Origin of the sequence: Alistipes sp. ZOR0009, assembly GCF_000798815.1 — a bacterium.
In the GTDB taxonomy this organism is placed as follows: Bacteria; Bacteroidota; Bacteroidia; order Bacteroidales; family ZOR0009; genus Acetobacteroides.
In genome coordinates this window covers 57,672-114,361 of sequence record NZ_JTLD01000031.1, presented here as the reverse complement: position 1 = coordinate 114,361, position 56,690 = coordinate 57,672, and the positions used below count along the sequence as shown (strand labels likewise).

At 46.6% G+C, this 56,690-nt stretch carries 62 protein-coding genes (2 of these 62 cut by a window edge); 12 read left to right on the top strand and 50 right to left on the bottom strand.

The window, feature by feature from the left end; genetic code table 11:
• The 4 genes from cobT to cobC form a co-directional block, all read left to right on the top strand.
• Window positions 1-940 carry the 3' portion of a nicotinate-nucleotide--dimethylbenzimidazole phosphoribosyltransferase gene (gene cobT, locus L990_RS09830; protein WP_047448255.1) on the top strand. 101 nt of this gene lie to the left of the window's left edge, so the window shows 940 of its 1,041 coding nt (coding positions 102-1,041); the start codon falls outside the window, past its left edge; the stop codon is at window positions 938-940.
• A 103-nt stretch (window positions 941-1,043) separates the two neighbouring features.
• A complete protein-coding gene (locus tag L990_RS09825; protein ID WP_052180891.1) occupies window positions 1,044-2,387 on the top strand; it encodes a cobyrinate a,c-diamide synthase in 1,344 nt (447 codons plus the stop codon).
• Between the two features lie 71 nt (window positions 2,388-2,458).
• The gene (locus tag L990_RS09820) at window positions 2,459-3,211 is read left to right on the top strand and encodes an adenosylcobinamide-GDP ribazoletransferase (protein ID WP_047448252.1); all 753 of its coding nucleotides are present in this window, start codon (window positions 2,459-2,461) and stop codon (window positions 3,209-3,211) included.
• Window positions 3,212-3,225: 14 nt separating this feature from the next.
• Complete coding sequence (cobC, locus tag L990_RS09815) at window positions 3,226-3,756, top strand: alpha-ribazole phosphatase family protein (RefSeq protein WP_047448249.1); 531 nt, start codon at window positions 3,226-3,228, stop codon at window positions 3,754-3,756.
• 115 nt (window positions 3,757-3,871) lie between these two features.
• Here cobC and L990_RS09810 read toward each other — a convergent pair whose 3' ends face one another.
• Complete coding sequence (locus L990_RS09810; protein ID WP_052180890.1) at window positions 3,872-4,732, bottom strand: C1 family peptidase; 861 nt, start codon at window positions 4,730-4,732, stop codon at window positions 3,872-3,874.
• A 369-nt stretch (window positions 4,733-5,101) separates the two neighbouring features.
• On the opposite strand from L990_RS09810, the gene L990_RS09805 reads away from it, so the two are divergent.
• Both L990_RS09805 and L990_RS09800 read left to right on the top strand, forming a co-directional pair.
• Entirely contained in the window at window positions 5,102-6,829 is a 1,728-nt protein-coding gene (locus L990_RS09805; RefSeq protein WP_047448246.1) for a dipeptidase, read from the top strand.
• A 168-nt stretch (window positions 6,830-6,997) separates the two neighbouring features.
• Entirely contained in the window at window positions 6,998-7,687 is a 690-nt protein-coding gene (locus L990_RS09800; RefSeq protein WP_047448243.1) for a DUF6261 family protein, read from the top strand.
• A gap of 270 nt (window positions 7,688-7,957) precedes the next feature.
• On the opposite strand, the gene eno is transcribed toward L990_RS09800, so the two are convergent.
• From eno to L990_RS19215, 42 genes are all read right to left on the bottom strand, one after another.
• Complete coding sequence (gene eno, locus L990_RS09795; protein ID WP_047448240.1) at window positions 7,958-9,265, bottom strand: phosphopyruvate hydratase; 1,308 nt, start codon at window positions 9,263-9,265, stop codon at window positions 7,958-7,960.
• 103 nt (window positions 9,266-9,368) lie between these two features.
• Complete coding sequence (gene rplQ, locus L990_RS09790) at window positions 9,369-9,863, bottom strand: 50S ribosomal protein L17 (protein ID WP_047448236.1); 495 nt, start codon at window positions 9,861-9,863, stop codon at window positions 9,369-9,371.
• 7 nt (window positions 9,864-9,870) lie between these two features.
• The gene (locus tag L990_RS09785; protein ID WP_047448233.1) at window positions 9,871-10,863 is read right to left on the bottom strand and encodes a DNA-directed RNA polymerase subunit alpha; all 993 of its coding nucleotides are present in this window, start codon (window positions 10,861-10,863) and stop codon (window positions 9,871-9,873) included.
• Between the two features lie 17 nt (window positions 10,864-10,880).
• Window positions 10,881-11,486 carry a 30S ribosomal protein S4 gene (rpsD, locus tag L990_RS09780; RefSeq protein ID WP_047448230.1) on the bottom strand — a complete coding sequence of 202 codons (606 nt, stop codon included), beginning with the start codon at window positions 11,484-11,486 and terminating at the stop codon, window positions 10,881-10,883.
• A gap of 51 nt (window positions 11,487-11,537) precedes the next feature.
• Complete coding sequence (gene rpsK, locus L990_RS09775) at window positions 11,538-11,930, bottom strand: 30S ribosomal protein S11 (protein ID WP_047448228.1); 393 nt, start codon at window positions 11,928-11,930, stop codon at window positions 11,538-11,540.
• 12 nt (window positions 11,931-11,942) lie between these two features.
• Window positions 11,943-12,323 carry a 30S ribosomal protein S13 gene (gene rpsM / locus L990_RS09770; RefSeq protein WP_047448225.1) on the bottom strand — a complete coding sequence of 127 codons (381 nt, stop codon included), beginning with the start codon at window positions 12,321-12,323 and terminating at the stop codon, window positions 11,943-11,945.
• A gap of 24 nt (window positions 12,324-12,347) precedes the next feature.
• Window positions 12,348-12,464: a 50S ribosomal protein L36 gene (gene rpmJ / locus L990_RS19680; protein ID WP_081981664.1), complete on the bottom strand. Its 117-nt coding sequence runs from the start codon at window positions 12,462-12,464 to the stop codon at window positions 12,348-12,350.
• A 14-nt stretch (window positions 12,465-12,478) separates the two neighbouring features.
• A complete protein-coding gene (infA, locus tag L990_RS09765) occupies window positions 12,479-12,697 on the bottom strand; it encodes a translation initiation factor IF-1 (RefSeq protein ID WP_047448221.1) in 219 nt (72 codons plus the stop codon).
• Window positions 12,698-12,700: 3 nt separating this feature from the next.
• Window positions 12,701-13,483, bottom strand: coding sequence for a type I methionyl aminopeptidase (gene map, locus L990_RS09760; RefSeq protein ID WP_047448216.1), 783 nt, complete (start codon window positions 13,481-13,483; stop codon window positions 12,701-12,703).
• Between the two features lie 31 nt (window positions 13,484-13,514).
• Entirely contained in the window at window positions 13,515-14,843 is a 1,329-nt protein-coding gene (gene secY, locus L990_RS09755; protein ID WP_047448214.1) for a preprotein translocase subunit SecY, read from the bottom strand.
• Between the two features lie 4 nt (window positions 14,844-14,847).
• A complete protein-coding gene (rplO, locus tag L990_RS09750) occupies window positions 14,848-15,294 on the bottom strand; it encodes a 50S ribosomal protein L15 (protein ID WP_047448211.1) in 447 nt (148 codons plus the stop codon).
• A gap of 28 nt (window positions 15,295-15,322) precedes the next feature.
• Window positions 15,323-15,505, bottom strand: coding sequence for a 50S ribosomal protein L30 (gene rpmD, locus L990_RS09745; protein WP_047448208.1), 183 nt, complete (start codon window positions 15,503-15,505; stop codon window positions 15,323-15,325).
• Between the two features lie 13 nt (window positions 15,506-15,518).
• The gene (gene rpsE, locus L990_RS09740) at window positions 15,519-16,040 is read right to left on the bottom strand and encodes a 30S ribosomal protein S5 (protein WP_047448205.1); all 522 of its coding nucleotides are present in this window, start codon (window positions 16,038-16,040) and stop codon (window positions 15,519-15,521) included.
• A gap of 8 nt (window positions 16,041-16,048) precedes the next feature.
• A complete protein-coding gene (rplR, locus tag L990_RS09735; protein WP_047448203.1) occupies window positions 16,049-16,411 on the bottom strand; it encodes a 50S ribosomal protein L18 in 363 nt (120 codons plus the stop codon).
• Window positions 16,412-16,429: 18 nt separating this feature from the next.
• Window positions 16,430-16,987 (bottom strand): 50S ribosomal protein L6, encoded by a 558-nt coding sequence (gene rplF / locus L990_RS09730; RefSeq protein WP_047448200.1) that lies wholly within the window; start codon window positions 16,985-16,987, stop codon window positions 16,430-16,432.
• A 15-nt stretch (window positions 16,988-17,002) separates the two neighbouring features.
• Entirely contained in the window at window positions 17,003-17,398 is a 396-nt protein-coding gene (gene rpsH, locus L990_RS09725; RefSeq protein ID WP_047448198.1) for a 30S ribosomal protein S8, read from the bottom strand.
• A gap of 15 nt (window positions 17,399-17,413) precedes the next feature.
• Window positions 17,414-17,683 (bottom strand): 30S ribosomal protein S14, encoded by a 270-nt coding sequence (gene rpsN / locus L990_RS09720; RefSeq protein ID WP_047448193.1) that lies wholly within the window; start codon window positions 17,681-17,683, stop codon window positions 17,414-17,416.
• Between the two features lie 5 nt (window positions 17,684-17,688).
• Window positions 17,689-18,246: a 50S ribosomal protein L5 gene (rplE, locus tag L990_RS09715; protein WP_047448191.1), complete on the bottom strand. Its 558-nt coding sequence runs from the start codon at window positions 18,244-18,246 to the stop codon at window positions 17,689-17,691.
• On the bottom strand, window positions 18,246-18,566 hold the full coding sequence (rplX, locus tag L990_RS09710; RefSeq protein WP_047448189.1) for a 50S ribosomal protein L24: 321 nt from the start codon (window positions 18,564-18,566) through the stop codon (window positions 18,246-18,248). Before rplX ends, rplE begins: the two co-directional genes overlap by 1 nt.
• Before the next feature lie 21 nt (window positions 18,567-18,587).
• Window positions 18,588-18,953, bottom strand: coding sequence for a 50S ribosomal protein L14 (rplN, locus tag L990_RS09705; RefSeq protein WP_047448186.1), 366 nt, complete (start codon window positions 18,951-18,953; stop codon window positions 18,588-18,590).
• Window positions 18,954-18,955: 2 nt separating this feature from the next.
• Complete coding sequence (rpsQ, locus tag L990_RS09700) at window positions 18,956-19,210, bottom strand: 30S ribosomal protein S17 (RefSeq protein WP_047448183.1); 255 nt, start codon at window positions 19,208-19,210, stop codon at window positions 18,956-18,958.
• A gap of 12 nt (window positions 19,211-19,222) precedes the next feature.
• Entirely contained in the window at window positions 19,223-19,417 is a 195-nt protein-coding gene (gene rpmC, locus L990_RS09695; RefSeq protein WP_047448181.1) for a 50S ribosomal protein L29, read from the bottom strand.
• A gap of 14 nt (window positions 19,418-19,431) precedes the next feature.
• A complete protein-coding gene (gene rplP / locus L990_RS09690; RefSeq protein ID WP_047448178.1) occupies window positions 19,432-19,851 on the bottom strand; it encodes a 50S ribosomal protein L16 in 420 nt (139 codons plus the stop codon).
• Window positions 19,852-19,878: 27 nt separating this feature from the next.
• Entirely contained in the window at window positions 19,879-20,607 is a 729-nt protein-coding gene (gene rpsC / locus L990_RS09685; RefSeq protein ID WP_047448175.1) for a 30S ribosomal protein S3, read from the bottom strand.
• Window positions 20,608-20,611: 4 nt separating this feature from the next.
• Window positions 20,612-21,025: a 50S ribosomal protein L22 gene (rplV, locus tag L990_RS09680; protein WP_047448172.1), complete on the bottom strand. Its 414-nt coding sequence runs from the start codon at window positions 21,023-21,025 to the stop codon at window positions 20,612-20,614.
• Between the two features lie 31 nt (window positions 21,026-21,056).
• Window positions 21,057-21,326 carry a 30S ribosomal protein S19 gene (gene rpsS / locus L990_RS09675; RefSeq protein WP_047448169.1) on the bottom strand — a complete coding sequence of 90 codons (270 nt, stop codon included), beginning with the start codon at window positions 21,324-21,326 and terminating at the stop codon, window positions 21,057-21,059.
• A gap of 19 nt (window positions 21,327-21,345) precedes the next feature.
• Window positions 21,346-22,170 carry a 50S ribosomal protein L2 gene (gene rplB / locus L990_RS09670; protein ID WP_047448167.1) on the bottom strand — a complete coding sequence of 275 codons (825 nt, stop codon included), beginning with the start codon at window positions 22,168-22,170 and terminating at the stop codon, window positions 21,346-21,348.
• A gap of 5 nt (window positions 22,171-22,175) precedes the next feature.
• Window positions 22,176-22,466 carry a 50S ribosomal protein L23 gene (gene rplW / locus L990_RS09665; RefSeq protein ID WP_047448164.1) on the bottom strand — a complete coding sequence of 97 codons (291 nt, stop codon included), beginning with the start codon at window positions 22,464-22,466 and terminating at the stop codon, window positions 22,176-22,178.
• A 10-nt stretch (window positions 22,467-22,476) separates the two neighbouring features.
• The gene (gene rplD, locus L990_RS09660) at window positions 22,477-23,109 is read right to left on the bottom strand and encodes a 50S ribosomal protein L4 (RefSeq protein ID WP_047448161.1); all 633 of its coding nucleotides are present in this window, start codon (window positions 23,107-23,109) and stop codon (window positions 22,477-22,479) included.
• Window positions 23,109-23,732, bottom strand: coding sequence for a 50S ribosomal protein L3 (gene rplC / locus L990_RS09655; RefSeq protein ID WP_047448158.1), 624 nt, complete (start codon window positions 23,730-23,732; stop codon window positions 23,109-23,111). Before rplC ends, rplD begins: the two co-directional genes overlap by 1 nt.
• A gap of 49 nt (window positions 23,733-23,781) precedes the next feature.
• Entirely contained in the window at window positions 23,782-24,087 is a 306-nt protein-coding gene (gene rpsJ, locus L990_RS09650; protein ID WP_047448155.1) for a 30S ribosomal protein S10, read from the bottom strand.
• An 18-nt stretch (window positions 24,088-24,105) separates the two neighbouring features.
• Window positions 24,106-26,175 (bottom strand): elongation factor G, encoded by a 2,070-nt coding sequence (gene fusA / locus L990_RS09645; RefSeq protein WP_052180889.1) that lies wholly within the window; start codon window positions 26,173-26,175, stop codon window positions 24,106-24,108.
• A gap of 70 nt (window positions 26,176-26,245) precedes the next feature.
• Complete coding sequence (rpsG, locus tag L990_RS09640; protein WP_047448149.1) at window positions 26,246-26,722, bottom strand: 30S ribosomal protein S7; 477 nt, start codon at window positions 26,720-26,722, stop codon at window positions 26,246-26,248.
• Window positions 26,723-26,748: 26 nt separating this feature from the next.
• Window positions 26,749-27,168: a 30S ribosomal protein S12 gene (gene rpsL / locus L990_RS09635; RefSeq protein ID WP_047448146.1), complete on the bottom strand. Its 420-nt coding sequence runs from the start codon at window positions 27,166-27,168 to the stop codon at window positions 26,749-26,751.
• Window positions 27,169-27,624: 456 nt separating this feature from the next.
• Window positions 27,625-30,552, bottom strand: coding sequence for a chitobiase/beta-hexosaminidase C-terminal domain-containing protein (locus L990_RS09630; protein WP_197057269.1), 2,928 nt, complete (start codon window positions 30,550-30,552; stop codon window positions 27,625-27,627).
• A gap of 321 nt (window positions 30,553-30,873) precedes the next feature.
• A complete protein-coding gene (locus L990_RS09625) occupies window positions 30,874-32,640 on the bottom strand; it encodes a class I mannose-6-phosphate isomerase (protein ID WP_047448133.1) in 1,767 nt (588 codons plus the stop codon).
• 13 nt (window positions 32,641-32,653) lie between these two features.
• On the bottom strand, window positions 32,654-33,937 hold the full coding sequence (locus L990_RS09620; protein ID WP_047448126.1) for a GH36-type glycosyl hydrolase domain-containing protein: 1,284 nt from the start codon (window positions 33,935-33,937) through the stop codon (window positions 32,654-32,656).
• A 108-nt stretch (window positions 33,938-34,045) separates the two neighbouring features.
• Window positions 34,046-36,415: a GH92 family glycosyl hydrolase gene (locus tag L990_RS09615; protein ID WP_156121485.1), complete on the bottom strand. Its 2,370-nt coding sequence runs from the start codon at window positions 36,413-36,415 to the stop codon at window positions 34,046-34,048.
• A gap of 2 nt (window positions 36,416-36,417) precedes the next feature.
• Window positions 36,418-37,572, bottom strand: a complete 1,155-nt coding sequence (locus L990_RS09610) for an MFS transporter (RefSeq protein ID WP_047448121.1) — start codon at window positions 37,570-37,572, stop codon at window positions 36,418-36,420.
• 101 nt (window positions 37,573-37,673) lie between these two features.
• Window positions 37,674-38,402: a GntR family transcriptional regulator gene (locus L990_RS09605; RefSeq protein WP_047448119.1), complete on the bottom strand. Its 729-nt coding sequence runs from the start codon at window positions 38,400-38,402 to the stop codon at window positions 37,674-37,676.
• A 74-nt stretch (window positions 38,403-38,476) separates the two neighbouring features.
• Window positions 38,477-39,196, bottom strand: coding sequence for a LytR/AlgR family response regulator transcription factor (locus tag L990_RS09600; protein WP_047448115.1), 720 nt, complete (start codon window positions 39,194-39,196; stop codon window positions 38,477-38,479).
• The gene (locus tag L990_RS19215; RefSeq protein ID WP_081981662.1) at window positions 39,193-40,236 is read right to left on the bottom strand and encodes a sensor histidine kinase; all 1,044 of its coding nucleotides are present in this window, start codon (window positions 40,234-40,236) and stop codon (window positions 39,193-39,195) included. The genes L990_RS09600 and L990_RS19215 overlap by 4 nt, the downstream gene beginning before the upstream one ends.
• Before the next feature lie 242 nt (window positions 40,237-40,478).
• Here L990_RS19215 and L990_RS09590 point away from each other — a divergent pair, with 242 nt between their 5' ends.
• Genes L990_RS09590 through L990_RS09580 form a run of 3 tightly spaced genes read left to right on the top strand, consistent with a single transcriptional unit; the run spans window position 40,479 to window position 42,977 of the window.
• Complete coding sequence (locus tag L990_RS09590; RefSeq protein WP_047448112.1) at window positions 40,479-41,429, top strand: ABC transporter ATP-binding protein; 951 nt, start codon at window positions 40,479-40,481, stop codon at window positions 41,427-41,429.
• Window positions 41,430-41,447: 18 nt separating this feature from the next.
• A complete protein-coding gene (locus L990_RS09585; protein WP_047448110.1) occupies window positions 41,448-42,242 on the top strand; it encodes an ABC transporter permease in 795 nt (264 codons plus the stop codon).
• 30 nt (window positions 42,243-42,272) lie between these two features.
• Window positions 42,273-42,977, top strand: a complete 705-nt coding sequence (locus tag L990_RS09580) for a hypothetical protein (RefSeq protein WP_156121483.1) — start codon at window positions 42,273-42,275, stop codon at window positions 42,975-42,977.
• A gap of 71 nt (window positions 42,978-43,048) precedes the next feature.
• Here the strand turns inward: L990_RS09580 and L990_RS09575 are convergent, their stop codons facing one another.
• Entirely contained in the window at window positions 43,049-46,210 is a 3,162-nt protein-coding gene (locus tag L990_RS09575) for a TIM-barrel domain-containing protein (protein WP_052180887.1), read from the bottom strand.
• A gap of 300 nt (window positions 46,211-46,510) precedes the next feature.
• Here L990_RS09575 and L990_RS09570 point away from each other — a divergent pair, with 300 nt between their 5' ends.
• Entirely contained in the window at window positions 46,511-47,599 is a 1,089-nt protein-coding gene (locus L990_RS09570) for a phosphotransferase enzyme family protein (protein ID WP_047448301.1), read from the top strand.
• A 111-nt stretch (window positions 47,600-47,710) separates the two neighbouring features.
• On the opposite strand, the gene L990_RS09565 is transcribed toward L990_RS09570, so the two are convergent.
• The 4 genes from L990_RS09565 to L990_RS09550 all read right to left on the bottom strand — a co-directional run bounded on the left by L990_RS09565 (window position 47,711) and on the right by L990_RS09550 (window position 53,232).
• On the bottom strand, window positions 47,711-49,171 hold the full coding sequence (locus L990_RS09565) for a potassium/proton antiporter (protein ID WP_047448104.1): 1,461 nt from the start codon (window positions 49,169-49,171) through the stop codon (window positions 47,711-47,713).
• A gap of 124 nt (window positions 49,172-49,295) precedes the next feature.
• Window positions 49,296-50,099: a DUF4249 domain-containing protein gene (locus L990_RS09560; RefSeq protein ID WP_047448101.1), complete on the bottom strand. Its 804-nt coding sequence runs from the start codon at window positions 50,097-50,099 to the stop codon at window positions 49,296-49,298.
• A 5-nt stretch (window positions 50,100-50,104) separates the two neighbouring features.
• On the bottom strand, window positions 50,105-52,444 hold the full coding sequence (locus L990_RS09555) for a TonB-dependent receptor (RefSeq protein WP_047448099.1): 2,340 nt from the start codon (window positions 52,442-52,444) through the stop codon (window positions 50,105-50,107).
• A 176-nt stretch (window positions 52,445-52,620) separates the two neighbouring features.
• A complete protein-coding gene (locus tag L990_RS09550) occupies window positions 52,621-53,232 on the bottom strand; it encodes a hypothetical protein (RefSeq protein WP_047448096.1) in 612 nt (203 codons plus the stop codon).
• A gap of 225 nt (window positions 53,233-53,457) precedes the next feature.
• Here L990_RS09550 and L990_RS09545 point away from each other — a divergent pair, with 225 nt between their 5' ends.
• Together L990_RS09545 and L990_RS09540 are read left to right on the top strand one after the other, a co-directional pair.
• Window positions 53,458-53,988, top strand: coding sequence for a KdsC family phosphatase (locus L990_RS09545; protein ID WP_047448084.1), 531 nt, complete (start codon window positions 53,458-53,460; stop codon window positions 53,986-53,988).
• A gap of 25 nt (window positions 53,989-54,013) precedes the next feature.
• Window positions 54,014-54,943, top strand: a complete 930-nt coding sequence (locus L990_RS09540; protein WP_052180886.1) for a geranylgeranylglycerol-phosphate geranylgeranyltransferase — start codon at window positions 54,014-54,016, stop codon at window positions 54,941-54,943.
• Window positions 54,944-55,060: 117 nt separating this feature from the next.
• Here the strand turns inward: L990_RS09540 and L990_RS19975 are convergent, their stop codons facing one another.
• On the bottom strand, window positions 55,061-55,342 hold the full coding sequence (locus L990_RS19975) for a hypothetical protein (protein ID WP_156121481.1): 282 nt from the start codon (window positions 55,340-55,342) through the stop codon (window positions 55,061-55,063).
• A gap of 374 nt (window positions 55,343-55,716) precedes the next feature.
• A protein-coding gene (gene pncB / locus L990_RS09535; RefSeq protein ID WP_047448077.1) for a nicotinate phosphoribosyltransferase crosses the window boundary here: on the bottom strand, window positions 55,717-56,690 show its 3' portion. Its footprint extends 184 nt past the window's final position; the window shows 974 of its 1,158 coding nt (coding positions 185-1,158); its start codon lies beyond the right edge, outside the window; its stop codon occupies window positions 55,717-55,719.

Sequence of the window (56,690 nt, the reverse complement as noted above, 5' to 3'; positions counted from 1 at the left end):
AGAGGAAACGGCTCTTAAAGTTGGCATCATACAGGAAACATTAACCCCAACACTCTCTAAGCCATACAACCTTGTATTTGCAGGCGACCACGGAATTGCCGACGAAGGCGTTAGCGCAACCGTAAAAGAGGTTACCAAGCAGATGGTATACAACTTTATCGAAGGTGGCGCAGGCGTAAGCGTATTTGCCCGCCAGCATGGCATTGGACTAAAGGTTATCGATGCCGGAGTAGATCACGACTTTGAAAAAATACCAGAACTTATCCATAAGAAGATTGCCCGCGGAACCCGCAACTTCCTTCACGAATCGGCCATGACGCACGAGGAGCTACATCTTGCCCTAGAGCGTGGCGCCGAGGTGGTAGACGAAATACACGCCGAAGGTTGTAACATTGTCAGCTTTGGAGAGATGGGAATTGGCAACACCTCCTGCTCGTCGATGCTTATGACAATGCTACACAACGAACCTCTCGAAAAAACAGTTGGTGCAGGCAGCGGACTAAATTCCGAAGGAGTACGCCACAAGCTTGATGTGCTTAGCCGCGCCAAGACAAACTACAAGGGAGATGGATCAGCCTTCGACCTAATAGCCTACTTTAGTGGCTACGAGATGGCTATGATCACTGGAGGAATGCTACGTGCAGCCGAACTGGGAATGGTTATCGTAGTGGATGGATTCAACATCACCGCAGCCCTGCTATCAGCCGCAGCGCTACATCCCGAAGTGCTCGACTACTGCCTCTTCTCCCATAAAAGCAACGAAGGTGCTCACTCGCAGATGCTAGATATTCTTGGTGGGAAACCACTACTTCAGCTAGAGATGCGTCTTGGCGAAGGAACTGGTGCACTGGTAGCCTATCCTATCATCGAATCGGCTGTTTGCATGATAAACAACATGAGCTCTTTTAGTGCTGCAAAGGTAACTCGCAGCTTCAGCTAACGGCTCCAAAGAAAGCGGGGCTTTCGCTTAAGCAACGGCACCGCTTCTTTGATTTCGATACTCGATTAACGCTGGTTTAACGACAATCCAACATCAATCCTTCATGAACATTCCCCAGTTCTTAATAGCCGCACCTCACAGCGGATCTGGAAAAACCCTTTTTACGCTAGCTCTTCTTCGCCTGCTAAGCAACCGAGGGCTAAAGGTGCAGCCTTTTAAATGCGGTCCCGACTATCTGGACACGCAGCTACATAAGATTGCAGCCCACAACGAAAGCTACAACCTCGATCTATTTATGATGGATAGCCAAGGGATAAAGCGCCGTTACGCCAAGGAGGTCTGCACCGCCGATGCAGCAATTGTGGAAGGGGTAATGGGAATGTTCGATGGCTATCACCTTACTCAGGGTAGCAGTGCTGAGGTAGCGCAAACCCTCTCGATCCCCGTAATACTGGTAATGAACGCTAAGGCAATGGCACATTCTGCCGCAGCTCTGCTCAAGGGCTTTGCCACCTATCAACAGGGGGTTAACCTTGCTGGCGTAGTTTTCAACTTTGTGGGAAGCGCCAGCCACTACTCGCTGCTCAAGGCCGCAGCCGAAGAAATCGGAGTGGAACCATTAGGATGGATTGCTGCCAACTCCAGCCTTCGCGTAGAGTCGCGCCATTTAGGGCTACAAACCGACAACTACGACGAGATCGATGCCATTTGCGAAAATGCAGCCGAGCTGATTCTGCAAAACGTAAATATCGACAGGTTGCTAGAACTCTCCAGCATGCCCAAACCTGCAATTGAACCATCAATCTTACAAAATAAAAGCCATAGACTACAAGCCGCTGTGGCCAAAGATGCCGCCTTTAACTTTATCTACCCCGCCAATATTGAGGCATTACAACAGGTAGCAGACATCACCTACTTCTCTCCCTTGGTGGATAAGGTGCTGCCAAAGGTCGACTTCGTATATCTACCAGGTGGATACCCCGAATTGCATGCAGAGCAGCTTTCGGCCAACACTGCCATGATAGATGCCATTAGAGCCTACTCCAACAGCGATGGTCGGATACTTGCTGAGTGCGGTGGAATGATATACCTTGGCTCCCATCTTACACTAAAAGATGAAACAACCTACCCAATGGCTAACATTTTCCAATTTGGAACTACCTTTGCCAATGCCCGATGCAAGTTGGGTTACAGACAAGCACAGGTTGGCAAGCATACTATTAAGGGCCACGAGTTTCACTATAGCCGCTCCGAAGGAATGCTACCTCAATCGGCCGCAGAGATTAAAAGTGCCACCAACAGATCTACAGAAACAGGAATCTACGTGCATAAAAACACGGTAGCCTCCTATTTCCACCTATATTGGGGCGATTCGAGCATGTCAATTATCAGTATTTTAGATGCAATTATCAATGCGAATAGCCAACAAGTTGAAAGTAACGGCTAATAAATTCATGCAGCCGTAAATAAAATCTAATTGAGCGGGTTGTATCCAACCTTCAACATAAATTTATTGGGATGAAAACATTTTTGCTTAACCTAGCAGCCGGAATTAGCTTTTTCACAAGGCTCCCCCTACATCGGCTGGTAATTCCACCAAAGGAGAGTTTCTCTAGGGTTCTTCCATTTGCCACCATCGCAGGATGGATTGTTGGCCTATTTGCTGCAGGTTGTTGGTGGCTTCTATCGATGGTTCTCCCATTCGAAGTATGCATTCTGCTTACCATTACGGCAACCGTAATCTTTACGGGTGCGCTACACGAAGATGGTTTTGCCGATTTTGTAGATGGATTTGGCGGCGGCTACACCCGCGAACGAATCCTTGCCATCATGAAAGATTCTCAAATTGGTACCTACGGCGTCATCAGCCTTATCTTGCTCTTTGCCGTGCGCGTTGGCGTACTTACCGACATCGACGAAAATAAAATACCAGCCCTGCTCATCACGGGAGCTGTAGTTGGACGCTACATCGGCGTATTTTTGCCCTCGCTGCTCCCCTATGCTCGCACCATTGAGGCTAGCAAGATTCAAGTTGGACTAACTCCGCTAACCCCACTTCAAGCCACCGTCGCAACTTTCATTGCTGTAGGAACCATTTGCTACTTTTTTGGAGCGGCAAGCCTTATTGCGTTGGCCATTGCATCTATCCCACTGCCCATTACGGCCATCTACATCAAACAAAAAATTGGCGGCTACACGGGCGATTGCTGCGGCATGCTTATCACACTTTCCGAAATTGTTTGGTATATTGCAATCCTTGCGATTTACTAACAAAAAACGCAACCATGCTAGAGCTACACCTTGTACGACACACCTCGGTAGATGTTGCCCCTGGTATCTGCTACGGGCAAACCGACGTTCCGCTATCGCCAACTTTCGAGCAAGAAGCTTTGGAGGTTATGAGCCAGATTAAGGACACCCGCTACGACGGCGTTTACAGCAGCCCCCTTTCGCGTTGTACGTGCCTATCGGCTTACTGCGGCTACACCGATCCGATTTTAGACGACCGCCTGATGGAAATGAACTTCGGTAAATGGGAAGGCATTCACTGGGACGACAACCTCGATCCACGTCTCAGTTCATGGTTTGGGAATTGGATAGAAGAGAGGACTACGGGTGGCGAGTCGTTTCGAGACCTCTGCATTCGCGCCGCCCTCTTCATCGACGATCTGCTAAAGCATAAGGATCAGAAGCTCCTCATATTTACCCACGCTGGGTTCATCCGCGCCACTTGGGTTACACTTGAGCGCGTGGCGCCCAACCAAGCCTTTAACCAAAAAGTTGCTTACGGCCAGCGAGTGGTGTTTACCCTCTAAAATGTGAGCACGTTACCCTTTATACAAAGGGAATCGGCACAATAGACTTTAACTATCAACATAAAAAAGGCTGCCCATTTAAATGGACAGCCTCATTGTTTTTATCGGCTACGCACTAGTTGAATACGTAAGCTTCTTGCCACCAGCTGGTGATGTAGGAATAGTTGATGTAACCAAATCCTGAAGATCCCCAAGTTGTACCCCAAGAGTTTTGAACCTTAAATGCATTACGGCTATTATCATAACCAACAACGCAATAGCAGTGGCCACCTAAAGAAGAGCCAGTAAATCTGCCAAGAACGGTAGTTCCAGTTAGGTTTACAAATGCGTTATTTACAGGACCAGCAACTATTACAGGCTTACCAGCTGCAAGCTGAGTCTTAATGGCAGTAGTAGTAAGACTTACCCTGCTGTAACCTGCAATACGATAGTTAGCAGCCGTAGTGCGCTGAGCCGTAGTTGGCATTGTGCTACATCCATTAGCATCACTGTAAGGCATAACGCTCCAAGGCACCACACCTTGATTTCTTAGAAGATCCAAACCGTCGGTAACATAAGAACCATCGGCGCATCCACCTGCCTTAATTTGGTTATACACATACTCTGGGCTAAAAATGTTAACAGAGTAGCTCCAAGCAGCAGGATTGGCAGCCTGCCAAGCAATACTACGAGCAGCATAGGTAGTTCCCCAAGCAACACAAGAACCTTCGCCACCTTGGTTTCCTACTGGAGGAGTTGTAAGATTTACCGAAGTTGGTAAAACTTTCAAGGTAGAAGTTAGATCTTCAGTAACAGGAATGCCCATATAGACATTCTCAGGAAGAAGTTTACATCCCAACTGATGATTTACCTGAAGAGCAACTTCATTTTTAGGATTTGCAACATCGTTGCTGTCCTTACTACAAGAAACAAAAATAACGGCAGCTACAACCAATAAAGAAGCAGCTACGAACAAGAACTGTCTGGTTTTTTTCATGTTTTTAACTTTTAAAAAATGATTAGACAGTACAATTTAACGAAGCTAAAAACATTTATCTACAAAAAGCAGCACCTTTAACATTCATATTACAATTAATTAACTTAACACTGTTTCAATGTAACGCATGTTTTAATACACAAAACCCGCAAGAAATATAGAAAATTTAAACATCCAACAACCTTGTCGAACAATGCAATCATTAAGACATTGTGCTATTTTTATTTCTTTATAAATAATTTATACTAATACATTCATTCAAAATGTCAAAAGCCTCATCCTACGCGCACAAAAGCCATCAAACATAACCTTGTCGCCATCCCCTTTTATCCTATATTTGTGCATCAACGAAAATTCTAATCAGACACAATGAAAAAGATAGCCCTATCGCTGGTTGGCCTGCTGATGCTACAAGCTCAGCTATCGGAGGCCTGCACCAGCTACCTCGTAACCAAAGGAGCTTCTAAGGACGGCTCTGCAATGATATCGTACGCAGCTGATTCCCATGTTCGCTACGGAGAACTCTACTTCCGACCAGCCAAAGACTACCCTGCAGGAACAATGGTAACCCTTTATGACAGGGGTTCGAATAAACCTCTTGGCCAAATTCCTCAGGTTACCCACACCTACTCGGTTGTCGGAATGATGAATGAGCACCAAGTAGCTATTGGAGAAAGCACCTTTGGTGGACGCCACGAACTTGAAGATACAACAGGCACCATCGACTATGGTAGCCTCATGTTCCTTGCGCTACAACGCTCAAAAACGGCTCGTGAAGCGATAAAGGTTATGACCGAACTTGTAGACCAGTACGGCTACTACGGAGCAGGGGAGTCATTCTCTATAGGAGATCCTAACGAGGTTTGGATCCTAGAAATGGTAGGAAAGGGGACTACCCTTGCCATAGACAAAAAAAGTAAAAAGTCGTACAATAAAAATAAAGGAGCGTTATGGGTTGCCATTCGCATCCCTGATGGCTATATAAGTGCGCATGCCAACCATGCTCGAATTCAGACATTCCCTATGGAAGATGGCGTAAAATCAATCAGTTTTAAAAATATTAACAAGATATTTGAACCTAACATCGAAGTTGTATACGCCAACGATGTTATTAGTTACGCTCGTGAAAAAAAGTGGTACACTGGCGAGGACAAGGAATTCAGTTTCTCGGACACCTACGCGCCCATAGACTTTGGGAAAGCGCGCTTCAGCGAATTTCGCGTATGGGCAATGTTTAATAGCTACTGCGATGGCATGAGCGAATACCTAGACTATGTTACCGGCAAAAACCTAAAGCACAGAATGCCGCTCTACGTCAAACCAAACAGGAAAATATCTCCCCGCGATTTGATCACATCTAAGCGCAACCACCTAGAAGGAACCGAATTTGATATGAGCCAAGATATTGGGGCAGGACCTCACGCACTACCCTATCGCTGGCGTCCCATGACATGGAAGTATGATGGGAAGGAATATTTCCACGAGCGTACCACTGCTACTCAGCAAACTGGGTTCTCTTTTATCGCGCAAATGCGCTCATGGATGCCTAATACAATTGGTGGAATAAGCTGGTTTGGAGTTGATGATGCAGCATCGTGCGTTTACGTTCCCTTCTACTGCGGAATGACCAAAGTTCCCGAATCGTGGGCCGAAGGAAATGGCGATATGCTGACCTACTCTCCTACTTCTGCCTTTTGGGCATTTAATCGCGTTGCCAATTTTGCGTACCTACGATACGACGTTATCATTAAAGATGTGCAAAAGCTGCAGAAAGAGATGGAAGATAAAAGTGAGCTATTTGTCAAAGCAACAGATGCCGCGGCCTTAGAACTACACAAAGCAGATCCAGCGGCTGCTCGCGAATACATTACCAACTTCTCTGTAGATTTAGGAAACAACACCGTAAAACGTTGGAATGACTTCTCAAATTGGCTTCTGGTAAAATATATTGATGGGAATATCAAAAAAGAAAAAGATGGGCTGTTTCTACGTAATCCATACGGATTTCCGGCATCTCCAAACCAGCCAGAACTTCCTGATTACTGGAAAAAAACAATTATCGACCAAACCGGGAAAAAATTTGAAGAACTGAAATAGACCTAACTATTCTATAAGAAAGGCCCTACGGGGCCTTTTTTCATAGAAGCCATTGACTCTAATGGCAATCTAAAATAAACATCAAAAACAACTCTCCATAAATTGGCATAATTCATCAAACTATCTTAAATTTGAAATAAGTGCGACGCTTCTTTCAAAACCTAAAAAATGCTTCAACCATTAAACATATCGCAACTTAAAATAAAAGAACTTGAAGCTTACTCTAAATCGGTAGTTAATCTTTGCTATCAATCCAACTTCTCGTCCATTATTCTTTGTAGTCCTTTTGTGTCACTAAAAGATAAACTGCAAAAATACTCTGTGTGGATAATAAAAAATGGAAGCAGCCAAACTTTTGAAGAGATCTTGCGAAGAGATACCCAAAGAAAAAGAGCAATAAAAGCACTGGAGCATGCTCTTTTGATGCATCTACACGGAAAGGATGCAGCCAACTGCAGTGCAGCGAATAGCCTTTTACGAACGATAGCTGCTATTTTAGAAGAAACCTATCCATTTACCACACTCTCCGCTGATCGAAGCAAAATACTATCGATTTTAGACTCTCCGAATAGCATTGAGTCCATCAAAACATTAAAACTAGCCCATCTTATCCAAAATATCGAAGAGGAAGACAAAAAGTATCATACCTTTTGCAGTAACACCTTAAACGATCTATTCCTTCAAAAAGGGATAATGGAAGCAGCAGAAACAAGAAAAGCCCTAGAACAAACGCTCGCTTTTTTTCTTGCCTACATCTATGCCATGGAGCTAAGTAATAGCGATCCTTCGTGGAACCTTCTTTCAAAAAGAATCGCCAAAATAGAAAACTTTCATCAGACACCACCTTCTATTCTTTAACCACGGACTTACCTAGAATATATAACTTGAAGCAGATATTGAAAATTTAACTTTTTTTACTACGAATTATCGACACAATTAGGTTAAAAATGCGTCTATACAGTATCGATGATGAATATTGGTTAGACCCATTTATACGTTTTAACTTAAAGTTTTTACATATAGATCATCATACGAAAAGCCGATTTTAGCTGCGACAGCTTAAATCGGCTATTTTTTTAATAAAAAAAGGCCGGTACATATGTGCCGGCCTTCATATCATGCGTACGATTAAGCTTTACGGTAAATCTTTTCGTATCCGTAAATAGCCTCGTCTCCAAGTTCCTCTTCAATACGAAGCAGCTGGTTGTATTTAGCCATACGGTCAGAGCGGCTCATTGAACCAGTCTTGATTTGACCTGAATTGGTAGCAACTGCGATATCAGCAATAGTTGAATCTTCAGTTTCTCCAGAACGGTGAGAAGTTACAGAAGTGTAACCTGCACGGTGAGCCATTTCAATCGCATCAAGAGTTTCAGTTAAAGAACCGATTTGGTTAACCTTGATAAGAATTGAGTTAGCACAGCCTTCCTCAATACCCCTCTTTAGGAAGTCAACGTTAGTAACAAACAAGTCATCACCAACTAGCTGACAACGACTACCTAACTTATCAGTAAGAATCTTCCAACCAGCCCAGTCGTTTTCACCCATACCATCCTCGATAGAATCGATAGGATACTTGTTAACTAGCTCCTCTAGGTACGATGCTTGCTCTTCAGATGAAAGAACTTTTCCATTAGCACCTTCAAACTTAGCGTAGTTGTACTTTCCGTCCTTGAAGAATTCAGATGAAGCACAGTCCAATCCGATTGAAACTTGACCACCTTCGCACTTACGGCCTGGCTTGTAACCTGCAATCTCAATAGCCTTGATGATAGACTCAAGAGCATCTTCAGTTCCATTAAGAGTTGGAGCAAAACCACCTTCGTCACCTACAGCAGTAGATAGGCCACGGTCATGAAGAACTTTTTTAAGAGCATGGAAAACTTCCGCACCCATACGAAGGCCTTCACGGAAAGAGGTAGCACCAACAGGGCGTACCATAAACTCTTGGAATGCAATAGGAGCATCAGAGTGAGAGCCACCATTGATGATATTCATCATTGGAACAGGTAGCGTTTTTGCGTTAGTTCCACCAATGTAACGGTATAGTGGAAGACCATAGAAGTTTGCTGCAGCCTTAGCTACGGCTAGAGAAACGCCTAGGATAGCGTTTGCACCTAAGTTGCTCTTGGTATTAGTTCCATCAAGTTGGATCATCTTTTTATCGATGCCTACTTGATCGCCCACGAACATGCCGAGAATTTCAGGAGCAATAACCTCGTTAACGTTATGTACAGCCTTTAGCACACCTTTACCTAAGTAGCGTCCCTTATCGCCATCGCGAAGCTCTAGCGCCTCGTTTTCTCCGGTTGAAGCACCAGATGGAACGGCAGCACGACCAAAAGCACCGCTAGCGGTTGTAATTTCTACTTCGATAGTTGGATTGCCACGAGAATCAAGGATCTCACGAGCGTGTACGTTAACTATTTGACCCATAGTATTTGTAATTAGTGATGATAGTTAAAAACAAAATGAGGGAAAAAGGTCTCCCCTTTCCCCTCAAAGATACTCAAAAAATATTGTACTAGCGACTTAGCTACTACTCTTCACCTTCAGTTTTTGCTTCCTTAACAGTGTCGGTAGCAGCAGGTGCTGTTTCTGATTTTTTGGCACGGCTACGACGAGTTGTAGTCTTAGCAGCCTTCTTATCTTGAGATGGAGCTACAGTGTAGGTTTCGTTGTAATCTACAAGCTCGATGATGCACATTTCTGCAGCATCACCTGGACGGAATCCAACCTTCAAGATACGGGTATAACCACCTGGACGGTTAGCAATCTTCTGAGAAACCTCACGGAAAAGCTCAGATACTGCATACTTGTTCTTTAGGTAGCTGAATACCATACGGCGATTGTGGGTTGAATCCTCCTTCGACTTAGTGATAAGAGGCTCAACGTACATCTTAAGAGCTTTCGCCTTAGCTACGGTAGTCGTAATTCTCTTGTGAAGAATTAGCGAGCACGCCAAGTTAGATAGTAGCGACTTACGGTGAGCGCTCTTTCTACCTAAATGGTTGATTTTTTTATTATGTCTCATTGTTTAGCTATTCCTTGTCAAGTTTGTACTTAGAAACGTCCATTCCGAACGATAGGCTCATAGAGTCTAGCAGTTCGTCAAGCTCGGTAAGCGACTTCTTTCCAAAGTTACGGAACTTCAGAAGGTCGTTGCGGTGGAACTTCACCAAATCACCCAGCGTTTCAACCTCTGCTGCCTTTAGGCAGTTAAGGGCACGAACTGACAGATCCATATCAACCAACTTAGTCTTAAGCATTTGACGCATATGAAGTACCTCTTCATCAAACTCTTCGTTGGTAAACTTTTCATCCGAATCAAGAGTAATCTTTTCATCAGAGAATAGCATGAAGTGGTAAATCAAAATTTTAGCGGCCTCCTTAAGAGATTCTTTTGGCTGAATCGAACCGTCGGTGGTTATTTCTAAAATTAGTTTCTCGTAGTCAGTCTTTTGCTCTACACGGTAGTTCTCAACTGCAAACTTTACGTTCTTGATTGGAGTATGGATGGAGTCGATAGGAATCACCCCAAATTCAGCTTCCACAGGTCTATTTTCCTCGGAAGGAACATAGCCTCTCCCCTTTGCAATGGTAAGTTCAACCTGAAGCTTAACATCTGGCTCCATACGGCAGATGAGAAGATCTGGGTTAAGCACCTTGAATGAGGTTAGGAAGTTCGAAAGGAATCCCGCTTTAAACTCGTTTTGACCCGAGATGGTAACAGTTACCTTTTCGTTATCAACACCTTCAGCAATTTTCTTAAAGCGAATTTGCTTTAGGTTAAGGATAATTTTAACGACATCCTCAATAACCCCAGGGATTGAAGAGAATTCATGATCCACACCGGCAATCTTAACAGTAGTAATCGCATAGCCCTCTAATGACGATAGTAGAATGCGTCGTAGTGCGTTACCTACGGTGATCCCGTAACCGGGTTCAAGCGGACGAAATTCGAAACGTCCGAACGTGTCGGTAGCCTCGAGCATAATTACCTTGTCGGGCTTTTGGAATGCTAGTATTGCCATAATCGTTGCGTTAGTTACTACTTAGAGTAAAGTTCAACAATGAGTTGTTCCTTAATGTTCTCAGGAATCTCACTTCTTTCAGGACGGTTCATGAACTTTCCAGTCATTGAAGTTGGATCCCATTCCAACCAAGAGTATTTGTTTCTACGAGCTCCTACAGAGTTGACAATAACTTCCAGAGACTTTGACTTCTCACGTACACCAACTACGTCACCTGGACGAAGGATGTAGGAAGGAATGTTAACATTGTTACCATTCACGGTGATGTGACGGTGACTAACCAGCTGACGAGCAGCCGCGCGAGTAGGCGCAACGCCCATGCGGTAAACTACGTTGTCCAAGCGGCTTTCAAGAAGTTGAAGCAGGTTTTCACCCTTAACACCCTTCATACGAGCAGCTCTTTCGAACAAGTTACGGAATTGCTTTTCCAACAATCCGTAGGTGTATTTTACCTTTTGCTTCTCACGAAGCTGAACACCATACTCTGATAATTTTTTTCTCTTACGAGCCAATCCATGTTGTCCTGGAGGATAGTTCTTTTTCTCAAAAGCCCTATCTGGTCCGAAAATAGGCTCTCCAAACTTACGAGCAATTTTTGCGCGTGGTCCAGTATATCTTGCCATTTTGTACGAATTTTAAAGTTAAGTTAAAATTTTTATCTACGCAATAGGAAATTACACCCTTCTTCTTTTAGGAGGACGACATCCGTTGTGTGGAAGTGGAGTAACGTCAACAATCTCGGTTACTTCAATACCCGCTGCGTGGATTGTACGAATAGCAGACTCACGTCCTGATCCAGGACCCTTTACGTATGCCTTTACCTTGCGTAAGCCTAGGTCGAAAGCAACTTTAGCGCAATCAGATGCCGCAGTTTGAGCAGCATATGGAGTGTTCTTTTTTGATCCTCTGAAACCCATCTTACCGGCAGACGACCAGCTAATAACTTGTCCGTTATTGTTTGTCAACGAAACAATAATGTTGTTGAAGGAAGAATGAATGTGTGCTTGACCAACAGCCTCAACCTTAACAACTTTCTTTTTAACGGTAGCAGTACTTTTCTTTGCCATTGTTCGTTAAGATTATTTAGTTGCTTTTTTCTTGTTAGCCACAGTTTTACGCTTACCCTTACGAGTACGAGCGTTGTTCTTGGTGCTTTGTCCACGTAGTGGTAAGCCAAGACGGTGTCTGATACCCCTGTAGCAACCAATATCCATCAATCGCTTGATGTTCAGCTGAACTATTGATCGAAGTTCTCCTTCAACTTTGATTTCGTCCTCTGCGATAATGCTACGAATAGCCCCTACTTGATCATCGTTCCAATCTTTAACTTTGATCTCGTGGCTAATTCCTGCCTTATCTAAAATTTGTTCGGCGGTGCTTCTTCCAATACCGTAGATGTATGTAAGACCAATAACGCCTCTTTTGTTTTTGGGTAAGTCTACCCCAACAATACGTGCCATAAACGTTTGTAATTAATTAAATGACTATCCTTGGCGCATTTTAAACTTAGGGTTCTTTTTGCAGATCACGTAAACGCGACCTTTCCTTTTCACGATAACGCAATCTTCGCTGCGTTTCTTGACTGAAGCTCTAACTTTCATCGTCGTCTGTCTTTTTATTTGTACCTAAAAGATATTCTCCCCTTACTCAGATCGTAGGGAGACATTTCAACACGCACTTTATCTCCAGGCAGAATGCGAATGTAGTGCATTCTCATCTTACCGGAAATGTGAGCAGTAATAACGTGTCCGTTATCCAACTCGACACGAAACATTGCGTTTGACAATGCTTCAATTATTACACCATCTTTTTCAATTGCAGCTTGCTTTGCCATTGGTTACCTTCTTTTTTCTTCTAAAACTTCTTCAATAAACTTAAACGTCGAAAGGATGTCAGCTTTCCTCTTTCCTATTGCCACTGCCAACTCAAAGTGTGCGGAAGCCTTTCTATCTGTAGTTTTGACGGTCCAACCGTCTTTCTCCATGTAGATGTGCTTTTTGCCAAGGTTGATCATTGGTTCGATGCAAATTACCATCCCGGTTTGCAACTTGGGACCTCTACCCCTAGCGCCATAGTTTGGAACTTCTGGCTCTTCGTGCATAGATTTCCCGAGTCCGTGCCCAACCATCTCCCTTACTACTGAGAACCCGTTAACTTCAGCGTGTCGCTGTACTGCTGCCGATACGTCGCCTACTCGGTTGCCTTCTACGGCCTGCTCTATCCCTAAAAGAAGGGCTTCTTTGGTAACCTCCAGAAGTCGTTTAACCTCTGGTCTAACCTCTCCCACCTCGAAGGTATAGGCGCTATCGCCGTAAAAACCCTTGTAGTTGGTACCACAATCAACAGACACAATATCCCCCTCACGAAGTTCGTATTTTGAAGGAATACCGTGTACAACTGTATCGTTAACCGATATACACAAGGTGTTTGGATAGCCATGATAACCTAGAAAACCAGGAACAGCACCATTGTCTCGAATAAATTGCTCGGCAATTTTATCAAGGACCAGGGTGGTTACCCCTGGTCCGATATGTTTTGCCACTTCAGCAAGTGTCTTCGATACAAGCAGGTTGTTCTCCCTGATGATCTCGATTTCCTCTTCTGTTTTTAAGTGAATCATTTGTTTTGAAAGAACCTTTATGCTCAGCAAATTACATTCCAGATCGTCCCTTCAAACGTCCGGTTTTCATCAAACCGTCATAGTGACGTAGAAGTAGATGGCTTTCGATCTGCTGAAGAGTGTCAAGGATAACCCCCACTAAAATGAGCAGTGAGGTGCCTCCGAAGAAGTGTGCGAACTGGTTGGATATTCCAAGCTTCATTGCAAACGATGGAAGGATTGCAATAAGCGCCAAGAAAATTGATCCGGGTAGCGTAATCCTCGACATGATTGTGTCTAGATACTCTACGGTTTTCTTACCCGGTTTCACGCCTGGAATAAAACCACCGTTCTTCTTCATATCTTCAGCCATCATCAGCGGGTTAACTGTAATAGCTGTATAGAAATACGTAAATGCTATAACAAGGATGGCAAAAGTGAAGTTATACCAGAAACCGGTATAATCCGAAAATGCCATTCCTATGCTGCTAGCAATATCAGAGTTAAAGCGAGTGAACATCATCGGAATAAACATGATGGCCTGAGCAAAGATGATCGGCATCACACCTGCAGCATTGATTTTCAATGGGATGTACTGACGAACACCGCCATACTGCTTATTACCAACGATTCTTTTCGCATATTGCACTGGTACTTTGCGGGTAGCTTGCACAAGAGCAATGGTAGCACTGAATACAAGAAATAAAAACACCAACTCTACAACTAGCATGATGAGCCCACCAACTGCATTTGCTCCAAGTCGAGATTCGATCTCCGACCAGAATGAAAATGGAAGACGGGCCACAATACCAATCATAATAATTAGTGAGATACCGTTACCGATACCTTTTTCTGTAATCTTCTCGCCTAGCCACATCACAAACATCGTACCAGCGATGAGGGTAATGGTAGCTTGGATAGTGAAGAAAGCTCCAGTCAGAACGAACGCATCTACAGGAAGTTGTGCGTGAAGGTTCGCGAGGTAGGCAGGTGCTTGAATTAGCAGGATGCCTACGGTTAAGTAACGAGTAATTTGGTTAAGTTTCCGACGTCCGCTTTCACCTTCGCGTTGTAGCCTCTGAAAATAAGGTACTGCGATGGCAAGCAGCTGCACTACGATCGATGCCGAAATGTACGGCATGATACCTAATGCAAAGATCGAAGCATGACCGAAGGCCCCCCCAGAGAACATGTTAAGCAACCCCATCAAGCCTGCAGAGGCTTGATTTTGTAGGTTTGCCAGCATGTTTGGGTCAACGCCAGGTATTACAACGAAACTTCCCAACCTATAAATCACCAATATTCCTAATGTGTAGAGAATCCTTTTCTTAAGATCTTCAATCTTAAAGATGTTCTTTAGTGTCTGTATTAGAGCTTTCATTCGATTACAGTTTTACGGCTTTTCCTTGTTGTGCCTCGATCGCAGCAACTGCTGATTTCGAGAATGCGTGTGCATGTACTTCAAGGGCTGCCTTTAGTTCACCGCGACCAAGAACTTTCACTAGATCGTTCTTAGAAGCTAAACCAGCATCAATTAAAGTTTGGATATCAATTACGGTATAGCCCTTCTTTTCATGTAGCTGCTGTAGCATATCAATGTTGATAGCCTTGTACTCTACACGATTGATATTCTTAAAGCCATACTTAGGCAAACGACGCTGCAAAGGCATCTGACCCCCTTCAAATCCAAACTTACGAGAGTAACCAGAACGAGACTTAGCTCCTTTATGACCACGTGTAGATGTACCACCGTGACCAGAGCCTTGTCCGCGACCGATTCTCTTCTCGCTATGTGTTGAACCTTTAGCAGGTTTTAATTGACTTAAATTCATAAAAGTTGCTTTTTACTTTTTAAACCTACTACTTTACTTCCTCTACTGTTACAAGGTGTCTCACCGCTTGTACTAGGCCTAGAACGGAAGGAGTACCTTCACGCTCTACGCTTTGGTGCATTTTGCGGAGACCTAGTGTATCAAGAGTTGCTTTTTGAACCTTGCTCGAACCGATACGGCTACGAACTTGAGTAATTTTCAACTTTGCCATAATCTCTACAAAATTAACCGTTAAATACTTTCTTTAGTGAAACGCCACGTACCTCAGCCACGCTGTAAGCGTCGCGCATTTCGGTAAGCGCTTTTACGGTAGCCTTTACAAGGTTGTGTGGGTTAGACGAGCCTTTACATTTGCAAAGTACGTCATGTACGCCAACGCTCTCAAGTACGGCACGCATCGCACCACCCGCCTTTACTCCGGTACCCGAAGCAGCAGGCTTCATGAACACGCGAGAACCACCAAACTTAGCGATTTGCTCGTGAGGAATAGTTTTGTTAAGGATTGGAACCTTTACAAGGTTTTTCTTAGCATCTTCGATGCCCTTTGCGATAGCAGCGGTTACCTCGCTAGCTTTACCTAGTCCGTAACCAACGATTCCGTTTTCGTTTCCAACAACAACAATTGCTGAAAAGCTGAAGGTACGTCCCCCTTTGGTTACTTTGGTAACGCGCTGTATGCTCACCAAGCGATCCTTTAGTTCGATCTCGCTTGACTTTACTTTTCTAATGTTAGTATTTGCTGACATACGCTTTTTTAGAATTTAAGACCACCTTCGCGGGCGGCATCGGCTAAATTTTGAACTCGTCCGTGGTAAAGATAACCGTTTCTGTCGAATACCACTTCGCTGATCCCTTTTGCAAGAGCTCTTTCAGCGGCTAGTTTTCCAACAAGCTTCGCTACTTCAACCTTAGTGATTGAAGCAGTTTTTTCTGCGATTTCTTTTTCCAACGAAGAAGCTGAAACCAAAGTAACTCCTGTTAGATCATCGATAAGCTGAGCGTAGATCTGCTTATTGCTTCTGAAAACCGACATACGTGGTCTTACTGCTGTTCCGCTAATTCTTTTACGGATACGTCGCTTAATGCGTAATCTTCTTTCTAATGTTGATAAAGCCATAACTTTTCTCCTTTAAAATTATTTAGCATTAGCAGACTTACCAGCCTTTCTACGAAGCTGTTCGCCAACGAACTTAATACCTTTACCTTTGTAAGGCTCTGGCTTACGAAGCGATCTGATCTTGGCAGCAATACCACCAATGAGCTGCTTGTCGATGCTCTTAAGGGTAAGGATTGGGTTACCCTTCTTTTCTGCCTTTGCTTCGGCCTTTATTTCTGGAGGAAGCTGAAGGAAGATGTCGTGAGAATATCCAAGGCTGAACTCAAGGATATTGTCTTTTACTTCAACTTTATAACCTACACCCACCAACTCTTGTTGCACGGTGTATCCTTGAGATACACCTACAACCATGTTGTTGATAAGCGAACGGTAAAGACCGTGGAGCGATCTGTGACGTGGCTGGTTAGTAGGACGGGTTACGAGAACCTCATTCCCCTCTATGGCAACCTTAATGTCTGGATCAACCTTTTGCTTAAGTTCTCCAAGAGGGCCTTTTACGCTAACCACGTTGTCAGCGCTAACGGTTACGGTAACGCCTTGTGGTAAGTTTACAGGTAATTTTCCTATTCTTGACATTGTGCTAATTGTTTATTAGTAAACGTAGCAAATTACTTCGCCACCCACTTTTTGTGCTCTAGCCTCCTTATCGGTCATTACACCATGAGAGGTTGATACGATTGCTACACCTAGGCCGTTTAATACGCGTGGCATGCTTTCAACACCAGCATACTGACGAAGACCTGGGCGAGAAACTCTTTTAAGGCCCTTAATAGCCGAAATACGAGTTTCTGGATGGTACTTAAGAGCGATTTTGATGGTGCTTCTAAAACCATCCTGTACAAATTTGTAGCTTAGAATGTAACCTTGCTCGTGAAGGATCTTGGTGATCGCTTCCTTTATTTTAGAGCCTGGAATCTCAACTACTTTATGGTTCGCCTTCACGGCGTTGCGGATTCTTGTTAGGAAATCTGCTATTGGATCAGTCATCTTGCAAAATTTAAATTACCAACTTGCTTTTCTTACCCCTGGAATCAACCCGTTTGATGCCATCTCACGGAAGGTGATTCTGCTAATTCCGAAATCGCGCATATATCCCTTTGGACGGCCTGTAAGCTGGCAACGGTTATGCAAACGAACAGGATTAGAATTCTTAGGAAGCTTTGCTAGGCCAGCGAAATCGCCTGCCTCTTTCAATGCTGCACGCTTTTCGGCATACTTAGCTACAAGCTTAGCACGCTTTACTTCACGAGCCTTCATGGATTCCTTTGCCATATCGATTAGTTCTTTTTAGCGTTTTTAAATGGTAATCCGAACTCTTTTAGAAGCGCATAAGCCTCTTCGTCAGTCTTTGCAGTAGTTACAAAGGTGATCTCCATACCCAAAATCTTTGAAATCTTGTCGATATCAATTTCAGGGAAGATGATTTGCTCTGTAACACCCAAAGTGTAGTTACCTTGGCCGTCGAACTTTTCTGGAATACCGTTGAAGTCACGTACACGTGGCATGGCAATGCTGATGAACCTGTTTAGGAACTCAAACATTCTCTCGTTACGCAAGGTAACCTTAACCCCGATAGGCATACCCTTACGAAGCTTAAAGTTAGCGATGTCCTTACGAGAGTTGGTAGCAACCGCCTTTTGACCTGCAATTGCAGTTAGCTCGTTGATAGCTACTTCGATGATTTTCTTGTCGGCAACAGCCTGTCCTAACCCTTGGTTGATCACAATTTTAGACAACCGGGGTGCTTGCATAACGCTCTTGTAACCGAATTCCTTCACTAGTGCAGGAACGATTTCCTCGTTATACTTTTTCTTGAGTGTAGGTACGTAACTCATTACTTAATTACCTCCCCTGATTTTTTTGCATAACGCACTGATTTATTGTTCTCATCGCGTTTTCTACCGATACGTGTTGGTTTTCCGGTAGAAGGGTCTACGATCATTAAGTTAGAAAGGTTAATTGAGGCTTCCTGCTTAATGATACCACCTTGAGGGTTCTTTGCGTTTGGCTTGGTATGCTTCGATACCATGTTAACGCCCTCAACCACGGCACGATTTTCTTTCACAAGAACTTCTAGCACGCGGCCTTGTTTGCCCTTATCGTCACCAGCGATAACGGAAACGAGGTCCCCTTTTTTTACGTGTAATTTGCGCATTTTTCTGTTTCGTTTTTTGCGTTATAACACTTCTGGAGCAAGCGAAACGATCTTCATATTGATATCGCGCAGCTCTCTAGCAACTGGCCCGAAGATACGGGTTCCACGCATTTCGCCTTGGTTGTTAAGAAGAACAACGGCGTTATCGTCGAAACGGATGTAAGATCCATCCTGACGGCGAATTTCCTTCTTCGTTCTTACAACGATTGCCTTAGATACGGTACCCTTCTTGATGTCGCCAGAGGGCATAGCACTCTTAACGGTAACAACGATCTTATCGCCAATGCTGGCATATCGCTTTCCAGTACCGCCAAGGACGCGGATGCAAAGGACTTCCTTTGCTCCGCTGTTATCAGCTACTGATAATCTACTTTCCTGCTGAATCATAATTATTTAACTCTTTCGATAATTTCAACAAGTCTCCAGCGCTTGGTCTTGCTCAAAGGACGAGTTTCCATAATTTTAATGGTATCGCCTTCGCTGCAAGTGTTGGTTTCGTCGTGGGCTACAAATTTAGTAGTTTTATTGACGAATTTACCATATATAGGGTGCTTAACTTTACGTTTTACAGCAACAACTATAGTTTTTTCCATCTTGTTGCTGACAACGACCCCAGTTCTCTCTTTTCTAAGATTTCTTTCCATGGTTCACCTGCGTTACTTGTTCAGTTCTGATTGGCGAAGAATGGTCAACATTCGTGCCACATTTTTACGCGTCTTCTTAATAAGCATTGGGTTATCAAGAGGAGATACTGCATGGTTAAGTTTCATCTTAACCAGCTGCTCCTTCTCCGCAGCGATGCGCTCTAGGATATCCTTGCTAGCTAATTCTCTGATTTCGTTAGCTTTCATTTCGCTTTCTCCTATTATTCTACGTAGTCGCGTCTAACGACGAATTTGGTAATAATTGGAAGCTTTTGGGCTCCTAGACGAAGCGCTTCCTTGGCAACCTCCATTGGTACCCCTTCGGCTTCCATGATGATTCTACCTGGTGATACAGGAGCTACGAACGCTTCAGGAGCACCCTTACCTTTACCCATACGCACTTCGGCAGGCTTCTTGGTAATAGGCTTATCAGGGAAGATGCGAATCCAGATCTGTCCTTCACGCTTCATAAAACGAACCACAGCTTGACGAGCAGCTTCGATCTGGCGACCAGTGATCCAGGTTTCTTCTAGAGCCTTGATACCGAACGATCCAAAGGCAAGCTGATGCCCTCTTTGGGCATTTCCTTTCATCTTGCCCTTTTGGACTCTTCTATACTTTGTCTTTTTAGGCTGTAACATTTTTTAAAAGCTTTTCTCTTTCAACGATTACTTTCTTTTCTTCTTTGCACCACCTTTGCCTTGGCGTGGAGCACCGCCTTGTGATGGAGCACCTTGACCTTGAATTCCTGCATTAGGAGATAGGTCACGCTTTCCGTACACAAGACCCTTGCAAATCCATACCTTGATACCTAGCACTCCCACTTTGGTGATAGCCTCAGCTAGAGCGTAGTCGATATCAGCACGGAAGGTGTGCAATGGAATACGGCCTTCCTTGTAGGTTTCAGAACGGGCCATTTCGGCACCACCAACACGACCAGAAATCTGAATCTTGATACCTTCGGCACCCATACGCATGGTAGAGGCAATCGCCATCTTGATGGCACGACGGTAAGAGATACGTCCTTCTACTTGACGGGCGATGTTGTTGGCTACGATGTTAGCATCGAGCTCTGGGCGTTTTACCTCAAAGATGTTGATTTGAACCTCTTTGCTGGTAATCTTCTTGAGCTCTTCTTTTAGTTTGTCTACCTCTTGGCCACCTTTTCCAATAATGATACCTGGACGGGCAGTGTGGATAGTAACCGTGATGAGCTTAAGCGTTCTTTCAATCACGATCTTAGAAAGGCTTGCCTTTGCTAGACGTGCGTTAAGGTACTCACGAATTTTGGTATCTTCTACTAGCTTTTGAGAGAAGCTATCTCCGCCAAACCAGTTTGAATCCCATCCGCGAATAATGCCTAGACGGTTTGCTATTGGATTAACTTTTTGTCCCATTCGATTAGCTTTTTACTTCTGTTTCTTTTTTCTCGCCAACCACGATGGTTACGTGGTTAGATCTCTTACGAATACGATGCGCACGGCCTTGAGGCGCAGGTTGTACGCGCTTCAACATTTTACCTTCGTCAACGAAAATTTCGGTAACAAAAAGCTTTGTATCGTCGATGCGCACACCTTCGTTCTTAGCTTGCCAGTTGGCAATCGCCGAGAGCAACAGTTTCTCTAGCTTCATCGAAGCCTCTTTTTTGGTAAACTTCAGAATACCTAAGGCTTTGTTTACTTCAATACCACGGATAAGGTCTGCTACCAGCCTCATCTTTCGTGGAGAGCTGGGACAGTTGCGAAGGATTGCAATTGCCTTCTGCTTCTTTTCGGCCTTTTTTTGTTCGGCCATTATTCTTTTTCTTGCACCCATTGTAATCTACGATCGATTTCGGTGTTAGCTACTATTTTTTCTTATTTCCGCCGTGGCCACGGAAGGTACGAGTTGGAGCAAATTCTCCAAGCTTATGACCTACCATGTTCTCGGTAACGTAAACAGGAATAAACTTGTTTCCGTTATGCACGGCTACAGTATGACCAACGAAGTCTGGAGAGATCATGCTGGCTCTTGACCAAGTTTTAACAACAACTTTCTTGCTGCTTTCATTCATGTCAAGGATGCGTTTCTCCAGCTTAGGCTCAATGTATGGCCCTTTCTTCAGTGAACGACTCATGGTGAATTCAATTAATCAATTACTTCTTTCTTCTGTCAATAATAAACTTAGAAGAACCCTTCTTCTTGTTACGGGTCTTGTAGCCCTTAGCTGGCGTACCCTTACGTGATCTTGGGTGACCTCCTGACTGACGTCCTTCACCACCACCCATTGGGTGATCTACTGGGTTCATCGCAACACCTCTGTTTCGAGGTCTACGTCCTAACCATCTCTTTCTACCAGCCTTTCCGCTGATTTCTAGAGCGTGGTCTGGGTTAGATACTGTGCCTACAGTTGCACGGCAGGTAGTTAGCACCATACGAGTTTCGCCTGATGGCAGCTTAAGTATAGCGTACTTGCCTTCACGAGCTAGTAGCTGGGCATAGGTTCCGGCGCTACGTGCCATCACAGCACCTTGTCCGGGATGCAACTCGATATTGTGTACTACAGTACCAAGTGGCATTTCGCCCAATGGAAGCGTATTGCCGATTTCTGGCGCAACACCTGCTCCAGACTCAATTTTCTGACCAACTTGTAGCCCTGTTGGCGCGATGATGTAACGCTTTTCCCCATCAGGGTAGGTTACCAACGCGATACGTGCGCTACGGTTTGGATCATACTCGATAGTCTTTACGGTTGCTACCATTCCATCTTTGTCTCTCTTAAAGTCGATGATACGGTACATCTTCTTATGACCACCACCGATGTAGCGCATGGTCATCTTACCGGTGTTGTTACGACCACCGCTTCTCTTGAGAGGCTTTAGCAATGATTTCTCAGGTGTCGAGCTAGTAATATCGTCGAATGCACCTATAATCTTATGTCTGGTACCCGGAGTTACGGGTTTAAACTTCCTTAACGCCATTTCTGCTAGATATTGCTATAAAAATCAATCTTATCTCCACTCTGCAAGGTAACTATCGCCTTTTTGAACGAGTTGGTTTTACCCACAAGAAGACCAGCTTTGGTGTAGCGAGCTTTTTTCTTTCCCGCATAGCGCATGGTGTTTACATCAGAAACAACTACGCCGTAAAGCTCTTCAACAGCCTTCTTGATTTCGATTTTGTTAGCCCTATTATCAACGATGAAACCGTAACGATTCAACTTCTCGCCAAGAATCGTCATTTTTTCGGTCAATATTGGCTTAAATATAATCTCCATTTCAGTTGATTTACGATATACCAAAGATTCTGTTAATTACCTCGAAAGACCCTTCGGTCACGAGTAGGCTTTGAGCGTTCATCACGTCGTAAGTGTTGAGGTCTGAAGCGCGAACCACCTTCACGTTAGGAAGGTTACGAGCCGATAGAGCAACAACTGGATTTACGTCAGTTACCACAAAAAGAAGCTTGTGGTCGGCAACCTTTAGGCTGCTGATGATGCTTGTGAAAGCCTTAGTCTTAGGTGCCTCGAAACTGAAGTTTTCGATTACGCTGATAGCGTTAGCCTTAACTTTGTAAGCAAGCGCGCTCTTACGAGCAACCAGCTTAGTTTTCTTGTTAAGTTTGAAGCTATAGTCGCGAGGTACTGGTCCGAATACACGGCCACCACCAACAAATAAAGGCGACTTAATGCTACCTGCACGAGCGGTACCGGTACCCTTTTGGCGCTTAAGCTTACGGGTAGAGCCTGATACTTCGTTACGCTGCTTCGACTTTGCAGTTCCTTGGCGTTGGTTCGCTAGGTACTGTTTTACGTCGAGGTAGATGCAGTGGTCGTTTGGCTCAACGCCAAAGATACTGTCTTGCAGGGTTACCTTTCTTCCGGTATCCTGACCGGCGGTGTTGTAAACTGCTAATTCCATTACTCCTCAATGATTAAGTATGAACCCTTTGCTCCAGGAATAGATCCTTTTACTAGTAGTAGGTTGTTTTCTGGGATTACCTTAAGAACCTTAAGGTTAAGCACCTTCACTTGGTCGCCACCCATGCGGCCAGCTAAACGCTTGCCCTTGAATACGCGAGATGGGTAAGAAGATGCACCCATAGAACCCGGGTGACGCTGACGGTTGTGCTGACCGTGGGTTTGACCACCAACACCACCGAAACCGTGACGCTTAACTACACCCTGAAAACCTTTACCTTTAGAGATTCCAGTAACGTCAACCCAGTCGCCCTCCTCGAAGAGGTCGCCTACTGTTACTACATCACCAAGAAGGTACTCCTTTACGAAGTCGTTGCCAAACTCGGCTAACTTGCGCTTTGGAGTTGTGTTAGCTTTCTTGAAGTGTCCTAAGAGGCTGTTGCTGGTTTGCTTTTCCTTCTTTTCGTCATAGGCAAGTTGAAGAGCAGTGTAGCCATCTACCTCTGCGCTTTTAACCTGCGTAACTACGCATGGACCAGCCTCAATAACAGTGCATGGAATGTTCTTTCCCTCGGCACTGAAAACGGAAGTCATTCCGATTTTTTTTCCAATTAGACCTGGCATTGTTTAAAAATTAAATATAACAGCTTTAGTAACTAAAGTTCTTGTTTTATCACACCTTGATTTCAACTTCAACACCACTTGGAAGCTCCAACTTCATTAGAGCGTCGATAGTTTTTGGAGTTGAGCTGTAAATGTCAAGCAGACGCTTGAAGGTGCATAGTTCAAACTGCTCGCGGCTCTTCTTGTTAACGAAGGTCGAGCGGTTTACGGTGAAAATCTTCTTGTGGGTAGGAAGTGGAATTGGGCCACTCACTACTGCGCCGGTAGATTTCACAGTCTTAACGATCTTCTCAGCCGACTTGTCAACCAAGTTATGATCGTAAGATTTCAATTTGATTCTTATCTTTTGGCTCATTTTACTTTACAAATTTGATTATTCTACACTCTTAACACGGCCTGAAGACTTCTCGATGATCTCCTTTGCCAAGTTTTGTGATACCACATCGTAGTGAGAGAACTCCATGGTAGAAGTTGCACGACCTGATGTAAGTGTACGAAGTACAGTTACGTAGCCGAACATTTCTGATAGCGGCACCTTAGCTTTAACTACACGTGCACCACCTCTAGAGTCCATGTTCACGATTTGACCACGACGCTTGTTGAAGTCACCAATAACATCACCCATGCTCTCTTCTGGAGTAACCACCTCTACAGACATGATTGGCTCAAGAATTACAGGGCGTGCCTTTGGAGATGCTTGACGGAAGGCGTTGCGAGCACAGATTTCGAAAGAAAGTGCATCCGAGTCAACAGGGTGGAACGAACCGTCCTTAACTGTAACTTTTAGACTTTCTACGGTGTAACCTGCTAAGCAGCCGTTAGCCATTGCCGAAGCAAAACCTTTTTGGATAGATGGAATGTATTCTTTAGGAATATTACCACCCTTAACAACGTCGATAAACTGTAGGCCAACGTGTCCTTCGTCAGCTGGTCCGATCTCAACGATGATATCAGCGAACTTACCACGACCACCAGTTTGTTTTTTGAACACTTCGCGGTGTTGAACAGTTCCTGTAATAGCTTCCTTGTAGTTTACCTGTGGAGCACCTTGGTTGATTTCTACGTTGAATTCACGACGTAGACGGTCAACAATAATTTCAAGGTGAAGCTCACCCATACCGCTAATAACGGTTTGGCCAGATTCCTCGTCAGTGCGTACAGTAAAGGTTGGATCCTCTTCTGATAGCTTGTTAAGTGCAACACCTAGCTTATCTAGATCTTTTTGAGTTTTAGGCTCAATAGCAAGACCGATAACTGGCTCAGGGAAGCTCATAGATTCAAGAACAATCTTGTTGTTCTCATCACAGATGGTATCACCAGTGCGAACATCTTTAAATCCAACAACAGCACAAATATCACCAGCCTCAATGAATTCAACTGGGTTTTGCTTGTTGGCGTGCATTTGGAAAATACGAGATACGCGCTCCTTCTTTCCAGAACGAGTGTTGTATACGTAAGAACCTGCGTCGATGCGACCAGAGTAGATACGAACGAAAGCCAAACGACCAACGAATGGGTCAGTGGCAATCTTAAATGCAAGACCTGCAAGAGGCTCTTTTGCATCTGGATGGCGCACTACTTCCTCTTCAGTATCAGGATTAACACCGATTACAGACTCAACATCGTTTGGACTTGGCAAGTATTGAACTACTGCATCCAAAAGATACTGAACGCCCTTGTTCTTAAATGAAGAACCGCACATCATAGGAACAACCTTCATTGAGATGGTAGCCTGACGAAGTGCTGCGATAATCTGATCTGGAGAAATCGAGTTTGGATCTTCGAAGAACATTTCCATTAGCGTATCGTCGAATTCAGCGATAGCTTCTACAAGCTGTCCTCTGTACTCTTCAACTTCTGCAGCAAGTTCTTCTGGAACACCGATCACCTTAAATGGATCTTTCTCGTTGTTGCTATCCCAAACATAAGCTTGGTTGTGAATAAGGTCTACGATACCACGGAACTTATCTTCTGCTCCAATTGGAACTACGATAGGCACTGGGTTTGCACCAAGACGCTCTTTCACTTGAGCAACGACGTTAAAGAAATCGGCACCGATACGGTCCATCTTGTTCACGTAACCAATACGTGGAACTTTGTACTTATCAGCCTGGCGCCATACGGTTTCAGACTGAGGCTCAACACCACCTACTGCACAAAAAGTAGCAACAGCACCATCTAGAACACGAAGAGAACGCTCTACCTCAACAGTAAAGTCAACGTGGCCTGGGGTGTCGATGATGTTAATCTTATGAGTCTTATCGGCAAAATTCCAGAAGGTAGTAGTAGCAGCAGAGGTAATGGTAATACCACGCTCCTGCTCCTGAACCATCCAGTCCATGGTTGCACCACCATCATGTACTTCTCCGATCTTGTGTGTCTTCCCGGTGAAGTAAAGGATACGCTCGGTAGTTGTAGTCTTACCTGCGTCGATGTGCGCCATGATCCCGATATTTCTAGTATATTGTAAATCTTTGCTCATGAGTGCTGTACCTTTTCGTCAAATTTGTTAATTAAAATCTGAAATGAGCAAAAGCCTTGTTAGCTTCAGCCATCTTGTGCATATCTTCCTTACGTTTGTATGCACCACCCTCTTCGTTAAAAGCAGCCATAATTTCGGCAGCAAGCTTTTCAGCCATAGTACGTCCAGAACGCCTACGAGCGTAAAGGATAAGATTTTTCATTGCTAGTGACATTTTTCTCTCAGCACGCACCTCGATTGGCACCTGGAAAGTAGCACCACCTACACGGCGTGACTTAACTTCCACCTGAGGAGTGATATTGTCAATCGCTTTTTTCCATATTTCTAAAGGAGCCTTTTCTGAGTCCTTCATCTTCTCACCTACCAAATCCATCGAGTTGTAAAAGATGGTGTAGGCAATACTCTTCTTTCCATCCAACATCAGGTTGTTTACGAACCTGGTTACAAGGGTATCCTTGAATTTTGGATCTGGAAGTAGAATCCTTTTTTTAGGCTTCGTCTTTCTCATCTAACTGATTTTCAAATAGTTTTTAATTACTTCTTCTTGCCTTTTGCTGGAGCAGCAGCTGCGCCACCTTTTCCTGCTTTTGGCTTCTTCGTTCCGTACTTAGAACGACGTTGATTACGGCCCTCAACACCTGCTGCGTCTAATGCGCCGCGAACAAGGTGGTAACGAACCCCTGGTAGGTCTTTAACACGACCACCACGAACTAGCACAATCGAGTGCTCTTGAAGGTTGTGTCCTTCTCCTGGAATGTAAGCGGTTACCTCTAACCCGTTGGTAAGACGAACACGAGCTACCTTACGCATAGCTGAGTTTGGCTTCTTAGGGGTTGTGGTATACACACGAGTACATACGCCACGTCGCTGTGGGCATGCGTCCAATGCAGGAGCCTTACTCTTGTACTCCTTCTTGGTCCTTCCTTTTCTAACTAACTGTTCAATAGTAGGCATAAAAGTTACTTGCTTTTGTTTTGTAACGATTTAGGTACACTTTAACAAATTGGCTTGCAAAGGTATTTCTTTTTTTTATTAATACCAAGCAATTACAGCTCTGTTTCAAACTTTTTTGGTTGCTTTTGAACCAATTACGGAGTGGCTTGTAGCACCGATGGCCGCTCTTTCTCCCTATTTCGATTAATGATTAGAATACCGCTGATATATTGCACTTTAAACCAATTCCATAAAGAGATAGTATCGTTTGCAATAAAGCGGCCAAAACACGTCCTGATTAAGGGATTAGAAACCTTACAAATTCTATTTTTATGAATTTTTAACTCTAAACCATCGGTTTTTTACTGCCTACAAGAGAAAGCAAGCCCATCCAGCAAGAAAAAGACTTGCGAAAGCTGGGCTTGCACCATGCTCGGTTACCCGAATAGATACGTCAGTTGCGAATGCTTTGTAGGCCTACTCTACGATCAGCTCATCCATAAATACCCATGCATTTCCGCCAGCACCTCCATGCCAAGAAGGACATACTCCCATATTCTTGGCGGTAACCCTTACATAGCGCACCTTCTCCTTTGCAAACGACACCACAACAGGAACTATCTCCTTTTTATCGAACCGCTCCTTTATACTAAAAGATTGCTCGCCAACCTTCTTGAAAGATTTTCCATCCAATGATACCTCCACCGTAAATGCTAAAGGAGTAAAAATCCATTCGGGCTGATACTGCAAAAAGCGGGTAGACACCTTTCTTACCTCTACAGGACTATCCCATTCGAGCAGAAAGGATACGTCGTCTTTATCCTTTCCAATCCATTGCCCATCGCGGTAAGTATCACCACCATGCTTACCATCCATTAGGGTGTAAATACCATATAATGGAAGATGGCTTTCGCTTAGAGTAAAAAGCGGCGTTATGCTTGGGTAGTCGTAGCGGTTGATGACATTACCTGAATTAGCGGCATCTCGGAAATGTAACTTTTCGAATGCCACCTCCGATATGAGGCTTTGCTCGTTTCCTTTAATTGCAATAGCCTTTACAACCGTGCTTTTATCAATGCTGAATGGTTTCTGATATAATGTACTACGCAGCGATGGCTCACTTCCATCCAGCGTATAGCGTATTTGAGTGCCAGCATCAGCAAGAAGCTCTACCGACCTGCGATTTACAAAGTACGAACGGTAGCTACGCACATAGGGAGCTGCTAGCCCCTTCTTTACAATCGAAACGGCACCATCTTTGCCTACAAAAGCCTCCTCGCCGTAGCTGAATGGGCCAAACGATTGCCCATCGCGAGAAACTGTAAATCCAAACTCATCCATCTCGAAAGAATAGAAATGTCCTCTAAAGAGATACCCTTGCAACGAGGACCTACCCAACTCGAGACTGTAGTGAGGGTTTACAGACATCGTACCATCGATATTGGGTTTAATGCCGAAAAGGCCAAACATAACCGCCTCTACACCTGCCCCAGACGATATCTGAATAGGCATTGAGGATTCGTCCTGAAGAGGCTCGTTAGCCCGTAGATTCTGACCGAGGTACGGAAAATAGTCGGCATAGCGGCTGAATCGGGAGAGGATTGTCCAAGCGAGAGGCCCCTGCCCCATACCGTATAGGTTGCGGGCAAGACGCAGCGGCACACCCGTAAAGGAGCCTCCTCCGCCCCAATCGGAATCGATAAGATCCCAGCGCACCTTATCCTGCCTCGATATAGAATACACGCTATATGGGCCCAAAAACTCCTGATCGTTCAAATGGGAGATGATGCCCATCCGCTCCTCGTCGGTGATGGCGTTGGTACCAAGCAGATCGAAGAGGTGGTTGCTGTAGAGCGGCTCCCTACGGCCATCGGGGTAAATATTATCGAACCAGCGGGTGGATCTATTCCAAAGTTTGGCATGCATGCGGTCGTTCAGGTCGTTGGCGTAGCCTCGGAACTTGGAGGCATCGCCATCGTTACGCAGCGTGCACCATCCATCTAGCCAGCGATAGAGATCGACAGCCAAGCCATTTACCACGGGGACAACCCCGCTGTAGCCGTCGGTGCGCATCTCGATGAGTTCCTCGTTCTTCCGTCCCATATCCATCAATCCGGTAAAGGGAGAGCGGTACTTGGCGTGGAGTAAGTCTCCCCAAGACTTCATCCACTCCATGACGCTTTTGCCCGCAACCTGCTCGTCGAGGAAGGCCACATCGCCAGTTTGGCGGAGGTAGGCGTCTATCATCGTTTTAAGGGCAAAGGGCTCCTGAATGTAAAAGATGCCGTCTCCCCCGCCCTGCCAAGAGATGTAGGTGCTTTTAAGCTTGCCCTCCTTCATGGCCACCAAGATGGTGCGCTTCATGCTGGCCGGGTCCATTATCGATATGGCATCGGAGGCAAAAGAATTATCCCAAGTAATGGTGAATACCCACGAGCCCACCGACCAAAATGGGTTGATGATAAAGTTCTCGCGCTCCCAGCGGCACTCGAGCATGGTGGCGATACAGCGCCTATAAAAATCTTCGAGGCGGCGGTTATCGGAGCGTAGCTCGGGTAGACGGCTCGATGCGAAGCTCAGCCGCTGCCGGGTATCCTTTATGGCCCCATCGAAGCGGGCCGCCACTGCACCATCGGTGGCTGCTGTAGCGGCATCCTTACGCCCCATTTTTATGGCGATATAAACCTCACGGCTACCCTTTGCCGGCACCTCGACGTACCATCCTCGGCTATCGACATCGGGAATGGAGGACGAGAGGCTTACCTGATAGTCGCCCGCGGCTAGCACGAAAGGCGATAGGCGGCTAAAGGCGGCGGCATTATCTTTTGCCAGCACCTGCTGGTTGGGAATAAGCGAGAGCTTTAGCGGCTCCGGCTCCCTGTTGGTTAGCACCATCCGCAGGATAACCTCATCGGCTTTTGCCGAGGATACGGTCTCCGTTTTTATGCCAAACGAGACCGTTTTGCGGCTGTACTCCTTATGGAATGTACCCTGACGAACATAGCGGTTGGGCTCCCAGTACTCGTCCTGCGTAACGGGGATGGTGGCAAACCCTGAACGGAAGTTGGCTCCCAGCGGATCGGTTCCGGATCCGAAGCGAATCCACTCCTCCCAAAGATCGGGAACGTTATCCTGAATGAGCACGTCGGCATCGTGCTCGTAGAAGTTGAGGAAGAAGCTGTAGTTGGCCAGCTCGATGGGCGGAAACTGAAGGCGGTGGATACCCGTTAGGCTGTAGCGCTTAACGTGGGCCGCCCCGCGCCCGTTGAAGAGCCGCAGCTGGTTATCGGTAAATCGGATCTGCTCGCGCTTCATCCGAAGCGCCTCGGGCGTTAGCCATCCCTGCTGGGCTAGGGCCGCAACGGCAGCCTGCATCACCATCAACAAAAAAACAACCTTTTTCATTATATATAAGGTATTAGCAAAATTGGCTATTCCGAACCTGCTTCGGCGTTGTAGAATACCGCAACTTTTAGTTCTGAATAGCCAACCTATAATATTACTAAATACGATCGAAACGGGGAACTTTAGCCCCTTTTTCATGGAGATACAAGCGTCTTCGTTCGCATCTCCGCCAAATTGTCAGCGGTGTCCGTTCGGAGTGAGTTCGGAGTGAGTTCGGAGTGCCTTCGGAGTCCCTTCGGACTTCCCCCAAAATCGCACCGTTTTCCGAGCGGCATTCCTGCCATAATGACAGTCTACGAACGGACATCCGAGGGGTAGCATCTACTTGATAAAGGCAACCACCAAAATGGCCTCGGAGTCGCCTTGCTGGCGCACCCTTACGCTACCTGCAGCAGCTGGCACCACAAACGTTTCGGCATAGCTGAACTGCTGCGTAAGCCCATTTTCCGAAACCACCTCGATGGAGGTCCCCTCGACGAGGCTCATCACCAGGCATCGGTTGTTGGTGCTAATGGTTACCTCGGAGGCAAAGTGGTAGCGAACAACATCGTAGCTGTGCTTTGGATGGGTTTGCAGATGGTAGAGCTTCCAGTCGTGCCCCTCGTCGAGCAGGGCGGGATGCGCCACCAGCTCGTTGGGCACGCGCTCGCCCTTACGGTCGAAGCAGAGGTTCTCCATCCCCCTTTCGATGTTAATTGGACGTGGCTTGCCATCGAGATCGAGGCGCAGCCAGTCGTACATCTTAAAGGTGAAGATGTATGGGGTGGTGCTGATTTCGAGAACGAGGTTGTTGATGCCCGATCCGTGAATGGTTCCCGGAGGAATCAGGAAGAGGTCGTGCTTGCGCGAAGGGAGAACCTGCACGTAGCGCTCCACCTCCATTGGCTCGTTGTTGGTAAAGCTGTCGGTAAGCGCCTGCTCAAACTTAGCAGGCTCAATATCCTCCTGAAATCCGAGGTATACCTTGGCGTCGGGCTCGGCATCGAGAATGTAGTAGGTCTCCTCCTGGGTAAAGCTTTCTCCAAACTGCTCGCGGATGTACTCCACCTGAGGATGGCACTGCACCGAGAGGTTTCCGCCGCTATAGGTATCCAAGAAGTCGAATCGGATAGGGAATTCGGTTCCAAACTGCTCGTGGCAGTGGCCCAATACGGCCTTCGCGTCGTGGTACATCAGCCAGTCGAAAGAGATTTCGAGCAGCGTATCGCCACCTTGGATGAGGAGCCCATTCTCGGGAACAATCAGCTCGAACGACCAGGCGTAGTTGGGCACATCGTTATTTAGCCCTTCGATCTTATCCTTAATCCATTGCCCACCCCAAGCGCCAGGCTCGAACCAAGGGCGCACGCGGAACATGTTTTGGCTCATGGTTGCCAAAGCGGCACGGGCGGCGTCTCCGCCAATCCAGGTAGGCATATCGCGCTGGGCATCGACAAACACATCGACCAGAGCAACCAGCTCCTGCTTACGCCTATTGCAAACCACCCAATCCACAAAGTAGAATCGCTTGTACATCTTCTTTGCGGCATCGGGCTTAGAGCAGCCGATGTTGGTGATGCTGCCTGCGCGAGAACGAAACTGCAGCTCGTTTTTCGACAGGTCGAGGTAAATGAGCTCCGCGTCCCAATCGAGCAGCGAGGCGCCAACGCCGTAGGCAATGGTAAGCCCGCCTGCAGGCTTAAGGGCCTGCAACTTTTCGGCAACAAAGAAGTCGGAAAGCGTAAGGGTGGTTCGTTTCCCGAAGATGGGATCGTCGCCGCCAAGAAAAGGCTCCACCATAGCGGTTATATCGTCCTCCGATTTCATGGCGGTAGAGACATCAACCCAAGTTGATGCTACCCCCAGCTTCAGCAGCTCCTTTTCGAGCTCGTTACGGTAATCGTCGAAGAATACGCCTACGTAGCCTTCGAGCAGCACCTGCTTGCAGCCAGCAATGCGGGCAGCAAGGGAGCCGAAGCCTTCGCTAACGGCATCTTCGGATACCTTTAGGCTGGGGTAAATATCGTACTGACCTGCCGTTTCGCCATCTTTATGCAGCGGCAGGAGGAATTGTGCGGTGTTTCTTTTACTATTTAAGTTGCTCATCATACAATTATAAGTTCTACTTCGTGGTGTTAGCCCAGTTCTGAATCATTTGGATAGATTTGTACAGCACGCCAGCCTCGCCTCGGAATGTTCCCGAACCAGAAGGCTTATTATCTACGCTGTACCATTCGTAAAAGCCCTTGTTGGCTATTACACGATCGACCATAGGCTGCATTTGCTCATAGGCCTCCTGAACAAACCCGTAGTGGATAAGCTGCTGAATCATACGAGCACCAAACCAAGTCCAGTCTCCCCCATTTTGGTAGCCATAGGGGTACATCCCCTTTCCAATAAAAGCACCTTGAGGGTATGGAGGATACATGGTAAGACCAATGGTGGCCGCACCTGATTCCTTTACATTCTTAATCATCTTGTCCAACGAAACCTTAATCTCCGCCTTCGAAAGCAGACCTGCTTCAATTGCAACGGCGGTTCCTCCGTGGTAGAAGATAGCATTCTCATCGAGAGAAGCGGAGAACGGAGATCCATTTAGGTAGATATGGGGGATGAACTTCTGATTTTTCTTATCCCACAAGTATTTGCGAGAGTTCTTTGCAATGTCGTCCCTTACCGACTTCCAACGAGCCTTTGTGTTCGGAAGAAGCTCCATCATGTTATCTAATGCAATAACAAACATCGCATTGTCGTATATGTCAATGGCGTAGTGGGTATCGCTAGTTAGGTATACCCCCCACTCGTGCTCGGGCTGCACATCGCCCCAATCGGCGGTGGTAGCACCCCATATTAGGCCATATCGTGCGCTGTAGCGATGGTTTAGCAGATACTCCATTGCCTCCTCCATGCGAACAGCAACGGTTTTGTCGCCTACCTTTTCGGTAAGGATGTCGGTTTTACCAGTACGCTTTACATACTTATATATTGCCTGAATCAAGGAAGTTTCCTGATCTGTCTCCACGGTATTCTTGTGACCAGCATAGCGCGCCTCAAGTTTTGTGTGGATATAGTCGTACCCAGCAGCGGCTTTGCTTTTTGGAATAAAGCCATCCACGATGTTACCATCTACCCCCTGAAGCGTGAAGAATACAAGAAGGTTTTCTTTTACGGTTTTAGCATCGTAGACATCGCAAGCCAGCTCGATAAAGGTATTGTAGTCCCTAATCCATACTTCGCCATAGCCATCGCCAGCATTGAAGCCAGTCTCCATTACCGCTTTGGCCTTCTCTACAATAAGAGGATAGGTATTATTCGTTTTTACCTTCTCGACCAGCGTTTTGGTCGGATTAATGGCCATCGCCCAAGAGCAGGAAATGGCAAACACAAGCACAAATAGCTGCTTCATAGATATTACTAGTTTAACGTGTTTAGACTTACATCATTTGTTGCCTTAAAAACAAGGGAAGGAGCTGTCTATCCTTCCACCTGTTCTTAACACACTACAATTCAAAACTCATCGAGTCATCGAAGGAGGAGGTGTTGCTACCCCCCAGCTGGTATTTGGAGTTGCCCCCATTCCCAGCCGTAGAACACCACCCTTCATCAAATCGTTTCGTGGAATCCAGCAGCTGTTCAACGACTTTCCATTGAACGAAGCATCCTGAACGTAGAACGAATCTTTAGAGTTATTAGCTGTAACAATCTTTAAGGTTTTTCCCTTGGTATATTTTGGATGAAGATGAATTGTTATCTCATCGAACATTGGACTTCCGATTTGGAAAGATGGAGATGCCGCGCTATGGCCCTGCACATCAAATAACCCCATCGAGGCCAGCACAAACCAAGTTCCGAGCTGTCCCTGATCCTCGTCCTGTCCGTAACCATAACCATTGGATGGAGTTACACCATAGAACTCGTTACAGATGGTACGAGTCCACTTTTGGGTAAGCCAAGGCTTTCCCGAATAGTTGTAGAGCCAAGCAATATGAAGGCAAGGCTGATTGCCCTGATTATAGAGCATTTCAATGCCGGCAAAACTATCAACCTGCTTACCACCTCCAAACTCAAGCTTCTGCGACTCGAAGAAGGTCTTATCCAAACGCTCGTTAAAAAGATCCTTTCCAACAAGATTAATTAAGCCTCCAATATCATGAGGTGCATACCAAGTATACTGATATCCGTTACCCTCCTGAAAGCCTTTCCAAGCCTCCTTTGGGTTATAATCTTTTATAAACTCGCCGCTCTCCAGCTTAGGACGAATATACCTAGTCTCGCTATCGAAAATATTACGGTAGAAAGTAGCTTGGTTTATTAGCCGCTTATAGTCAGCCTTCTTTCCAAGCGCTTTGGCCATGTTGGCAACCGCATAGGAGCTAAAAGCAAACTCCAATGTATGCGATGCCCCAAAGTTGAATACCCAACCATTGGAGATGGTTGTATCCTTATAAGGCACATAGCCGTTGTTTACAAAGTAGTGAAGATCGTATTTACCTGAGCCAAAAGGACGATTACGGTACTCCAACTCGTTATCGCGAGCCGCTTGGTAGGCATGTTTAATATCGAAATCGCGAATACCGCAGTTGTAAGCAGCCGCAAGCGCTAGCCCCATAAAGTTGGTTTGCACCCCATTAGAATGCATTCCTGCAGCTTCACCATCATGCATCCAGCCCGTATCCTTATGAAAATCTAGTACCGACTGCATATAGTCGCTATAAACATCGGGGTATGCTAAGCCCCACAGCTGGAATAGGTTCCAGAAAGCCCCCCAAACACCATCGGTGTTATGATGGTTGTGAGTTGGCACCCCGTTCTTATCAAGCGCAATTTGACCAACACCTCCATCGTTTTTAGGATATTGACCATTTACATCACTGGATATGCCACGACCTAGAAGTGAATGGTATAGTCCCGTATAAAACTTCACCTTATCATCCTCCGACTTACCCTTAACCTCGATACGGCCTAGCATTTTTTGCCATTCGGCAACAGCGCGCTGCTTTGCATCATCAAAGGCTAGCGTCGCAGCCTCCTTTTGCAGATTTAATTTTGCATTGGCAATGCTTGTGTAGGATACGCCAACTTTCATTAGAAGCTGTTCTCCCTCCTTCATGTCGAAGTTTAGGAACATACCATTAGCAATACCCTTAGTCTCCTTGGCACTAACAACCTGCTTGTCGTCTACAAAAGAACCTACCGATTTAGGAGATTTATTCATTTCGGCATAGAAGTACATCTTCACGCGTCCGCCTGGTTGGCAAAACTTGACATACTCTGGATAGGTTATCACGTACCCCTCAACCGTTTTATCTCCGGTTTGAGCCATATACGCCTCAACAACATCGCTACTCTCACCCTGCTTATGCCCAATATCAAAGATCAAATGGGCATTATCCGTTTTAGGGAAGGTATAACGATGAAATCCAACACGAGTAGTAGCGGTAATTTCGGCCTTTATTCCATAGTCCTCTAAAAAAACAGAGTAGTATCCGGGTTCAGCATGCTCCTCCTTCTTATCGAAACGAGAGCGATAGCCCAACTCTGGATTCTCCACGGTTCCGGGAACTGTTTTCAGTTTGCCAACTGTTGGCATTACCACCACACCTCCTACCTGAAACTCGTGGAAATGGCCAAAGCCTTCGATAGAGCCATGCCTATCGTCGTACCCACAAGGAAGCCAGCTACCCGGGCTACCATAGGCGTTGGTGTGAGGTGCCAGCTTCGCCATTCCAAAAGGAAGCGCGGCTGGCGTGTAAAAAAACCATCGAGCATGAACTGCTCCTAAGTTGGGCTTAACATACTTATTAGGAAATAAATCCTGTGCCATGACACCCGAACTTAGAAGCAATCCAGCCGCAAAGGCTAATAGAGCAACTTTCTTAATCATGATTATTTGAGTTTGGTGGATAGAGCAGCGAATAGAACGTACAGCAAGCAGATAAGAATAACCACAGCGCTAGCGGCAACACCAAAGGCTCCACTAACTGCCCCCATTATTGGAGGAATTAGCGCTCCTCCCGAAATTGCCATTACCATCAAGGCCGAAATTTCGTTAGAGCGATCGGGCATTCTATTTATTGCTGCAGTAAAAATCAGCGGGAAAAGGTTGGCAGAGCCTAAACCTACCAAAAAGATGGCAGCACGAGCAAGGTTGACAGATGGAGCCACCATAAAGAATACCACCGCCGCAATAGCGAGCACCGACGATGCCAGCAAGAACTTGCGGAGCGGAATACGGCTTAGCAGCAGCGCACCCGAAAAACGGCCAATCATAAGAGCCGTAAAGTAGATGCTAATAGCTAATGACGCCTCCTCTAAACCTATCCCATAGCGAGAAGAAAGAATAGCGGCAATATTTGAGTTCATCCCCACATCGGCACCTACAATTAAGAAGATGGCCATTGTCATCCCCAGCACAAAAGGATTCTTAAGCAACCCTAAGCACGAAGAGAATGTGGCACGAACCTCTGTGCTGCGGCTCTCCTCAATCGTTGTTGCGGCAAGCCACAGGTAAGCAACAATGGAGGTTACCCCATACACCAAGAAAACCAACCTCCACGAACCAAACGAAGCCGCAGCAAACGTTGCCAAGATTGGACCAAGCAACGAAACAATTGCCTTTATAAACTGAGAAAGGCTCATCATGCTCGCAAAGCGCTTCTCCGAGGAGATTACATCGCGTAGCAGTGGATTGGAGGAGACTTGGATAATCGTATTTCCGACACCAAGTAGTATTATCGAAATAGCAACAGTGAATAGCGAGTAGAATGCAAAAGGAACGAGCATCCCTACAGCGGTAAGAGCAATCCCCATATTGAGCATACGCTTCTTACCAAATCGATCTTGAAGAATTCCCGAAGGAATAGACATGAGGAAGAACCAGACAAAGGCCAACGAGGGGATGGTTTGCGCCCACACATCCGACAGCTCAAAGTCCTGCTTAATGTACCCCGTTGCGACACCCACGATGTCGACAAAGCCCATAACCATGTAGGCCATAAGCATGGGGGCTACCTTTCGTAAACTAAAATTATCCTGCTTCATAGGTGTAATGCTACTGTTAGTAATACGAAGCAAATATAATTTGTTTACATGTTTAAACAAATAAAAAAGCATAAACTTGCGGAAAGTTCGCAAGTTTAGCTCTACACCTTAATATCTATCGAATAAATAAATTTCTCAGCATTATAAATCCCAATGTTATACTCCACGGGACGCATACCCGAATCGTAGACGAAGCGTTCGCGTACCATAACTGGAGTTTTGGTATTTACGCCCAAAAGAGCCGCCTCCTGTGGCGAAGCCAGACGTGCCGAAATACGCTCTTTAGACAATGACGGAACAATAGAAAAGTCTCTTTCCAGAATTTCGTAAAGTGGGCGAGAAAAGTCCTCGTTGCCAGTAAGACCGATACGTGGATTGAAGTAGCTCTCGAAAAATACGAATGGAGCATCGGCGTAGCCACGCAAACGCGAAACCTTTAGCACCTGCGCCTTAGGCTCCACCATTAAAAAGTTGCGGATGCGCTCTGAAACTTCGACAAACCCACTCTCTAGGCTATACATCTTTAGGGCTACCCCCTTGTTGCTCATCTCCTGAGTAAAGCTGTGCCAGCTATCAAGGCTTGTTTCGAATGTTTTCTCCGATACCCGGGTACCTACGCCCTTTTTACGCGTCAATAGTCCTTCGAACACCAACTTGTTGATGGCCTGTCGCAGCGTGTTACGAGCTATTCCCAACTTCTTGGCAAGTGACACCTCGTCGGGAAGGAACGCTCCATCCTGGTACTCCTTCTCTTCAATTAACTTCCTTAGCATCGCTTCGACCTGAAGGTGCAATGGAATTGGACTGCTATGGTCGATTTCTAGTTTCATTCTATCAAAGTAAGCCTACAAATGTAATATATCTGCAAGAACATAATCCAACATTGTTTAGGGAAAGAACAGCTCTACTCAAAAAAAGGATACACTTCGTCGCGGTAGCTCTTGCCAATCGGAATCATCGTATCGCCTACTTTTATGGAATTCCCCTCCACATAATCAACCCATTGCGCTGATATGATGTATGATTTGTGCACCCTTATAAAATCAGGTCGCCTCAACTCCTCCTCCAGCCGCTTCATGGTATCGTGTGCAATAATTTTCCCTTTTGCCGAATATACGGTAACATAATCGCCCATCCCCTCGATATAGATGATGGAAGAGAGCGGTATTTTGTAGATGCGTTTATCCGCCTTTACGGTTAGCGAAAGCTGGTCGGACGAATTTTTAGCCTCTACGGCAGCCGGAGTACCGTTACCTACGCTACGCAGCTGCAGCCTGGCGATTGCCTTATTCACGGCCTTAACAAATCGCTCGAAAGGTATGGGCTTAAGCAGGTAGTCCACCACGTCGAGCTCAAACCCTTCGAGCGCATACTCGGGGTAGGCGGTGGTTATGATCACCAACGGCGGATTTTTTAGCGAACGTAGAAACTCTACCCCCGATAGCGAGGGCATATTTATGTCGAGGAAGATAATATCGATGGATTCCTTAGCCAACGGATCGATAGCCTCCAGCGCATTGGAGCATTTGGCAGCCAAGTTCAGCGCTGGGATCTGCTCGATATACTTCTCTACCACCCGCTGTGCCAGTGGCTCGTCATCTACAATCAAACAGCGAATACTCATGGCTTTATTGTTATTTCTGATGTAAAGATATACCCTTCGGACTTGTAGCTCATCTGGTGCCTATCGGGGTAAATGAGCTTCAAGCGCTTCTCCACGTTGGCTAAGCCAATGTGTCCGCCCTCTCTGTTAGGCTTGTTGAGCATGCTAGGCGTGTAGGGATTTTCGGTACGGAGGTATACTTGCTCGGCATCGGCCTTTAGGAGTATTTTGATGGATGAGGAGGAAACAGCGCCCAACCCATGCTTAAAGCAGTTCTCGATTAGCGGCAAGAAAAGCAGCGGTGCAATAGGTTGCTCCTCCTGCTCGACCTCCACAACAAATTCGACCGTGTACTTTTCGTTTAGGCGGATACGCTGCAGGTCGATATACGAGCGCAGGAACTCGATCTCCTTGCTTAGCGCCACAAACGGCTGGTTGCACTCGTAAAGCACGTAGCGCATCAGCCCAGAGAGCTTTAGGATGTAGCTAGGCGTTTCGGGCGAAGCGTCTAACGAGAGGGCGTAGATGCTATTCAGCGAGTTGAAAAAGAAGTGCGGGTTTATTTGCGACTTTAACCCCGTTAGCTCTGCGGCCATCTTCTCTCCCTGTATCGAGGATAGCCGCTCGCGCATCTCAGCTACCGACATCGAATCGTGAATAAGCCGAATGATGGAGGTTACCAGCCCAAATATAACTAGGAGTACGGTTACAAACATCGTCATGCCAAGCAGTAGCTGATCCCAGAAATGCTCCGGTTTATGGTTTTTCATCCCCAAATCGTTACCCACGTAAAAGAATGCGCGCATGACGGTGTAAAAAAAGAAGTAGTAGACCACAAGCATCAACAGCACGTTGGCAACATACTTCCACAGCTTACGCTCGTTAAGCAACCTGGGGATAAGCACAAAGTGGTTAAGATAAATGGGCACCACCGAGGATACAGCAAAGAGAATAATGGATGGTTGTAGGTTGCTTACAATTACAATAAGCAGCACCATTAACGAGTGAGCCAACACTACCAGCCCATGCTGATTTAAAAAACGGGTAACCTTTCCCATCATTTTTTTTCACAAAATAAAGAAAAAGGAAGTACGCCGCTCCATTTTTTCGACAAAAGGATATGGGGCATCGACAAACGGAAGCGCACGCCCTGCAGCGCACTTAGGGCAGCAGGCTTTCCGTTCGTCGAATAAAGGAGGACGTTTATCGAATAAAGTTGACAAAGGTGACGAGACTTCGGATGTTTGTACCGCGATAGGGCCAACATACGCCCTCGCAACAACATCAACTAATAGCGATAAATATGAAACCGATAGTAGAACTTAGCCATGTAACCTTCGCCTACTCGAATGGGGTAAAGGTGCTGAACGATTTCTCGCTTCAGATTCCAAGAGGGAGCATCTACGGCTTTCTTGGGCCAAACGGATCGGGAAAAAGTACCACCATACGAATTGCCATGGGGCTGCTCGACCCGCAAGCGGGAGACGTAACCCTCTTTGGCCAGCGCTACCAGCAAAGTAGGATCTCCATACTCTCGAATATAGGCTCTCTGATAGATAGCCCAACCTTCTACGAGCACCTTTCGGCAACCAAGAACCTCGAGCTTATCCGCTTAGCTCACGGTTTACCCCAAGCGTCGGTTGCCGAGGCGCTCGAGCTGGTTGGTTTGTCGACCACCGGCAAGCAAAAGGTTTCGCAGTTTTCGTTAGGGATGAAGCAGCGCCTAGCTCTGGCCATGGCGATGATGCCTAAGCCCGAGCTGCTGGTACTTGACGAACCATCGAACGGGCTAGACCCCAACGGCATTATCGAAGTGCGCGAGCTGCTGGTACGTATTAACCAGCAGTATGGCACCACGATCTTCGTATCGAGCCATCTGCTCTCGGAGGTCGAAAAGCTGTGCACCCATATCTCCATAATAAATAGAGGGAAGACCGTTTTTGAGGGCAAGGTGGAGCTGCTAACCGAGCGTATTGCCGTAGAGAAGCGCGTTTGGTTTACCGTAGACGCCATAGACAAGGTAGAGCAGCTGCTAAAGAAAAGCTACCAGCTGCAACGCAACGGATCGCTAAAGATTGGCGTGGAGTACAACACCGACAAGGATATCGCCCTGCTAAACCAGCTGCTAGTAAGCCACAACGTGGAGGTTTACGGCATCTACAAGGAACATCAAACCCTAGAGGAAATGTACATTAAGCTATTCGAGAATACCGACAACCAGCAGGAGCACTCCTTCCAAAAGCTATCCGTATAACCCCTAACTATAACGAATATGAAAACCGCACTAGAGCAATTTACCGCCGCATTTAAGGGCGAAACCATAAAGGCAAAGGGAACGGCCGCCTACTGGCTAACCTACGCCGGTCCATTCTTTATTATTGGGATTTACCTGCTGGCCTACTTCTTTAAAGGACACGATATGCTACCCGCCAAGACGGACCCGTGGATACCGATGGTGACCCGCGTGTGGGCCAGCGCGTCGATGGTGTTTCTGCCCATGTACCTTATACTGCTAGCCAGCCAGCTGCTCAACCTAGAGCATAAGAACTCGGCCTGGCGTATAACCTACACCCTACCCTACAGCAAGCATGTGGTATTTTGGAGCAAGTTTGCCATGCTGCTGCTGCTAAACGTATCGGCGGTGGTGCTTACCATGATACTAACCCTTGGCTTGGGCGTTACGCTATCAATCATTAAGCCCGATCTTGGCTTTTTGGTAGCCAACATACCGTGGAAGGTGGCCGCAGCGCTTATGTTTAAGGTGCTAGCTTGCACCATGGGCATCCTATCCATCTACTACTACGTATCGTTTGAAGTAAAGAACCAGGTAAAGTCGATAGGTGTGGGGATTGGGCTCTTCATCATCACCATTATTGTGGCCTCGTGGGAGTATGCCTACCTGATTCCGACCTTTTACCCGATGACCAGCGGCAGCGCATACATAGAGACCATTGCAAAGCACACGTCGATGTTTACCCTAAAGGAAATTGTTGTAGTAAGCAGCTACTTCTTTGTTTTCATGGTTGTAGCGTGGTACAGAACGTGCCATAAGAGAGCAGCCGCTTAATACTATATACTATATATACTTTTAGTTACCATGATGAAGGGGTATGAAGGGATTCATGCCCCTTTCGCTTTGGGCGCCACTCGGCACTCCTGCCCTGCCACCGCCAGCTACCTGCCTTTGTTAACGGATTCGGCTTCCCCCAAAGCGTACTCCACACTTTTGTTAACGGTTTCTACCTTCACCAAGGCTTACTATAGAGTAGTGTTAACGTATTCTGCCAACGCTAAAGCTAATTCTACCTTCGCTAAAGCTTACTATAAATTCTCCAAAGCCTACTCTGCCGACGCGATTGCTTACTACAGAGTAGTGTTAACGTATTCTGCCGACGCTAAAGCTAATTCTACCTCCGCTAAAGCTTACTCTAAACTCTCCAACGCTTACTCTGCCGCCACTATTGCCTACTACAGAGTAGTGTTAACGTATTCTGCCGACGCTAAAGCTAATTCTACCTTCGCTAAGGCTTACTCCAAACTCTCCAACGCTTACTCTGCCGACGCGATTGCTTACTACAGAGTAGTGTTAACGCATTCTGCCGACGCTAAAGCTAATTCTACCTTCGCTAAAGCTTACTCCAAACTCTCCATTGCGTACTCTGCCGACGCTACTGCTCACTATAGAGTAGTGTTAACGGATTCTGCCTACGCTAAAGCTAATTCTACCTCCAATAAAGCCTACTGTGCCACGACTACTACCAGCTACAGGCGCGCAGCTTGCAGGTGTGCGCCATCAACATAAAAAGGCGATGCCGGGGTTGCCCCCAGCATCGCCAGTATGGTAAGCTGCGCCACGCGGCTGCGCCGTTAGCCCTACTTAAGGCTGATGGCGGTGGTAGCGGCAGTAGAAACTTTGGCCGTTTTAACCCTTACGGCACCGCCCATAAAGCAGGTGTCGTAGAACCAGCCCTCGTTGCAGCGCTCGAAGTCGGCAAGGGTGCGCACCTTTGCCAGCTTTTTGCCGTTAACGGCTACCTGCTTGGGGGTAGCGGCGGTAACCACCTCGAGGATGTAGGCTCGTGCGGCGTACATTCCGTTGTAGGTGCCCACCACGGGGTTTACGGTAACATCGAGCGAGGAGCTGCTGCCGGCAACCGCATCAAACTTGGTGGTGGCAAACTTGCCCACACGGTGATCGCGGGTTAGGCCGTCGTCTTCGTAAAGGTTGTACGACGAAGCTCCGTTAGGGAAGATTCGAAGGGTGAGCGTGTCGGCTGGACGTTGCGCGTCGAACATCATCTGCTGGTACATGGGGATGATGGCGCCCGAGCGTACAAACAGGGGCAGCTTATCGAGCGGAGCGGCGTAGCCGTTGAGGGTGGTGCCGCCGCTGTAGGGCTTGCCATCCCAAAAGTCGATCCACGTACCTTGAGGTAGGTAGATGCCATCGCGCTTATCCTCCGATTTAAATACGGGTGCTACCAGAATATCCTTACCTAGGAGGAACTCGTAGCGGGTTGTCTCCTCGCCCCAGGTGTTGGGGTCGTTGGGGTACTCGAGTACGAGGGCGCGCACGGCGGGTACGCCAGTTTTGTTGGCCTCGGCACAGTGGGTGTACATGTATGGCGTAAGGCGCTGCTTAAGCATAAGGTACTTGCGGTTGATGGAGGTGAAAGGCTCGCCAAAAAGCCAAGGCTGCTTGTCGACTACGCCGTTCTTGTTGTTAGATGCCCATCCGGACATGGACATAAAGGCAGGCGTAAAGCATTTCCACTGCAGGTCGCGGGTAAAGGTGGAGTCGCTACCGCCAAAAATGCCGTCGATATCACCGGTAGCGCAGTTCTGGGCCGAAAGTCCGGATCCGATTACCGTTGGGATGTGCCAACGAATGTAATCCCAGGTTCCGGACTGGTCTCCAGTCCAAAGAACTGCGTTACGGTGAGAGCCCGCCCAACCACATACCATCCACACAAATCCGCGGGCATTGCTATTTTTCTCTATTCCTTCGTAGGCGGCCTTAGCGCCGTCGAGGGCAAACTTGTATCCGGGTCCTACCCAAGCCACATCGAGCTTGCAGAGGCGCGATCCGTACTGGCCCACCTCGCGAGCAATCTTCTCTACGCCGCTTTCGGTCCACAGCCCGGTGTAAAAGCCGCGCTTGTGGAGCTCGGTAACCACCGAGTCGAGGCGAGTGTAGCCGCATCCGTAGCCATCGTTGGGGAGAATCCAACCTCGGGGCATGTTATGCTCGATGTACTTATCGGCAATAATATCTATGACGCTAGGCGTTAGTCCAGAGTGGCCCGTGGAGGTTGATCCAACGGTTTTGCCCGACTTTGCGCCGCGGTTGTAGCAGTTGGCGTCGCCCATGCTCAGCCCCCAGCGGGGCATAAGGAAGGGTTTGCCGGTAATATCGGTGTAGCTATTTAGGATATCCTTAAGCGTGGTGCCGACAAAGAAGTAGGAGTCGAATCGGGGCTCCTCGTGCGAGAGCTTAACCGTATCGCCGAAGGTGTACTCGCCCGGTGCGTAGGTGTTGCGCAGGGCTCCCCATCCGGCGGTGCTCATAAAGAAGGGCGCGGGGTTAGGGTTGCCGCCATCCTCCCAGTTGTAGTCGATGTTCATTTTGATGGTCTTGTCGCGATGCGAGAAACGGCCGTTCTGCATCCCGCCGCCGTAGTAGTACTCGGTGGTACCGCGGCGAAGGTACTGAACGGTTTGCTGACCGTAGGTCATTCCGCGCTGCTCCTCCCACACCAAGGTGGCGTTATCGGCGCGGTATAGGGCCAAACGAAGCGGGTTCTTGTAGGCACGAAGAGCCAGCTTATCGGTTTTAAAGAGGTAGTAGTCGCCCTGATCGGAGTGGGCCACTGCAGCCGCCTTTTCGGGGAGGTTGATAACGATATCCTTTCCTGCAGGATCGGTAAACTCGCCATCGTAGGCCATCATCACCCTAAAGATATCGCTTCGGGGGAACTGCAGGCGCACCTTGGCCCGGTTGCAGGCCAGCTCGAAGAAGTCGTTGCGCTGCTCGAAGCGGGTAACCTTGCCCAGCTCGTAGGCGCCGGAGTATAGTATCTTGCTGATGGTGTCGTTGGAGGTGCGCATATCGCCGGGTAGCTGGGCTACGAACTTAACCTTGTGCAGACCAATGTCGGCTAGGTTAAGGTTGGGGAAGCGTACGGCAACGGTATCAATGATGCCAATGGGCTTCTTCTTGCTGGCAGGCACGGTAACCTTAATGGGCTCGCGGTTGTCGACAAAGAGCTGGCAATCGAAGCTGTTGGTGATGCTTTGAGAGCCTAGGTTTACCACCTTAAACACCAGCTGGTCGTTAGCGCCGAACTTGTTGCCCGTTTCCTTGTGCGAGTCGAGGTTGTAGGCGAGGATGTCGGCGTCAAAGGCTTCGGTAAGCTCCACATCGTCGACCATCCAGTACCAATGGTACAACCCTCGCCACGAGAAGCGGAGGTATACGTTCTTTTGGTTGGCAGCGGTGCGGGTTATGTTGATTTCGACGTTCATGGGGTTTAGGCAGTCCTCGCCGGCAGGAACGTTGTTGCGTACATCGTACTCGGTCCAATCCTTACCGTTGTTGCTGACGCCCACAAAAAGGCCCGCGTCCTTGTCCATATCCCTATCGTTCCAGTAGAAGTTTTGCTGGAACTTCAGCACCACCGACTTCTTTTTAGAGCAGTCGATAGCGTCGGACTGCACGTAGGCGTTGGGGTACTTGCCCTCCTTCTTCCACTTGCGGTAGCGCTTGTCTACCTTAACGGCAGGGGCAAACTGGAGGTGGTATCCTCGGCTGTTGGAGGCAATAGGGGGTGCTTGGTAGTTTCTACCGTACGATCCGGGGAAGGGTTGGTCGGTTACAAACCAGCTGATGCTGCTGTCGTTAAGAGCAACCGCCTTCCATCCTTTAGGAAGGTTTCCTTCGGAGAAGGTCTCCTTCCAAAATACCTTATCAGGAAGCTTTTGAGCGGCAACTACGGAGGCGGTTGCCATCAAAGCCATAAATGCTAGTATTCTCATAAGTGGCCGTTTAGTTTTTTTTCAAATTTATACATACAAATTAGAAGAACAACTTTACATAACGATAGCAAAAGAAAATATGCCATAAGGTACAAAACTTGCACAGGGATATCTCCTACCAGTACGCCGCTTATAATTCGCCTATTTTATATTCACACCCGCAAAGCCCCTATTAAAACACACACTCTTAAATTACACTAATAAAACAGGCGCAAATTTGAGGGCATCCAACTATTTCGGCGCCATATTTTGAATATATTTACCCCCCTAAACGCACACGTAAAAACAAAGAGGAAATACATGGAACTACTTTCTATTTGCCGCCAGTTTCAATTTGGGGCAACCCCAACAGAAGTGAAACCCCTAGGCGAAGGATTTATAAACGATACCTTTATAGTACATACCGACGGAACCGACAGCTACCTTCTACAACGCAAGAACCGCAAAATATTTACCGACGTACCTGCCATGATGAATAACATCGCGCTTGTTTGCGACCACATCAAGGCAAAGGTGGTAGCCAAAGGTGGCGACCCCATGAGGGAGGCGCTTACCGTTACCCCTACCGTTGACGGAAAGCTGTACTACCAAGATGAGGAAGGCGAATACTGGGCAGCCTGCCTATTTATTAAGGATAGCATTACCTACCAAGCAGCACGTACGCCCGAGCTCGCATTCCAAGGCGGTAAAGGTATAGGGCTATTCCAGTCGATGGTTGCCGACCTAAAGGCTCCGCTTGCCGACATTCTTCCGGGCTTTCACAACATCCGCTACCGCTTTAAGCAGTGGGACGAGGTGCTTGCCAAAGACCCAGTAGGCCGTAAAGCCGCTGTTGCCACCGAGATTGGCTGGATAGAAAGCCGCCGCGAGGAGATGCTTAAGTTTTGGGAGCTGGTAGAAAACGGAACAATCCCTACCCGCGTAACGCACAACGATACCAAGATTAACAACATCCTATTCGACCAAAAAGGCGACGTGCTTTGCGTTATAGACCTAGATACGGTTCTTAACAGCACCTGCCTAAACGACTTTGGAGACGCCATCCGCTCGTATACCAACACCGGGTTAGAGGATGATCCAAACTTGGAGAACGTATCCATGAACATGGAGATATTTGAAGCGTACGCCAAAGGTTACCTTTCGCAAACCATCAGCTTCCTAACCCCTACAGAAATCGAGTACCTCGCCTTCTCGGCCAAGTACATTACCTACGAGCAGGTGCTACGATTCCTTATGGACTACATAGACGGAGACAACTACTACAAGGTAAAGGATGCCAACCATAACCTACAACGTACGCTTGCCCAATACCAGCTACTTAGCAGCATAGAGGCGCAGTACGCCCAAATGTGCGAGGTGGTAAAAAAGGCAGCCGCAGCGTACAGGTAGCCACAGCAAGCCCCCTAAAAGAGGTTGAAAGAAACCTTTGTGTAATAGAAAAGGTGGCCACCCTAATGGTATTAGGGTAGCCACCTTCTTTCTTATAACGGGGTTATCTGGTTAAGCAACCCCAATCTTTTTATGGAACGCCTTTAGCGTGGTAACCGAATCGGCAAGGATGGTAAGCTTATCGCCCACCTGAATGGTTGTAAAGCCGTCGGGGACCAAGAAGTGCCCGTTGCGGTTAAGCATGGTTATGGTTATGCCATGAGGGAGCTCGAGGTTGACGAGGTTTTTACCTACGCAGTGGTACTCGGCAGCCACATCTAGTTCCACCACTATCGACTTAATTTTATTGGCCAGTTCGATATCCAGCGTAGATTTTTTCCTTATTCCCATAGGCACATTCAGCTTCAAAAATTTTGCGATAGCAGGAATCGTTGTTCCCTTAACCAGCACCGAGGTGAGCGATATGAAAAAGACCAGGTTGAAGATAAGCCTTCCCTTCTCGACCCCAGCCTCGAGTGCATAAATTGAAAGAATTATAGGAACGGCCCCACGCAGGCCAACCCACGAAATAAAAATCTTAGATCGGGTAGTAAAGTTCGAACCCCAAAGGCAGGTTAGCACCGCAATAGGGCGTGCTACCAGAATAATGAAAACAGAGAAAAGTAATCCGACTCCTATTAGTGGAACAAGTTCGGAAGGGTTAACCAGCAGCCCCAGGGTAAGGAACATGATTATCTGCACCATCCAAGCCTGCGCATCGAAATGCTTGGTGAGGCTACGCTTATGGATAAAATCGCTGTTACCAAGAACTATTGCAGCTAGGTAGACCGAAAGAAATCCATTTCCACCTAAAAAATCGGCCAACGAGAAGGAAAGAATGGCCAACCCAAGAAGTAGTACAGCATACAAACCGTCAAAGTTTAGGCTGATGCGGTTCATTATACGCGTTATGGCGTATCCCATTGCCACACCAACAGCGCCACCAATAGCAAACTGCTTTATAAAGAACCACACATATCCGAACACGCTGCTGTCGGGATTTTTTATCAGCATAATCATGGTTATGGTAAGCAGGTAGGCCATCGGATCGTTACTGCCGCTCTCGAACTCGAGCAACGGACGAATATTATTCTTTAACCCCATGCTTTTAGAACGCAGTATGGTAAATACAGCGGCAGCGTCGGTTGAGGAGATGATTGCACCAAGCAGCAACCCTTCCTTCATGGTTAGCACGGTGGTGTAGGTGATAAAAATACCCGTAAGTACGGCGGTAATAGCCACCCCCAGCGTAGAGAGTACAATACCCCGCTTTACGATGGGCTTAATGTCGGTGTAGCGGGTGTCCAAACCACCCGAAAAAAGGATAAGTATTAACGCAAAGGTTCCAATGAATTTTGAAATCTGAATATTATAGAAGTTAATTCCGCCAGGGCCATCGATACCTGCCAACATGCCAACAACCATAAATAGCACAACAACAGGTATTCCATACTTTGTTGTTTTGCTTAAAAAGACGCTAAAAACAAGCAGTCCAGATCCAATAAGTAAAAGGTTATTAAAAGTAAACTCCATTCAAAAATGCTTTTTCACAATGTACAAAAAGAAGAGAAGAATTGAAAACGGATATCTCACTTACCCCTAACAACAAAAAAGGAGCCTTGTTAAAGCTCCTTTTTGCAACCATAAAAAAATTAATCTACTTTTTCACAACTGTCGATATCTTACGCACAGCAGCAGCCTGAAAGAAGCCGAGCCCTCCGTTAGAAATATTACCTGCAATACTTGCTCCGGGAGGAGGAAAGAAAGGAAGCGGCTCGCGAAGGCTCATCTCCGCAGCCTGCACAAACTCGTAGTACTCCTTACTTATCGAGTAGCTGTATACGGTCAGGTTATCGTTTACTTTACAATCTATAGAACCAAAAATATTGATATCGGTAAACGTTTCGCCATTGGCAGCATTGTCGTTAAAACGCGACCAATTCTCTACCGTATCGCAAAGAGCACCATTTAGGGCGTACTTTAACAGGTAGCTATCACCCTTTTCGCTATTTTCGGTAAAGGCGGCCCTAACATCGAATTTATCCTTATCGAACTGCGAAGTTTTGGTAGATACGACATCAAGAATTAGAGGCTTTCGCATTGTGGAAGATGCCTTATACTCCTTACCATCTACATTTATAGTTAGGTTGTACGTTTTACCAACCTTGCCGTAAAAGCCCATTGGCGCAACGTAAACACCAGGGGTAGTTTGGGAGAAGGTAGTAACAACGCCCTCGCTCTCGACGGTAACAACTGCTCCTGAAACTTTTTGTGGATCTTCGGGCTTTAGGTAGCTTACCGTGCGAGATAGGCGCACAACCTGAGGCTCGTTTTGGTCGGTGATCATTCCGTCTACCACCAAGAAATTTTTGTTTGTACCGTTTAATTCTAGGTTAAACTCCTTCTTACAGCTGGTAGCCACCGCCAAAATTGCGGCGAATAGCACATATATTTTTCGCATGACGGTTAGAATTTAAAGTTATAGGTAACCGAAGGGATGATAGGGAACATCACCATCTTGTAGGTATTTATTTTTTTCGAATCGTTCTTATCCGTTTCGAAGTAAACAGAGTAGGCATTGGCCCTATTGTAGGCATTATACACTGCAAAATTCCATTCGCTCTCCCATCGTTGCCCCGGCTTACGCTTGTTGCGCACCGTTAACGAAAGGTCCAAACGGTGGTAGTCGGGAAGCCTCCAGCTATTCTTTGTTCCAGGCTCGTAATATGGAAGGTTGGAGTTACCATAGTTAAAGCGCATAGCGGGATAGGTAATAGGCGTTCCGCTATAGTAAACCCACGACGCCGTAAAATCGGTACGAGGAGAAATCTTATAGGTTAGCACCACGTTTAGGTTGTTGGGGTGGTCGTAGTTGGCATTGTACGACTTGCCTGCATTGATGTCGGGAAACTTACGAATGGCCTTTGATAGCGTATAGCTAACCCATCCTGTCAGATTCCCCGTATTCTTTCTAACAAAAAACTCCACGCCATAAGATCTAGCCTTACCAAAGCGAAGCTCCTTTTCGAGCTGGTCGTTAAGCAGCAGGTCGGCGTTATCTTTAAAGTCGATTTGATTTTGCATCCACTTGTAGAATCCCTCAACGGAGAACTCGAGCGAGTTATCCATAAAGTTGCGGAAGTAGCCAACACCTACCTGATCGGAAATCTGAGGCTCGACATACTGCGAAGCTGGAAACCAAATATCAAGAGGAGAACCAGCCGAAGAGTTGGAGGCCAGCTGCAAATACTGACGCGTGCGGCTGTAAGCAGCCTTCACCGACGAATTATCGTTGATGCGGTAGTTGGCGCTAAAGCGAGGCTCGAACCCAAAAGAGCTGTTGTAGAAGTTATTTTTTCCGTAGGTGATGGTATCAGTAACGGCAAAGCCTTTATTTTTATCAACAACGTAAACCGTTGCAGGACCGAAGTTATGAAAAGAGGAGAATCTCAGCCCATAATTAAGGGTAAGCTTATCACCAATTTTTTGCTCGTTCGAAACATAGACACCATTCTCCACCGCACGCTTATCAGTAGCGTTAAAGCTGCTGCTCTTGCCATCGACAGTAACCTTGCCAGGCTCGATGTAGTGAAGCGTGCTGCTAACACCAAACTTAATGGTGTTGGAAGTGCCCTGATAGAACGAAAAATCGTACTTAAACCCAATATCCTGAAGGTTGGAGCGCCATTTAAACTCTGGTTTTGTGTCAGAATTCTCGAGGTTGTACTGGTAGTTGGAGTAGATGACCGTAAAATTGGAGAACAAGCGGCTATTGAAGACGTGATTCCATCGGGTTGTTAGCGTGGCGTTCCCCCACTTCATGGAGAAGTCGTTGCCATAGCCCGTAACGTCTCTACCAAAGTAGGCCGATACAAAAACACGGTTATTATCGTTGATGGTATAGTTACCCTTTACATTTACATCGTAAAAGTAGAGCTTATTTTTGCGAATGGAGGAATCGCTCGAAAGCGCAAGAAACATATCGGCGTAGGTGCGACGTGCAGAAACGATGAATGATCCTTTATCCTTCTTGATTGGTCCCTCAACCGTTAGGCGGCTCGAAATAAGGCCAATTCCGCCCGATAAATGGTAATCCTTACTATTTCCATCCTTCATTCGGATGTCTAAAAGCGAAGAAAGGCGTCCGCCATGAGCAGCGGGAATATCCCCTTTATATAAGGTAGCATCTTTAATGGCATCGGTATTAAATACCGAGAAGAATCCCAGCAGGTGCGAGGCGTTGTAAACAGGAGCCTCGTCCAAAAGAATAAGATTTTGGTCGGATGATCCACCACGAACGGTAAAGCCGCTCGAACCTTCGACTGGAGCCTGCACACCGGGCATTAGCTGGATAGATTTCATGATATCCGACTCGCCCATGAGCACCGGTAGCGAAGAAAGCTTCTTGGAGTCGATTTTAGCCATACCAAGCTGTGTTCGGCTTACATTCTCGTCCTTTTTTTTGCTAGAAACAACAACCGATTCGAGCTGAACGCTGCTACTCTCGAGCTCGGCGTTAAGCGTGGTGTTGGACGTGAGCTTTACCCGCTGCGATAGCTTATCGTAGCCTACGAAGGTAAAATCGACGCTGTACTCGCCCTTAGGAAGCGAAATGGAGAAAAATCCGTAGGGATTGGTAACCACGCCGTGCTTAATTTCTTTAATGTAAATCGTTGCTCCGATGAGCGTCTCGCCCGTTTTCTTATCCTTAAGGTAACCGCTCATGGTATACCTCTCCTGAGCATGTAGCTGCGCTGTGGTGATAAATAAAATTGCAGCAGCTAGTAGTTTAATGTAATTCTTCATCCTTTTATTGAATGGGTTTGTACAAAGTTGACAATATCGGTTGTCTAACACCAGAAAAAATCGACGAATGGTAGATTATAGACGACGAAAAAAGGCAAACAAGATAAAAGTAATGCCCAAAAGAGAAATAAAAAACGGGTTGCAGCAGCTCGCAGAGGCAACCCGTTGCTTATTTTTTAGAACCGGTACGAAATCCCGGTTAAGATACAACCTTTATAACCCACGCCGTACTCAGCAAAACCAGCAAGCTTACCGCCAACGCGAACACCTACAGGAGAAAACTGAAAAGCAAAAAGAGTTCGCGTATCGGAGTCGCTTTTTGCAGACGTACCCTTTTTCGGAGTAAAGCGCTCGTTTTGAATTCCGACGCCAACGGCAACATCGCCATAAAGCTGAATATATTTCTTATTAAGGTAAATAACAGAAGCGCTGGGCATAATACAATAGCTATCGACATGAATATCTCCAAGCTTCGTTTGAGTTCCACCAATCCTTGACCAAGGTTCGCGCTTCTCCTGCTCGTAGGTAAGCGCAAGTCCTACATTAATCCGATTGGTAACGTAGTATTTGCCAGCTACGGCTATTGCACCAGTAAAAGACTTGCTATCGCTGCAATAGGTACCCAAAGTAGCAAGATAGGAGAATGCTGTAGAGGCAATACCGTCTATTTCGGGCATAGATAAATAACCCCAGCTCGCATTCACCTCAAAATCTCCCTTCTTAGACTGCGCCATTGCGCCATTAGCCACCAGTAATATCATCCCTAAACCAATAAAATACTTTTTCATGATAATTCTTTTTTAAATTAGAAAATGTAGGGCATTGCTGCCCCTAAAAATTTTGGATCCTATGCCCCTAAGAGGGCACATCGGGAAGATAATACTTGAAACGAATGTTAAAATACGCAGCAAAGAAAAACGGGCAGCCACAACCAACCAAGCATAGAAGACAAAAAGTCGAGTTATCGAAACAAATTTATATCTTTCCACATCTAAACAGAATACTATTTTAAGATGGCTAATTTTAAGGAGGATCTTCGAAAAGTTAAGGCGTTTGCCTTCGATATTGACGGCGTATTTACTGACGGAACTCTTCTAATACATCCTAGCGGCGAGATGCTTCGCTCGCAAAATACCCGCGATGGCTACGCAGTTCAGCTGGCTGTTAAGCTGGGCTTTCCGGTAGCTATTATTTCGGGAGGCAGGGGCGATTCTATGATACCTCGGTTTAAAAGTCTTGGCGTTACCGATATCTACCTCGGCTCGCATGATAAGCTCGACGACTTCACCGATTTTTGCTTCAAGTACGACCTGCAACCCGACGACGTGCTATATATGGGCGACGACATACCCGATATCTGCGTGCTCCAAAAGGCTGGAATGGCCACCTGCCCGGCCGACGCGGTAACCGAAGTAAAAGAAATTTCGAGATACATCTCCGACAAGCCAGGCGGTAAGGGCTGCGTGCGCGATGTGATAGAGCAAGTGCTCCGCCTCAACGGAAAATGGCTAAACGACGCTACAAAAAATGTACAATCTCTTTAAATTAATACGGATAAACAACCTGGCAATGATTGCCGTCACGCAGTATCTCATAAGGTTCTGCGTGTTGGCGCCAATACTCCACTCCTACAAGCTAAGCCTGCAGATGTCGGAGCTATGGTTTGCCATGTTGGTGCTATCCACCGTGCTAATTGCCGCAGGTGGCTACGCAATAAACGACTACTTCGATACCAAAACCGACCAAATAAATCGCCCCGGCCGCGTGCTAGTCGGAAAAACCTTCAGCCGACAATTCGCCATTAAGATACACTTTGCGCTAAGCACCGCAGGCGCATTACTGGGCATCGCAACCGCATTTTACGTTGGCGAATGGAAATTATTCGTCATCTTCCCTTTGGTAAGCGCCATGCTTTGGTTCTACTCCACCACGTTTAAAGGACAGCTGCTAATTGGCAACATTATTATATCGGCATTAACGGCAATGGTGCCCATGATGGTGCTAATTTTCGAGGCCGAGAAGATTGCACAGACAGAAGCGGCCTTCGTAAACGCCAATCTGATCAGCTTTAATGTGGCAAACTACTGGGTAGCCGGGTTTGCGCTCTTTGCATTTATCACCAACTTTATTAGGGAGGTGGTAAAGGATATGGAGGATTACGAGGGCGACTCGGAAACCGGAAGAGTGACCGTCCCCATTGCATGGGGCATAAAAAATAGCCAAACAATCGTGGCCCTGCTCGCCTTTATCGAGGTAGCATTCATTGCGGTGATCTTTTACAGGCACCTAAAGTGGATTTCGGACCCTACGTTGTTCTGGATTTCGCTAGGATATGTAGCCGCAGCGCTAATCATTCCCTTTATGCTGCTATTAGCCCTAATATTGACGGCCAAAAGCAAAAAAGATTACACCAGAGCCAGCTTTGTAATCAAGCTGCTGATGCTCTCGGGGGTGCTGTACACGGTAATTTTTTACCTATCGTACACATCGCTGGTATAACCGTAAAAAGCAAGCTCCAAATAGCAGAAATTCCACCAGTAGGTGGCCCCGTAATGGGCACCGTGGTGGAATTTTCTTTTACAGCGCCTCCTTACATCCTACCATTGTCGCTGGCAACTACCATAAACGACAAAACAACAGGAAGCCGCAGCGCAGCAACCCCATCAGCCAATAAAAAAAGGTGAAGCCCGCTTTTCCTAAAGCGAAAAGTAAGCCCTGCAAGAAAAGCGGTAAATTATCAAAGAGAGCCAAGAACACCCCAGCTGCAAGGCACGACAAATAAAAACAGCTGGAGGCGACAGCCTCGCCAACCGATGCCATCACAAGTGGCACCAGCAAATCCGCACCCAGCACATCGCCGCAAAAATAAGAAACAGCGTAAAAATCAACCACCACCAAGCGCTAAACATAGCTTACCAACCATTCTGCAAAAGCAACGAATGACTTCCGCAAAGCCACGAATGACTTCCGCAAAGCCACGAATTGTTTCGCAAAGGCAACGAATGACAAAACAAAGGCAACGAATACTAAAACAAAGGGAACGAATGACAAAACAAAGGCAACGAATAGTAAAACAACGCTACTCAACAGCTAAACAAAGAAAACAAACAATAAAACAAAGCCGTTGATTAGCTAAACAAAAGCAACAAATAATAAAACAAAGCCAACGAATTAGCCCTAGCAACAGCCAAACAGCTTCTCAAATAGCACATCGAGCACTGCAAAGCGCTCGAAGAACGTCGCATGCAGCACGCAGAAAATGTCGCGCCGCTCTACTGGTTAATGGTAAGCAGGCAGAGCTGCACCTCCTTGTCCGAGCCGGTGTATTTTCCCCTATCGTCCGAAAGTTTTACGGTGGGGACAAAAGATTTTGCGCCATTGGGCTTCACCTCGAAGAGCTTTATAACAATGTTAAGCGGATTGACGCCCACATCGTTGCTTAGGTAGGTACCAATGCCGTAAACGTCGTGAATTCGGCCATTAACGTGCTCCTTTATCTGACGAACCTTCTCAACATTGAGCGAATCGCTGTAAACAATGGTCTTACTCTTCGGATCAATCTTCATGGCCTCGTAATGCTTAAGCGCCTTGTCGGTAAAAACGATAGGATCGCCGCTATCCCAGCGCACGCCGTCGAAAAGTTTCGAGTACTTCGATCCAAAATGCTGAAAGAAGTTGTCGGTAGTGAAGGTATCGGTTAACGCAATGCCCAGATGGCCCTGGTAAACGTCCACCCAGTTTTCGAGAGCAATGGAGTTGGCAATTCGGTAGCCAAACTGCGCGCCGTGATACATAAACCACTCGTGCGGATGGGTCCCAATAGGAGTAACGCCATGCTTGTAGGCTAAAAATAGGTTGCTGGTGCCCTTAAAGAAGGACCCCATGCCCTGCTTTAGCACGCCCACCACCCGATCTTGCACATCGAAGGAAAAACGGCGACGGGTTCCAAATTCGGAGACCTCGGCCTGCAAATCGGCAAAGGCTTTTGCCTTCGCAAGCGCCCTATCCTCCACCTCAATGGCCTTTTGGCCTGTCATAATAAAGAAGAGCTCGGAAACAATGGCCAGAAGCGGCACCTCCCAAAGAACGGTGCGGTACCAAAGCCCACGAATCTCGATATCCAAATCGCCATCTACCTGCGTAATCACCACCTCCGACGGATCGAAGCGAAATCCCTTTAAAAGATCGATGAAAACAGGCTCGAAAAAGTAGCATTTGCTGCGAAGGTAGCACTTAGCCTCGTCAG

Bases quoted from the DNA above. Each gene is read 5' to 3' on its own strand.
- map (WP_047448216.1), bottom strand. From the start codon at position 13,483: ATGATTCACTTAAAAACAGAAGAGGAAATCGAGATCATCAGGGAGAAC.
- rplW (WP_047448164.1), bottom strand. From the start codon at position 22,466: ATGGAGATTATATTTAAGCCAATATTGACCGAAAAAATGACGATTCTT.
- rplR (WP_047448203.1), bottom strand. From the start codon at position 16,411: ATGGCTTTATCAACATTAGAAAGAAGATTACGCATTAAGCGACGTATC.
- rpsG (WP_047448149.1), bottom strand. From the start codon at position 26,722: ATGAGAAAGACGAAGCCTAAAAAAAGGATTCTACTTCCAGATCCAAAA.
- L990_RS09600 (WP_047448115.1), bottom strand. From the start codon at position 39,196: ATGAGTATTCGCTGTTTGATTGTAGATGACGAGCCACTGGCACAGCGG.
- infA (WP_047448221.1), bottom strand. From the start codon at position 12,697: ATGGCAAAGCAAGCTGCAATTGAAAAAGATGGTGTAATAATTGAAGCA.
- rplO (WP_047448211.1), bottom strand. From the start codon at position 15,294: ATGAATTTAAGTCAATTAAAACCTGCTAAAGGTTCAACACATAGCGAG.
- rplD (WP_047448161.1), bottom strand. From the start codon at position 23,109: ATGGAATTAGCAGTTTACAACACCGCCGGTCAGGATACCGGAAGAAAG.
- secY (WP_047448214.1), bottom strand. From the start codon at position 14,843: ATGAAAGCTCTAATACAGACACTAAAGAACATCTTTAAGATTGAAGAT.
- L990_RS09805 (WP_047448246.1), top strand. From the start codon at position 5,102: ATGAAAAAGATAGCCCTATCGCTGGTTGGCCTGCTGATGCTACAAGCT.
- rpsD (WP_047448230.1), bottom strand. From the start codon at position 11,486: ATGGCAAGATATACTGGACCACGCGCAAAAATTGCTCGTAAGTTTGGA.
- L990_RS09800 (WP_047448243.1), top strand. From the start codon at position 6,998: ATGCTTCAACCATTAAACATATCGCAACTTAAAATAAAAGAACTTGAA.
- cobC (WP_047448249.1), top strand. From the start codon at position 3,226: ATGCTAGAGCTACACCTTGTACGACACACCTCGGTAGATGTTGCCCCT.
- rpsC (WP_047448175.1), bottom strand. From the start codon at position 20,607: ATGGGACAAAAAGTTAATCCAATAGCAAACCGTCTAGGCATTATTCGC.
- rpmJ (WP_081981664.1), bottom strand. From the start codon at position 12,464: ATGAAAGTTAGAGCTTCAGTCAAGAAACGCAGCGAAGATTGCGTTATC.
- rplQ (WP_047448236.1), bottom strand. From the start codon at position 9,863: ATGAGACATAATAAAAAAATCAACCATTTAGGTAGAAAGAGCGCTCAC.
- rplF (WP_047448200.1), bottom strand. From the start codon at position 16,987: ATGTCAAGAATAGGAAAATTACCTGTAAACTTACCACAAGGCGTTACC.
- rpsJ (WP_047448155.1), bottom strand. From the start codon at position 24,087: ATGAGCCAAAAGATAAGAATCAAATTGAAATCTTACGATCATAACTTG.
- L990_RS09610 (WP_047448121.1), bottom strand. From the start codon at position 37,572: ATGAAGCAGGATAATTTTAGTTTACGAAAGGTAGCCCCCATGCTTATG.
- L990_RS09785 (WP_047448233.1), bottom strand. From the start codon at position 10,863: ATGGCAATACTAGCATTCCAAAAGCCCGACAAGGTAATTATGCTCGAG.
- L990_RS09550 (WP_047448096.1), bottom strand. From the start codon at position 53,232: ATGAAAAAGTATTTTATTGGTTTAGGGATGATATTACTGGTGGCTAAT.
- L990_RS09590 (WP_047448112.1), top strand. From the start codon at position 40,479: ATGAAACCGATAGTAGAACTTAGCCATGTAACCTTCGCCTACTCGAAT.
- L990_RS09585 (WP_047448110.1), top strand. From the start codon at position 41,448: ATGAAAACCGCACTAGAGCAATTTACCGCCGCATTTAAGGGCGAAACC.
- rpsH (WP_047448198.1), bottom strand. From the start codon at position 17,398: ATGACTGATCCAATAGCAGATTTCCTAACAAGAATCCGCAACGCCGTG.
- rpsN (WP_047448193.1), bottom strand. From the start codon at position 17,683: ATGGCAAAGGAATCCATGAAGGCTCGTGAAGTAAAGCGTGCTAAGCTT.
- L990_RS09545 (WP_047448084.1), top strand. From the start codon at position 53,458: ATGGCTAATTTTAAGGAGGATCTTCGAAAAGTTAAGGCGTTTGCCTTC.
- fusA (WP_052180889.1), bottom strand. From the start codon at position 26,175: ATGGCGCACATCGACGCAGGTAAGACTACAACTACCGAGCGTATCCTT.
- L990_RS09560 (WP_047448101.1), bottom strand. From the start codon at position 50,099: ATGCGAAAAATATATGTGCTATTCGCCGCAATTTTGGCGGTGGCTACC.
- rpsL (WP_047448146.1), bottom strand. From the start codon at position 27,168: ATGCCTACTATTGAACAGTTAGTTAGAAAAGGAAGGACCAAGAAGGAG.
- rplP (WP_047448178.1), bottom strand. From the start codon at position 19,851: ATGTTACAGCCTAAAAAGACAAAGTATAGAAGAGTCCAAAAGGGCAAG.
- eno (WP_047448240.1), bottom strand. From the start codon at position 9,265: ATGGGTCAAATAGTTAACGTACACGCTCGTGAGATCCTTGATTCTCGT.
- rplV (WP_047448172.1), bottom strand. From the start codon at position 21,025: ATGGGTGCAAGAAAAAGAATAATGGCCGAACAAAAAAAGGCCGAAAAG.
- L990_RS09820 (WP_047448252.1), top strand. From the start codon at position 2,459: ATGAAAACATTTTTGCTTAACCTAGCAGCCGGAATTAGCTTTTTCACA.
- L990_RS09825 (WP_052180891.1), top strand. From the start codon at position 1,044: ATGAACATTCCCCAGTTCTTAATAGCCGCACCTCACAGCGGATCTGGA.
- L990_RS09605 (WP_047448119.1), bottom strand. From the start codon at position 38,402: ATGAAACTAGAAATCGACCATAGCAGTCCAATTCCATTGCACCTTCAG.
- L990_RS09630 (WP_197057269.1), bottom strand. From the start codon at position 30,552: ATGAAAAAGGTTGTTTTTTTGTTGATGGTGATGCAGGCTGCCGTTGCG.
- L990_RS09620 (WP_047448126.1), bottom strand. From the start codon at position 33,937: ATGAAGCAGCTATTTGTGCTTGTGTTTGCCATTTCCTGCTCTTGGGCG.
- L990_RS09580 (WP_156121483.1), top strand. From the start codon at position 42,273: ATGATGAAGGGGTATGAAGGGATTCATGCCCCTTTCGCTTTGGGCGCC.
- L990_RS09555 (WP_047448099.1), bottom strand. From the start codon at position 52,444: ATGAAGAATTACATTAAACTACTAGCTGCTGCAATTTTATTTATCACC.
- rplX (WP_047448189.1), bottom strand. From the start codon at position 18,566: ATGCGCAAATTACACGTAAAAAAAGGGGACCTCGTTTCCGTTATCGCT.
- rpsE (WP_047448205.1), bottom strand. From the start codon at position 16,040: ATGTCAGCAAATACTAACATTAGAAAAGTAAAGTCAAGCGAGATCGAA.
- rplB (WP_047448167.1), bottom strand. From the start codon at position 22,170: ATGGCGTTAAGGAAGTTTAAACCCGTAACTCCGGGTACCAGACATAAG.
- L990_RS09540 (WP_052180886.1), top strand. From the start codon at position 54,014: ATGATTGCCGTCACGCAGTATCTCATAAGGTTCTGCGTGTTGGCGCCA.
- rpsS (WP_047448169.1), bottom strand. From the start codon at position 21,326: ATGAGTCGTTCACTGAAGAAAGGGCCATACATTGAGCCTAAGCTGGAG.
- L990_RS09615 (WP_156121485.1), bottom strand. From the start codon at position 36,415: ATGATTAAGAAAGTTGCTCTATTAGCCTTTGCGGCTGGATTGCTTCTA.
- L990_RS09575 (WP_052180887.1), bottom strand. From the start codon at position 46,210: ATGAGAATACTAGCATTTATGGCTTTGATGGCAACCGCCTCCGTAGTT.
- L990_RS09625 (WP_047448133.1), bottom strand. From the start codon at position 32,640: ATGATGAGCAACTTAAATAGTAAAAGAAACACCGCACAATTCCTCCTG.
- rplC (WP_047448158.1), bottom strand. From the start codon at position 23,732: ATGCCAGGTCTAATTGGAAAAAAAATCGGAATGACTTCCGTTTTCAGT.
- rpmC (WP_047448181.1), bottom strand. From the start codon at position 19,417: ATGAAAGCTAACGAAATCAGAGAATTAGCTAGCAAGGATATCCTAGAG.
- rpsQ (WP_047448183.1), bottom strand. From the start codon at position 19,210: ATGGAAAGAAATCTTAGAAAAGAGAGAACTGGGGTCGTTGTCAGCAAC.
- rpsK (WP_047448228.1), bottom strand. From the start codon at position 11,930: ATGGCAAAGAAAAGTACTGCTACCGTTAAAAAGAAAGTTGTTAAGGTT.
- rpmD (WP_047448208.1), bottom strand. From the start codon at position 15,505: ATGGCAAAGTTGAAAATTACTCAAGTTCGTAGCCGTATCGGTTCGAGC.
- rplN (WP_047448186.1), bottom strand. From the start codon at position 18,953: ATGATTCAGCAGGAAAGTAGATTATCAGTAGCTGATAACAGCGGAGCA.
- rplE (WP_047448191.1), bottom strand. From the start codon at position 18,246: ATGAGTTACGTACCTACACTCAAGAAAAAGTATAACGAGGAAATCGTT.
- rpsM (WP_047448225.1), bottom strand. From the start codon at position 12,323: ATGGCACGTATTGTTGGGGTAGACTTACCCAAAAACAAAAGAGGCGTT.
- L990_RS09570 (WP_047448301.1), top strand. From the start codon at position 46,511: ATGGAACTACTTTCTATTTGCCGCCAGTTTCAATTTGGGGCAACCCCA.
- L990_RS09810 (WP_052180890.1), bottom strand. From the start codon at position 4,732: ATGAAAAAAACCAGACAGTTCTTGTTCGTAGCTGCTTCTTTATTGGTT.
- L990_RS09565 (WP_047448104.1), bottom strand. From the start codon at position 49,171: ATGGAGTTTACTTTTAATAACCTTTTACTTATTGGATCTGGACTGCTT.
- L990_RS19215 (WP_081981662.1), bottom strand. From the start codon at position 40,236: ATGATGGGAAAGGTTACCCGTTTTTTAAATCAGCATGGGCTGGTAGTG.